The sequence below is a fragment of the Salinicoccus kekensis genome (assembly GCF_900220995.1).
GTDB lineage: Bacteria > Bacillota > Bacilli > Staphylococcales > Salinicoccaceae > Lacicoccus > Lacicoccus kekensis.
Genome location: NZ_OBQF01000003.1, coordinates 283,229 through 324,804, shown reverse-complemented (window position 1 = coordinate 324,804; position 41,576 = coordinate 283,229). Strand labels below are relative to the sequence as shown.

Here is a 41,576-nt window from a genome sequence, read left to right as displayed (position 1 = left end):
CATAAATGGAAAGCTCATCTTGAGCTCGTTATGATACTGACAGTATCAATTGCGTTTTGTGTTGTGCGCCTCAACTGCTTCCATAATGGAAGACTTGTTTATCGGAATTAACGTTGACATATTGTCATTCAGTTTTCAATGTTCTTCGTTTGCTGTGTTGCTTAAATATCTTAACATAGCTTTTATTTCTTTGCAACAGTAATTTAATATGAATTTAACAAAATTAATATTCGATTTTCTGCTGCGTTGCTTAGCTCTTTAAGCGACTTTTATAGAATACCAAGTTTCCGGATGAACGTCAACAACTTCCCCATATCTTTTATTGTACTTTTACAAACCACCCTGATGATCTCTTCTTCCGCTGTATATAAAAAACCGCCCGGCGCCTCTCCAGGCACCGGGCGTAAGGCATGTCACCGTTCTTTGACGCTGCCCCTTTTGCGGTTCTTGACCGCCTTCTTCTCATCGTTTTTCGCTTTCTTCTTCTGCTGCTTCGCAATTTTTTCCTGACGGGCTTTATCATCCCGCTCTTTTCTCAGTTCCGCACGCTTCTTATCATTGATATCACTTTTGGTGATCCTTCCGCGTGCCTCCTTCTCCTGCTGTGATGCCTCTATGTAGTCCGGCAGCTTGATGAGCTGATATGCATTCATCACAAGGATTGCGAATACTGACCTGAAAATCCAGGAAGTATCATCCACCACAATGAAAGGTATCATTGTGATCGCCGTGATGAAGACCATGAAGAATAATGAAGGTATGAAGACGTTCGCCTCTTTGACCTGCTGATTCTTATATCTTGCGACAAGGACACCGAATACAATCATCATGATCGGTATCCACATGAAGCCCCAGACGGAGCCCTGATCCACACCCACTTCATAAAATCTGAAATAGAAGAGGTCAAAGATTGCATAGATTATGAGCAGCAGCTGGATGTACGGCCAGAAACTCCTGAATATCCCCATACCAAGCGGATGGACGAACAGGTATACGAAAAATGCCACCTGACTGATCGTCGCTATCAACAGACCGAAGGTGATGAACCAGATCAGTCCTGCAAGAAATTCACCGATTTCCCCTCTGAACAGGTAACTCGTGACATTTTCATATTCCAGGATCAGGCTGATGACGGTCGATATGACCGTCCCGATGAGTAAAGTAGTAAAATAAAACTTAACCAGATATTTTGATGTCATGACACTTTCTCCTACTAGTCTTCACTCTGTTCTTTACTCTGTTCGATAATGTTGTTGGCTATATTTCTGTAGATCTCGCTGATTTCGCCTTCTTTGTAGATGGATGGTGCGAAATCGTCGTGATCCCACTTCGGCTGGCCGAGCGGCACTTGTCCAAGCAGCGGCACTTCGAGATCTGCGGCGAGCTTTTCTCCACCGCCCGTACCGAATACGTACTCTCTCTGACCTGTAGTTTCGCTTTCGAAGTAACTCATATTTTCAATGACACCGATGATTTCATGGTCAGTATGAAGTGCCATGGAACCTGCACGTGCTGCAACGAATGCTGCAGTAGGGTGCGGAGTCGTGACGATGATTTCTTTACTGGACGGGAGCATTTGATGGACATCAAGTGCGATGTCGCCTGTTCCCGGCGGCAGGTCGAGGATCAGGTAATCCAGTTCGCCCCACTGCACTTCATTGAAGAAGCTCGTCAGCATTTTACCAAGCATCGGCCCGCGCCAGATGACAGGTGTATTCTCCTCAACGAAGAATGCCATGGAGATGACTTGAACGCCATAACGGTTTACAGGGATGATCTTTTCCCCTTCAACGGCAGGTTTCTCCATTATACCCATCATATCCGGTACACTGAACCCGTATATATCCGCATCGATGATGCCTACTTTTTTGCCGGCGTTTGCAAGTGAGACGGCGATGTTGACCGCAACCGTCGATTTGCCGACGCCGCCTTTACCGGAAGCGATGGCGATGAATTCCGTCTTGCCGTCGTTGATCTTGCTTTCTATCTCGGAGGCTTCGCTGCCCCTGTGCTCATTGATCAGGTCATCTTCCAACTCCTCAAAGCGGATGCCGACTGTGGCAAAACCTTTCTCTTTGAGCAGGTCGACCACCGTCATCTGCAGATCCAGCTGTTCCTGGCCGCCCATGCGTCCGATGGCGAGCTTGACACTGACATGCTCCTTCTCTTCTTTCACCTTGACTTCGACGATCCCCTCAGTATCCTTCAGCGGGACATTCAGTATCGGATCGTTGATTTCACCGAGAAGCTCTTCTACTTCTTTATTTGATAGCATTGTATTACTCCTTTATCTGTAAAATTCAATATAATAATCATAACATAACCACTATGTAATAATTTAAGAATTAACCTTCAATTTATGATAAGTCCGCGAATTTTTCACTGATTTTCTTCATTCTCCTCCTCAAGAAATGAAAAAAACCCCCATTTAAATATTTAAAATATTCTAACTTCATGTTGCCTTTTATCATTAGTTTTAATAATATTTATTTAAGTTCCAAAAAAATTAAATATTGGGGATGAGATGTATGGAAATAATTACAGCAATATCCGATTTCCTCTGGGGGTACCCGATCATCATTGCGCTTTTGGTCGTGAGTGTGTACCTGACTTTCCGGCTGAAATTCTTCCAGTTCAGAAGACCGCTTTACATATTTCAGCAGACCATCGGACAGGTCGGTAAAAAGACGCGGGGCAAGGGGACCGTCACGCCGTTTCAGACACTGACCATAGCGCTCTCTTCCACGATCGGTGCCGCCAACATCGTCGGGGTGCCTGTTGCGATCATGCTCGGGGGTCCGGGCGCACTGTTCTGGATGTGGGTCATCGCTTTCATCGGCATGGCCCTGAAATTCGGGGAAACCGCGCTTGGTGTCCATTACCGCGAGAAAAATGCCATCGGGGAATATGTGGGCGGCCCGATGTACTACATGCAGAAAGGGATCAAGTGGCCGATGATCGGGAAGATCCTCGCCGTCTGGTATGCATTCTTCCTGATGATAGAACTGATACCGAGCATCATGGTGCAGAGCAACTCCGTTGCAAGCACCATCACCGACAGCTTCTCCATACCGCCGGTATTCACCGGCATATTCATCGCAATATTTGCGGGCATCGTCGTTTTCGGCGGCGTCAGGCGCATCGGCCGGGTCACTTCATACCTTGTTCCTGTGATGGCTTTATTATATATCATCGCAGGGCTCATCATCATCTTCATCCATGTCGATATGGTGCCTGAAATTTTCGTACTCATTTTCACGGAAGCGTTCAATCCGACCGCCGCGCTTGGCGGAGGCGCCGGTGTGGTTCTCGCGGAATCGATCCGCTGGGGATTTGCGCGCGGTATATACAGTAACGAAGCCGGGCTCGGTACATCACCGATCGCCCATGCAGCTGCACAGACCGACCACCCGATCAGGCAGGCGTTCTGGGCAGTCATCCAGATCGTCGTCGATACTCTCATCATCTGCACCATCACCGGGTTCGTCGTATTGATTACAGGTGTATGGCAGCATGGCGACGCCCATGAAGACAGCGTGCGTGAAGCACTGACTGCACGTGCATTCGAGGAGACGTTCGGCACCATCGGCAGCAGCGTGGTTGCGGTGGCTTTAGTACTATTCGTCTTCTCCACGATTACAGTCGTCATCTTTTACGGTGCAAGGCAGGCGGAATTTTTATTCGGATTATGGGCCGGCACGGCCATCAAGGTCGTCTATATCATTTCAATCGTTCTCGGTGCCGTCGGCGGGGCGACCTTCTTATGGTCACTGCTCGATCTCACACTGTTCTTTGTGGTGTTGCCGAACCTGATCGCGGTGCTGCTGTTGTCACCTAAAATTATTCAGCTGTATAATGAATTCTTCCATACGGAAGGCAAATACTACAAAAAAGATACTGAATAAAAAATTCGTGCATGAAAAACCCGTATACCGTTCCCGGAGGAACGGCGTACGGGTCTTTTATTGCTTCATTTATCCGGTCATGATCTGATTCAGTTCTTCGGCGTCTTTGATCTCTATGCCGAGCTTGTCCAGTGTAAGGCCGATTTCAAAGTAGTCCCTTTCAAGAAGGACGCCCGTCAGTGTGATGACTGCATCCATCACCGGCGTGTCCACACCGACCGCATCACCGATGCTTGCCCACAGGACGAGCCCGCTTTCGACATCTTCGGTGATATAACGGTTTTCCAGATGTGTCGGGCCGAGTATCTCCCTGAGCATCGGGGATTCATTGAACTGCTTCAGCAGCGGCTTGCCTTCTTCGAAGTATCCGCTCCGCACGCTGCGTGCCGATTTATCGACCGCGTCATAACCGAGCTTCCTGCATATTTCCTGGCGTTCCTCATCTATCTTATGCACCACGTTGACCGTATGTTCAGTGATGCCTTCCTTATATAAGTAGAAACTGTCACCGGCATAGTCGATGCGGCCTGCATTGAGGATCGACGGGCCGGGATGGCTTTCCGGGTTGCCGTTATTCAAAGTGACTTCGATGATGGTGTCCGCCTTGACGAAATCATACATTCCGCCGAGGACTTCCAGCATCTCATCAGTATCTTTGGCCGGGTAGGCTGCAAAGAGGTTGTATTCATTGTAGCCGATCAGGTTTGCTTCATTCGTTTCCGCATTGTACCTTGAAGCATATGTCAGCGACATGGATTCGCCCACTTTGATGTCTTTATCGACGCCGAGTTTGTCCATCACGTTGCGGAACCTGATGCTGCACATGGCACTGGCACTGTTGATGTAGATGTGCTGTCCGTCTTCGATATGCGGGCCGATGTTTTCAGCTACCTTTTCCACAGCAGGCGCAGGGATGGCAAGCATCAGTACATCCTGTCCACTGACCGCTTCTTTCACATCACGGGTGAACGCATGTATTTTGACCGGTTCCCCGTTCAAAATGATTTCATTGTTCTCACTCAGTTTGCTCAAATCACTTTTCGAATCCGGGGACTGATAAAGCGTAACCGTGTACCCTTTTTTTGTTAAATCGGCCGCAGCCGTCACTCCGCCGTGTCCGGCACCAAAAATACCAACTTTTAATGTCACTTAAATTCCTCCTTTTTGATAAACCACTTCATCTTCTATAATCGTATATAAAACTTCCGCCTCCAGCAATGCGTCCGCTTCAACGTTCATGACATCCCGGTCGAACACTGCGAAGTCCGCATAGTAGCCTTCTTTGATCAGGCCTGAACGGTCCCCGCGGTAGACGATCTCCGCTGCATTCTTGGTGTACATCTGGAATGCCTCGAACACGCCGACTCTTTCTCCTTCATTATATACACCCGTTTTGCCCTCTCTTGTGACCAGTGCATGGATGCCCGGAAGCGGGTTGACATCCTCGATCGGCGCATCCGATCCACCGCCGAGCAGCAGCCCATTGTCCTGCATCGTCTTGAAATTATAGAGCCGTGCAGCACGTTCTTCACCGATATAGTCCTCCACCCACGGCATATCAGACGTCAGGAACGTCGGCTGGATGTCGCAGATCACACTCAGCCTGGACATGCGTGCAATCAAATCCTCATCGAGCAGGCTGACATGGATAAGACGGTCATGCAACCCTTCCGGGGCAGGATATTTCTCAATCGCATCCAGCACCATCTCGACCGCCCTGTCACCGATCACATGGACAGCGACCGCATCCCCGTTCCGCCTCGCTTTTTGGACGAGCGCTTCCAGGTTTTCGCTTGTATGTATCCTGAGACCGGTCTCATCACTGTCTTCATATGGTTCTTTCATCAGGGCGGTGCGGCCGCCGAAGGCGCCGTCTGCGAATATCTTCATCGCATCTTTGTCGACCCAGTCCTTTTTATACTTCGGATCTTTATCCACCATCTCTTCATAAACGGACTCATGCCTGAGCAGGTTCACCCTGAACTTCAAAGCATCCTCACCGATCGTGTTCAGGTAGGCATTCAGCGGCACATCATTTTCCCCGTAATATGCCATATCTTCGGTATGTACGCCGGTGACACCGAGCGTATACAGATGTTCAACCGCGACCGTGATGTCATCGCTGACCGACTCGATCGTGTCTTCCACCTGGGCCGCCCTGAACTTATCAAAGGCCGTATCGTACACCCAGCCCGTCAGTTCACCGTTTTCATCCCGTTCATATGAGCCGCCTTCGGGATCTTCCACTGAAGCATCGATGCCGAGAGCTTCAAGGGCTTTAGTGTTGACGACTCCCGCATGCTGGCAGACCCTGGCTATGAGTGTCGGTTTCTCCGTCAGTTCGTCCAGCTCATGCCGGTTGATCCGGTATGCATCTTTGAAATTATTCTCATCATATCCGAGTATCATATTCCATTTGCGGTCGGAGCTGTGATTTTTAATCAGTTCTTTTACACGATCCACATCGTCTTCATCGTATAAAACAAGCGACTTCAGCCTTTTGCCCACCATCACGAGATGGAGGTGTGTATCGTTCAGCCCGGGCAGCATCGCACCGCCCCCAAGGTCGATCACCCGGTCCGCGTCCACATCCCCCGGATCCACTGCAATCACCCTGCCATCCTCCGTCAGGATGCTCTCAAACACTTCATCATGCGAAGCCATGCTGTATATCCTGCCATTTTTATATAATGTCTTCATAGACTGCCTCCTTAAAAAAATACTTCATATTAACTGTAATATGAAGTATCGCTTATCATTCCTCTTCATCCTGACTCAGCTCTTCGCTGCGGCTTGCTGCAGCATTCAGGGTCGTGATCAATATCTTCTTCAGGCCCTCGCCGTCCAGGGCATTGAGGCCCGCTTCCGTCGTACCGTGCTTCGACGTGATATTCTTACGCAGATCGCTGAAGGACAGCTCCGAGTCTTCGACCATCTTGCCTGCCCCGATGACGAGGTTCCTTGTCAAAAACATCGCCTCTTCTTCATCGAAGCCGAGTTCCATCAGGCTTTCTGCATACATTTCATATATATAATAGAGGAAAGCGGAACCTGAGCCCGTCGCAGCGGTGATGTTATGCATCTCATCTTCCCCAACAGTGACGGTGGTGCCGAAACTCTCCATCAGTTCTATCAGTTCATCCCTGTCCGTGAAATTTTCGGAATATGATATGCCGTTCACTGAATGGCGGACCATTGCATTGGTGTTCGGCATGATCCTTGCAATCGGGTTTTCAGTTTTGAGTTCCCGCCGGATTGTCTTGATCTGGGTCCCTGCCATGACTGAAACGACTTTTGTCTTCGGTTCAAGATACGGCCTGATCCGTTCCGCAACAGCAGGAAAACTCTGCGGTTTACTCGCGAGTATCACGTAATCTGCATCTTTCAGCAATTCCTGGTCATCATAAGAAACGTTGACGCCCAGTTTTTCTTTAAAGAACATGATTTTCTCCTGCATGCTTCTGCTGGTCAAGTATATATCAGAAGGCTCGACAACACGATTTTCTATCATGCCGATAAAAATCGCACTTGCCATGTTTCCTGCACCGTAAAAGACAATCTTCATCAAATCAACTCCATAAATATTTTTGACCCAGGCTTCATCTTAACAAACTGATTGGAAATGTGAAGGTTAATCCTAATTAAATATAAAATACGATGGCCACGTAATGCATCGCACTTGCAGCGATGATGAAGAAATGCCATATCATATGAAAATATTTCCGCTCTTTCTGAGAATAAAACCATGCACCCACCGTATAACTGATACCCCCGAGTGCGATCAGGCTGATGAATACCCAGTTCGTCTCACTGATGATGAGCGGTGCGAACAATACGGCCATCCAGCCCATGAGAAGATAAAAGATCATGCTGACCCTGGAGCTGACTTTCGGGCTCAGCACTTTATACAGTATGCCGCCCACGGCCGCGGTCCATTGGATGATGAGTGTGAAAGTCCCCCAGAATCCGCCGATGACGGAAATTGCGATCGGTGTGTATGTACCCGCGATCGCAACGTAGATCAGACTGTGATCAAGCAGGCGCATGACGTATTTGTGCCTCGTGTTGTGCGGTACTGAGTGGTACAGCGTCGAAGTGAGGAACATGAACAGTATACTGATGACATAGATGGATCCGCCGACGGCATGCGCCATCCCGCCCTCCAGGTACATGTACACGGATGTGAACGGCAGCAGCATGATGAAGATGATCGCCGCCACCCCGTGACTCACACTGTTGCCGACTTCTTCCCCGAAAGATAACGGGATCATGTGGCGCATCGTGCTCTTGTGCGCTTTCTCGTTGTATGCCTTGACCGTCCCGTCATTTTTAGCCATCAGATCAGTCCTTCGGATTTAAGGTCATGATACGCCGTTTCTATGCTGTCTTTACCTTCTTTATTTTTAAGCGGCGAAAATTCGCCCTTCCTGTCAACCTGCAGCGTATGGTGGGATTCTGCATGCTTGAAAGCATCGAAATAAAACTTCTCGAACTTCAGCACTTCCTCTTTCACTTCATCAAGTTCTGCATCGAGGAATTCAAGCTTCTTCAAAGCAAGATGGTAGGGCATCTCGACTTTTCCGGCCTTATCCAGAAAATCTGTCGTGAAAATATGGATGCCGATATTTCCGTTCAGGAATTCGCGGTCCGTCCCTTCAGGCAGTTCCGTGTACTCGACCACCGCCTTGGCACCGTCCACCAGGCTCAGCCGGCCGACGCTCTCACCGGGCTTCGGAACGATTGATTTCGATGTCACCTCGCCGCCTTCCTCCAGATGCAGGCCGGCAAGCAGAGGGTCCAGCACTTTGACAACCGCATTGTCCACATTGTTCATGAAGACATGTCTGACTCCGCGTGCCTTCATATCTTCGAGCATGCCAGACTCATATAATGAGGAGAACACGCCGCCGTTGCCGTTAGGCGTCATCATGATCTTCCTGTCGGCAGTCAGCAGCAGAGTCTTATCCTTCCCGACCGGGGGGAAATGTTCCTGTTTGAAGAAGTGCACATTTTCTTCAGGCAGGCCGAAATAGTCGTTTTTCTTGAAGAAATCCAGCGTTTCAGAGTGGTTGATGTCACTCGTCATGATGTACCAGTGCACCGGCAGGCCTTCCCCAGTCTCATACTTCTTAAGCTGGCGCGCCTGGAGCTCGAACAAAGAGACACCGTCAAATGAGAACGTGCCCTTCGGGCCGGGATGTTCAAGGCGGGTGCCCTGCCCGCCCGCCATCAGGAGGACCGCGAACTCCCCTTTCCTGACAGCATCTTCAGCCCGTCCCTCCAGCGCTTCTTTTTGGGAATCATCAAGTGATTCGGCTGAAACGTAGGGGATCTCCTCGATTTTCTCCATATCGACCGGCTGCGGATTGAGGTAAGCTTCCTCATACACCTTCTCTATCTCATCGATATCAAGCGCTTCGAATGTTTCAGCCAGACGCTGCTGCTCTGCCTTAGTGAGTTTATTGTATTGCGGAATCCATTCTTCAATCATGGTTTTACTCCTCATCATATTATTCGGTGATCATTTTACGGATGAGCGGGATGTCTTTTTCATCCCCGCCGATCTTGTAGTTTTCAAGAACTTTCGTTTTGACGGCTTCGACATCTTCGGTGTTGCTGTGGATGGTCACAAGGGATTCTCCAGCCTCCACCCGGTCTCCGACCTTTTTGTTCAACATGAGGCCGACGGCAAGGTCGATTTCATCGTCTTTCGTCTGACGGCCGGCACCGAGCATACTTGATGCGATGCCCATCGCTTCTGAGCCGATCTCCTCGACATATCCGGACGTCTTGGATTCCACCTCAAACTTGAATTCTGCCTGGGGCAGCCTACTCACATCATCGACGATGGAGGCGTCGCCGCCCTGGTTCCTGAGGAACACTTTGAATTTTTCAAGTGCGCTGCCGTCATCGATGACGCCCTGGAGCTTCTCGCGTGCCTCTTCAAGCGTCTCCGCTGCACCGCCGAGCACCGCCATCTGGCTGCCGAGCTCGAGGCTCAGTTCCGTCAGATCTTCCGGCCCCTCACCTTTCAGCGTCTCTATCGCTTCCTGCACTTCGAGTGCATTGCCGATGGCGCGTCCGAGCGGCTCTTCCATGCTTGAAATGATCGCCATAGTCCTGCGGCCGACATCATTGCCGATCGTGACCATCGCTTTTGCGAGTTCTGCGGCGTCTTCCTCCGTCTTCATGAAGGCGCCGTCGCCGACTTTGACATCAAGCACGATGGCATCCGCACCCGCCGCGATCTTCTTGCTCATGATGGAGCTTGCGATCAACGGGATCGAATTGACCGTCGCCGTCACATCCCGGAGGGCGTAGAGTTTCTTATCCGCCGGTGTCAGATTGCCCGACTGGCCGATGACCGCGACTTTGTCGCGGTTCACGATATCGATGAATTCACGTTCCGTGATTTCCACGTGGAACCCTTCCACCGCCTCAAGCTTATCGATCGTCCCGCCGGTGTGCCCGAGGCCGCGGCCGCTCATCTTCGCAACCGGTACTCCGAGTGCTGCAACAAGTGGTGCCAAAACGAGCGTCGTCGTATCACCGACGCCTCCTGTTGAATGCTTGTCGACTTTCACGCCGTCGATTTCCGACAAGTCGATCCGGTCGCCGGAAGCCACCATCGCCATCGTGAGATCGGCACGTTCCGCATCGTTCATATCATTGAAGAAGATCGCCATCATCAGGCTTGATACTTGATAGTCCGGTATATCATCCTTCGTATAACCTTCCACTACAAAGTCGATTTCTTCTTTTGTAAGCGGTTCGCCGTCACGTTTTTTTGCAATAATATCCACCATTCTCATATGAATCCCTCCTGTAAATCAGTCACTCCTGCCCACGGAATGTCTGTCCCTTGCATCCTTGTAATAATCGAGCAGGCGTTTCGAGGCATTCTCCCAGGAGTATTTGAGCGCTTCCTCCCTCGCCTCTTTCCTGATCCTGTTGAATTTCTCCTCATCATCAATCATTTCGACCGCTTCAAGGAGACTGTCCAGGTTTTCGTTTTCAAAGAGCATGCCATTTTCCCCGTGGGTGACCTGCTCCAACGTCGGTCCGCTTTTTGCGGCGATGACCGGAAGTCCTGATGCCATCCCTTCAAGTATGACAAGACCGAGCGTTTCCGAAATGCTCGGGAATATGAAGGCATCGCTCGACGCATAAGCTTTTGACAGCTCCTCACCATGCAGGAATCCTGTGAATACCGTGCCCGTGCCTGCAAACGTCCTCTCAAGTTCCTTCCTTGCCGGCCCGTCGCCGACGATGGCCAGACTGATGTCCGACCTTGTCTCAAGCATCGGCAAAAGCTTATGTATCTCTTTTTCTATCGCAAGCCTTCCTATGAAGACAAGCAGTTTATTGTCCGGCCTGCCGCCTGTCAGGTACTCCCGCATCTTTGCATCCTGGAATTTCGGGTGGCGCTTTTCGATGTCCACACCGCGCGGGATGATCGACAGCCTCTTCACACCCTCACGGTCAAGTTCATCATACATCGACTGTGATGTGACCAGGTTGACATCGGCATTTTTATGCTGCCGCCTGATATACCACCAGAGCAGGGGTTTTAACGGCTTATACACCGAATAAAAATCAAGGTACTTCGGCAGGTGCGTATGATATGAAGATACGAGCGGCACATCCAGTTTCTGGGCAGCGATCACCGCACTCGTTGCAAGCAGCAGCGGATTGACGGCGTGCACCACGTCCGGGTCGAATTTCTTCAGCTCCCGGTGGACTTTGCGTGACGGGAAGCCCCACTTCCTGTATCTGTAAAAAGGGAAAGTGACCGGCTTCACGCCGATCACTTTCGCACCTTTGTAGTCCCTGACGCCGAGATCCGGAGCGATGACCAGCACTTCGTGACCTTCATCCAAAAAATAATCGATCGCTTTTTTCAATCTTGTTACGATGCCATCCGTGGATGGCAGAAATGTCTCTGTTACAATCGCGATTTTCATGCGTCAGCAGCCTCCAGCTTTCCAACTAATTATTTCCAAGTGACCTGCGGCATCACGTTATCCACGATGATCCTGTCCTTATGCTGCAGGCAGTACTCGAGGATTTCCTTCAGGACATCGTCCGTCAGAAGGTGCGGTTCAAGACCCAGGTCGATCAGTGCAGTGTTGACTGCGTTGTAATAATGTTCCTCTTTTTCGACACGCGGGTTTTCAACGTTTGAAACTTCTACGTCGATGCCGAGATCTTTTGCGACTTCCTGGACTTTTTGTGCAAGTTCCAGAACGGAGAATGATTCGGTGAACTGGTTGAACACCCTGAACTCACCTTTGTCCGCCGGATTTTCAGCAGCAATTTCAACACAGCGCACAGTATCTTTGATGTTCAGGTAACCTCTCGTCTGGCCGCCAGCACCGTAGACAGTCATATCGTGGCCGATCGCCGCCTGTGTGATGAAGCGGTTCAATGCCGTTCCGAAGATCGCATCGTAGTCGAGGCGGTTGACGAGGACCGGGTCCTTCAGCGTCTCTTCAGTGTTCAGCCCGTATACGACACCCTGGTTCAGATCCGTTGCACGGATGCCCCAGATTTTACATGCGAACATGATGTTGTCCGTATCATGCACTTTCGTAAGATGGTAGAAAGAGCCCGGCTGTTTCGGGTATGGCAGGACATCCTTCCTGCCTTTATGTTCAACTTCGATATATCCTTCTTCGATGTCAATGTTCGGCTGTCCGTATTCACCCATCGTGCCAAGCTTGATCAGATGGCAGTCCGGTTCGAATTCCTTGATCGCATACAGCACATTCAAGTTGCCGATGACGTTGTTCTGATGTGTATAGACAGCATGCTCGCGGTCGATCATGGAGTATGGTGCCGAACGCTGTTCCGCAAAATGTACAAATGCTTCAGGCCGTTCCTGTTTGAACACCAGGCTCAGGAAATCATAATGATTCAAATCACCTTCGTATACCTTGATCTCTTTGCCGGTGATTTCATTCCATTTAGCAACACGCTCTTCCAGTGATGCAATCGGCGTGACCGAGTTGGAATTGAGCTCCTCATCATATTTCCTTCTGACCAGATTGTCCACTATAGTCACTTCATGACCCTTTTCAGATAAGTAGAGTGCAGTCGGCCATCCACAAAAGCCGTCTCCTCCAGCTACAATAATTCTCATTTGAACATCCTCCGATTCGCTACGAATATTTTAGGTATACTTATGTATACACTTCTATTATAAATATTAATCATCAGAGTCACAAACTTTTTATATAAATGCAAATGTAATATGTTTGTAAATTCCATGCGGACAAGAAAAATTGACGGACAGTCCTTTTGGGACTGCCCGCCCCTCTTCATTTCGTGCTCGTCGTCCAGCCTTTGCTGCCCCGGTGCCGCTTGATATGGGCATATATGTTCTCGCCTGCGTACTCCTCGTTCGTGTATACCGTTATGTCGAAGTACCTGCCCGTGTCGGACAGCTCCTCCTCCAGGTAGAAATCTTTCAGATGGGCAAATAAATTCTTCATCTGATCCATCTTCAGGCTTGGATATTCCCTGAGCACCTTTTTCTGCAGGCCGCCCGGCTGATCCATGATCTCCTGCACGACGATGACGAACGTCTCGTCCTCTTTGATTACATCATCGAAAATATTCGTCTGTCCGTAATCCACCACATCCAGTCCCTCCTTTTATAGTTCGGTCCGCAGTTCCCATAACTCCTTGAAGAAATATTTGTCGATCACCCGCTTCAAATAGTTCACGCCGGAACTGCCGCCCGTGCCCGTCTTGAAACCGATGATCCGCTCCACCGTCTTCATATGCCTGAAACGCCACTGGCTGTACCTGTCCTCAATATCGACAAGCTTCTCCAGAAGTTCATATAACACGAAATATTCATCGGAATTCAAATAGATCTGCCTGAACGCTTCCTTGACCGAATCATTCGCCTCATAATCTTTTGTAACGTCCCTCTCCAGCACGGCTTTATCGATATGGAACCCGGCCCTGTGGACCGCATGGATCGTCGCATCATATATGCTCGGCGTCTCGAGCTGGCGTTTCAGCCGTCCGTATATTTCCGGATCTTTTTCATAGATCTTCAAAGCGTGCGTCGTCTTGTAGCCGAGGCAGTATTCCATCATGCGGTTCTGGTAGGATTGGAAGCCTGAGGCATTCGCAAGCACATCCCTGAATTTCAGGTAATCGCTCGGCGTCAGGGTCGCAAGGACATCCCATGAAGAGATGATCTGCTGCTGGGCGTTCGCCACCCGCGCAAGTTTTTTGAACGCCACCCTGAAATCGTCCGCCCCTATATCCTGGATCGCCGAGTTCAGTTCATGGATCATCAGTTTCATCCATAATTCCGAAACATGGTGGATGATGATGAACAGCTGCTCATCGTGCTCATCGGATAACGGCTTCTGTGCCGTCAGCACCTGCTCCAGAGATAAATATTCCCCGTAGGTCATATCCTTATTGAAGTCCGTTTTTACATTTTCCCCGCTCAGCGTCTTGTCCTGGTATTCTGACATTCCTACTCCCCCTTGGCTTTGACGGCCGCCCGGACGGGCGAGCCGTCTCCGCCTTTGATTTTTAAAGGCAGGGCGATGAAATCGTAGAATCCGTCCGGCGTCCCCGCCAGCACGACATTCTCGATGATCATGATATCATTTTGATGCAGTTTGTGATGTATCGTTAAATCTTTCGAATCGAGGGCATCCACGGACGGTACATCGATGCCGAATAACTTGATGCCGGCTGATGCAAGGTATTCCACCGCATCCCCGTCCAGCACCGGCACGGTTTCGGGGAATGTCTCAGTGTCGTATGCCTCCTGCGTTTTTATGAGCAGTATCGTACCTTTGATTTCAAAACGCGAGAGCAGGGGTTTTGTGATCACTTCTGTATCATATACCGAAATGATCGTCGCATCCCCGATATACCGGTTGATATCGAGCGTTTCCACGGTGCCGCCCGCTTCATCGAAATGGAAAGGCGCATCGATATGCGTACCGGTATGTGTGCTCGTCGTGATCTTCCCGATGTTCACCGAGCCCGTTTCCGCCTTCGTGACCGGCAGCTCGAAACTGAACGGTGTGTCCTCCGGCCAATGTGCTGTGTCATCCGTCAAAGTCTGTGAGATGTCGATCCATGTCATGCCACCACACCCCGCCGGTTGCCGAATTTTTTGTAGGTTCCGTCATCCATGATCTCTTTTAAGATCTTAAGCGCATGATAAACATCTTCGAAACTGTTATACAGCGCGACCGGCGCAATCCTGACAAAACTTGGCGCCCTAAAGTCGGGAATGACGCCCCTTGATTTCAATGCCGCATTGATGCCCGCTGCATTCTCATGGCCGATGAGCACGTGTCCGCCCCGCGCATCAGCCGGGCGCGGTGTGACGATCTCAAAGCCGTATTTTTCGAATTCGGCATCCAGCATCTCAAGCATGAAGCCGGTCAGCTTCAGTGATTTTTCCCTTACATCCGCAATGCCCGCTTCATTGAATATTTCGAGCGCGCCGAGTAAAGGCGCCATCGACAGTATATGGGGCGTGCCGATCTGATACTGGCTGATGTCCGCCGCCGGGTCGAATGTGTGATCCATATCGAACTGGCTTTCTTTATTGTTGCCGAACCAGCCTCTCAAAGAGACCTGCTTATGATGATGCTTTGGATGGACATAGAGGCCTGCAACGGACCCGGGGCCGCCGTTCAGGTGCTTATAGGTGCACCATACCGCAAAGTCGACGCCCCAGTCTTTCAATTCGTGCGGTATCGCGCCGATTGAATGGCATAAATCAAAACCGATGATGATCCCTTTCTCGTGGGCGGCCCTCGTCAGCCGCTCCATATCCAGTATCTGGCCGCTCCTGTACAGCACAGCCGGCAGCAGGATGAGTGCCACGCTCTCATCCATGAGAGCGATGATGTCTTCCGTCTCCAAATTATGCCCGTCGCGGCTCTTTGCCTTCAACAGGCCGTCACCGTGACCGTAGTCATCCAGCACGGCCTGGACCGCGTAGATGTCCGATGGAAAGTTCAGTTCATCCACCAGGATCTTATATCTGTCTTCCGTCGGCTGATACAAGGTCCTTACGGTCTGGTGGATGTTGACCGTCGTGGAATTGGTCGCAAGCACCGACACCGGGTCCGCGCCGATGAGGCCTGCCATCAGTTCACCGATGCGCTCCGACATGTAGAACCACGGCCGTTCGCCTTCCGTCCAGCCATCGATGCCGAGCGTCTTCCAGTCGTCCATCACGTCCAGCACACTCGCCTCGGCACGGCGGCTCATCAGTCCGAGGGAGTTCCCGTCCATATAATATAAATTTTCGCCGATATAGAATTCGTCCCTGTATTTGCTGAGTTGATCGTCCGCATCGTACCGCCTTGCGGTTTCCAGCCATTTTTCCATTCATATCTCTCCTGTCGTCAAGTGTAAGCGCTTAAGTTCATTTTATAGAAATTGACGGGCTTTATCAATGATTGACAGTGTCCGCTTTGATACAATGGCAGTAAATGAGGAATGGAGTGTATATATGCAGAACTTAGAAGGTAAAAACGCAATCATCACGGGGGGCAGCCGCGGCATCGGCTTCCATACCGCATTGAACCTCGCAAAAGAAGGGGTCAACGTCGCCATCATGGGGCGTGACGAAAAAGCACTGGAAGAAGCGAAATCAGAAATCGCCAAAACAGGCGTGGAAGTCATCGCTATTAGTGCGGACGTCTCCGATGAAGGCGGCGTACAGTCAGCCGTCAAAGAAGTGAAGGAAAAGTTCGATTCCATCGATATTCTGATCAACAATGCCGGCATGATGGGCAGCGGGCCTTTCCTTGAATCGAAGACGGAGGATTTCGAGAAGATGATGCAGGTGAACGTCTTCGGCATGTACCATATGCTGCAGGCCGTACTGCCGGGCATGGTGGAGCAGAAGAGCGGCGACGTCGTCAATGTCGCTTCCGTATCAGGACTCCGTTCCGGGCCGGGCGGGTCACTTTATTCCGCAACGAAGTTTGCCGTCATCGGCATGACCGAGGGGCTTCTGAAAGAGATGCGCCCGCACAACATCCGGGTGTCCTACCTGACACCTTCTGCGGTCAACACATCGCTCATCGGCAACACGAAGCTGCAGGAAGAGACCATGACCCAGCCTGAAGACATCGCGGACATCATCGTCAACAACTTGAAGATCCACCCGCGCACACTCGTTAAAAACACGGAAATGTGGGCGACGAACCCGCTGGAAAAATAAAAGATTGGAGTGTTTGAGATGGTAGGACCGGCTTTGAGGAAGTTCGATTCACATAAAGCGATCCATGACGCCGGGCTCGGCGGCGCAAAAGAAAGGATCGAAGGCATGAGGGAGCTTTTGGAGAAGAAGGAGTATGATCATCTGGCCGAAGAAATCGAATCCTTCATCGAATTTGTGGAGGGCAAGATCATCGTCCATGCAGATACTGAAGAAGAGGATGAGGGGCTGTACACCATTGCGGTGAAGAATGATCCCGGCCTGCATGATAAAGTCCAGCATCTGATCCGCGATCATGACCTGATGCGTGTCATTGCTGATAAGATGAAGCATGAGCTTGGCGGGGAGAAGCCCGATTACCAGCAGTTGATCGATTTCGCAAATTCAGTCATCATAATCAATGAAATCCATTCCCGGGACGAGGAAGAAGCACTGCTTGAAAAATGATTGACCAAAGCACGCCGGTGAGGCGTGTTTTCTTATTTTTGTTTAATGTGTGACAATCTGGGAATACGAGAGTAAAAAGGGAGTGGGAGATTTGAATGGAAAAGAAAACCGATGGAAATTGGTGGAGAAACGCATATTAATTCCTTCTGTAATCATTATCATACTCATCAGCATCCCCTTTGGACTGTACGAGTCGGAATCACTCGAATTGCTGAACAGCATATTCGATGCGATCGTCACGAACTTCGGCTGGGGATACATATGGTATGCAAACATCCTGGTGTTCATCGGACTCTATCTGGCCTTTTCGAAATACGGGAAAGTCGTGCTCGGTGATCCTGCGGAAAAGCCGGATTTCACACTGTTCCAGTATTCAGCTTTACTTATTGCGATGGGGCTCGGCTCCACAATCATGAGGACGGGGATGATTCAGTGGGCGGATATCGCCAACAATCCGCCCATAGGCATTGAAGCGGGTTCTCCGGAATCGATGTTATGGGGCAACTCCTACGGGATGTTCATATGGAGCCTGCAGACTTTCTCCGTCTTCGTCATGGCCGCTCCGGCGATTGCTTATATCGTCCATGTTAAAAAGCGGCCGATGATGCGCATTTCCGAAGCGACGAGAATTTTATTCGGGGATAAGTTCACCGACGGCCTCGGCGGCACCCTGCTCGATATTTTATTCCTTGTGAGCATACTTTCCGGTGCTGCGGTCACCCTCGGGCTCGGAACACCGATCATCACGACGAACCTTGCTGCACTCCTGGATACGGAAGTGACATTCACCATGACGATGATCGTCACTATCATCTGGGTCTTCCTGTTTTCAATCAGTGCATACGTCGGGATCGAGAAAGGCATCAAGCGGCTGAGTGTCGCCAACATCTACCTGGCAGCGGCACTCGCCCTATTCATACTGATCGTCGGACCCGGGATATTCATCATGGACTTCTTCACGGAAACCGTCGGGCATCTGCTCAGCAATTATTTGACGTTCTCATTCTTCACTGAAGCCACCGCAATCGAACAGACGTCATTCATCAAAAACCATCTGGTGTTCTGGTTTGCCTACAACGCCACATGGGCGATGCTGCACAGCGTCTTTGCGGCAAGGATTTCAAGAGGGCGCACCGTGAAGGAAATGATCCTGACCTATATGGTCGCGCCGACTGCACTCTCATGGGTGGCAACCGGCATCCTCGGCGGAATCGGCGTCCATGGTCAGCTGACCGGGGACATCGATGTGCTTTCGCTCGCGGATGAAAACGATCCGACGTCGATCATACCGGTCATCCTTGAGACGCTGCCTCTGTCGACGATCATCATAGTGCTCTTCATCATCATTGCGACGATCTTCCTGATCACCACGCTCGATTCGACGACGTTCACCATTGCCGCCTACACAAGTAAGGAGAACATGAGTGAACAGGATCCATCGAAATTCGTCCGCATACTGGTCGCCGTCATCATCACGGCACTTGCACTTGTGCTGATGCAGATCGGCGGACTCGCACCGCTCGAAGTGATTTCCGGCATGATGGGCATTCCGATCATTGCGATCCAGTTCATCCTAGTTTATGCCGCCATCAAGATGATGGACAGGGACAAAGCCTGGAAATACAACATCAGGAAAGACGACTAGAATAAAATTCAGGGCCGCTGCAGACTATTAATCTGCAGCGGTTTTTTTGTGCTGTCAGCTTGTTTCGTAACCCTCGGCTGGTTTGCGGGTTGATGTTGCGGATTTGCACCCCTTTTTCGCAACCCTCTGTTGGTTTCCGGGTCAAGGTTCCGGATCGGCACCCTATTTTCGTAACCCTCCGCCGCTTTCCGGCTCAAGGTTGCGGATCCGCACCCCTTTTTCGCAACCCTTCGTCAGTTTCCGGGTCAAGGTTGCGGATCCAGCTCCCGGTTTCGCAACCCTCTGTTGGTTTCCGGGTCAAGGTTGCGGATCGGCACCCTATTTTCGTAACCCTCCGTTGGTTTCCGGGTCAAGGTTGCGGATCGGCACCCTATTTTCGTAACCCTCCGTTGGTTTCCGGGTCAAGGTTCCGGATCGGCACCCTATTTTCGTAACCCTCCGCCGCTTTCCGGCTCAAGGTTGCGGATCCAGCTCCCGGTTTCGCAACATTAGCCGATTTCAACACTCAACCTTGCGGACGCACTCTCTCCTCCTCCTCCCTCCATGTTTTCAGTTGACCCGTCCATGAGTTTAGGGTATCCTAAATTATAAATTAGATGACCCATATTTAATGGAGGGAGGTTTCCTTATGAGAGGGATTTTTTTATTGCTTACAGGTTTAACGATGCTGCTCACCGCATGCGGCAACACAAGCGGAAATGCCGCAGATGACGGCAGGCCGCAGTTCGCGGTGACCACGACATTTTTGTATGACATGGTTTCGGTGCTGGAGGAGGATGTCGATCATTTCAACGTCGAACTGATCATCCCCGCCGGGGAGGATCCCCACGTATACCAGCCGAAGGCAAGTGACCTGATCAAGATCAACGAATCTGATTTCATCATGTATCAGGGGCTGAACTTCGAGGGGCGGATGATCGACCTGCTCGAGACGGGCATTCCTATTGCCGATGACCTGGATACTTCATCACTTGAAACGATGGAAGAGGAGGGGGACATTGAAGTGGATCCCCATTTCTGGTTCAACATCGGCCTATATAAAGAGGCGATGACCAACGTCATGAATGTGCTGATCGAGAAGAACCCGGATGATGAAGCGCAGTACCGGGAAAATCTCGAAGATTACTTCGAGGAGCTTGATGACCTCGACAATTATGTCGAAGGCCGCATTGAGGAAATCCCCGAAGAATCGCGCATCCTGATCACGCCGCACGATGCATTCGGCTACCTCGCCGCAAGCTATGACATAGAAGTGCATGCACCGCAGGGGTTCTCAACCGATTCGGAAGTGTCCAACAACCAGATCCAGCAGACGGCAAACCTGATCCTGGAAAATGACATCAATGCGATATTCCTCGAATCGACCACGAACCCGGACCGCATGACCCGCCTGCAGGAAATCGTCACTTCGGCCGGCGGTGAAGTCGAAGTAATCAGCGGGGACAATGAAGCGTTACTGTCCGATTCGCTCGCCCCTGCCGGGTCGCCGGGTGGCACATATATCAGCATGTACAAACACAACATCGATACGATCGTCGATAATCTGAAATAGGGAGTTATTATATGGATAAGGATATTATTAAAGTGAATGACCTCATCGTCGCATATGATGACGAACCTGCCATATGGCACTTGAACATGGCTTTGCAGGAAAACAGCATCACTGCGATCGTCGGACCGAACGGTGCCGGCAAATCGACGCTGATCAAATCAATCATGCAGTTGATCAAACCGGTATCCGGGGAAGTCTGGATCAAAGGTTCAAAAAGCAGGAAGGCGCTTAAGGAAATTGCATATGTACCGCAGAAAGGCGAAGTCAACTGGGATTTCCCGACGACTGTGCTCGATGTCGTCATGATGGGAAGGTACGTGCACAAAGGCTGGCTGAAGCGGCCGAATAAAAAAGACCGTGAGATTGCGATGTCCGCCCTCAGGGTGATGAAGATGGAAGCATTCAGAAACCGCCAGATCAGTGAACTGTCGGGCGGACAGCGCCAGCGCGTCTTCCTCGCCCGTGCGATCTGCCAGAATGCCGGTATATATATCATGGATGAACCGCTCCAGGGCATCGACATCACCACTGAAAAGTTGATCATAGATACGATCAAGTCGCTCCAGCAGGAAGGCAAGACATTCCTGATCGTACACCACAACCTCGACACCGTCGAAGAGTACTTCGACCACGCCGTGATCATGAACAAGACCGTCATCGCCGCCGGTGGCATAGGGGACGTATGGACAAAGGAAAACATCGACAAAGCCTATACGGAAACGGGTGCAGGCTGATGGAACTGCTGTCGAGTTATACATTCCTGATTGTGGCAATCGGGACGACGATACTGTCCTTTGCCGCCGGAGTGATCGGCACCGTCAGTGTCATCAAGGGGCAGAGCCTGATCGGCGATGCGATCGGGCATGCCACCTTCCCCGGCGTCATCCTTGCGTTCATGCTCATCGGTGTCACGGATACGTTACCGCTCACCATAGGTGCAATCATTTTCGGCGTCATTGCATTCTTCTTCATACAGCTGATCACAAACCATTCGAAAGTGACGCTCGACGGGGCGCTCGCCCTGATATTGTCGTCATTTTTCGGTTTCGGCATGGCGCTTAAAAGCTATGTCCAGGGCAATCCCGGATTCAGCAACACCCAGGGCATCGATGATTACATCTTCGGCCAGGCCGCCTATATGCTGAGGCTCGATGTCTGGTTGATCATCATTGCTTCAGTCGCGAGCCTGCTCCTGTTTCTGATCTTTTACCAGCAGATCAGGATCTACACTTTCGACCCCGTCTACAGCTCGACGATCGGCATCAACCCGGCCCTCGTCAATGTTCTCGTGCTGTCGATGACCATACTGCTGATCGCGGTCGGCCTGAAGGCAGTCGGTGCAATATTGATCGTCAATCTGCTGATCGCCCCCGGAGTGATCGGGCTGTTATGGTCGAACCGTTTCAATATCGTCCTGCTGATTGCCGGCTTATCCGGTGCGGTCTCCGCATTCATCGGCACTTATATCAGCACTGCCTATGCCGGCTTCGCGACCGGTCCGTCAATCATCCTGGTGATGAGCATCATCGTTTTCATCTCCATGATGTTCGGAAGAAGGGGCATTATCACAAGGAAATTCAATTTGCGGGGTGATGCCACATGATCGAAGTCCTGATAGTACTGATCGTCGCATCACTCGCTACAAGCATCCTCGGCGTCTTTCTGGTTTTAAGGAACCAGGCCATGACGACGGATGCGATCAGCCATACGATACTGCTCGGCATCGTGCTCGCATTCTTCATCACACAGGATATCCGTTCACCGCTTCTGATCATCGGTGCCGCGCTTGTCGGGGTGCTCACCGTCTACCTGATACAGCTGATCAACCAGACGGACCTGATAAAAAATGATGCCTCGATCGGCATCGTCTTCACCGCACTCTTCGCCCTCGCGGTCATCCTGATTTCGAGGTATGCCGACCACGTCCATCTGGACATCGATGTCGTCATCGCCGGTGAGGTTTTATTCGCCCCGTTGAACCGGATAGAAGTTTTCGGCTTCAGCATCCCGAGGGCGCTCTGGCAGCTCGGCATACTTCTGATCGTGAACGTCGCCTTTGTCGCATTGTTCTACAAGGAACTGAAGGTCTCTTCATTCGACCCGAAATTCGCCTACGTCATCGGTTTCAGCACGACGCTCATCTACTATATGCTGATGACGCTCGTATCCATCACCGCAGTTGCCGCATTCGATGCCGTCGGTGCAATACTTGTCATCAACTTCTTTGTGGCACCGGTGCTCACGGCTTATCTGATTGTGAAACGTCTGGACCACATGATTTATCTGACTGCCCTGTTCGCCGTGCTGAACAGCACGCTCGGTTATCTGATCGGGTACAACCTGGATCTCTCCATGTCGGGTGCGACCGCGTCAGTCGCCTTCATCATCTTCACGATCGTGTTTTTATTCAAGCCGGACGGCTATATCGTCCTGAAAATAAAGAAACGCAGGCAGAGGAAGGAATTCATGCATGCGATGATTTTGATGCTGATGAACGAAGACGAACACGAAACAGTCACACCAGGGGAGATTTCCAGACATTTCAGCCTCACGGAGCCGGAGACTAAAAAGCAGCTGGAAACACTCGAAGTGGAAGGTTACGTCACAAGGGCCGACGACCGCTACAGACTGACCGTCAGGGGAGAGGAGTTCACGCACTACTCCCGCATAAAATATGGTTTGAAAGCTCATTAGTTTTAGCGGTAAGATGGTAAAGAGAGTGTTGTACAGCGGAGGTGTACGCTTTGAGTCCTACAAAAGAAGATTATATCAAAATATTATTCGAGCTCGGCGGCCGTTTCATGCGCGTCCCGAATAAGGAAGTTGCAGGCCGCCTGCAGATATCCCCGCCCACCGTAACGGAAATGATGCACAGCCTCGTCAAAGTCGGCTGGGTGGATTACATGCCCTACAAAGGCAGCATTTTAACGGAGGAAGGCACGGAACGTGCCAAACAGATCATCCGGAAACACCGCCTGTGGGAAGTCTTCCTGTTCGAGAACCTCGGTTTCGGCATCCACGATGTCCACAGGGAAGCGGAACTCCTCGAACATTCCACGAGTGATGCAGTCGCCCGGAAACTGGAGGAGTACCTGGATTATCCGGAGTTCTGCCCGCACGGCGGTGCCATCCGGACCAGCCAGATGGATGTCCAGGAAGACCGGACCATCACCATCTCCGATGCCGAACCCGGCAGAAAGTTCATGATTTCAAGGATCGTCGATGATGAGAAGCTGGTGAACTATTTCAGGAACCAGCATTTGAACATCGGTGATGAAGTGATTGTCAAAGAGGTGGACGCGGACATCGACCTGATCACTCTCGCCATCGTGAAGAATGGGGATGAAATCCAGATCAGCATGACGCTCGGGAAATACCTGTTCGTCGAATCCATATAAAAAAAGAGGGAAGCATCCGCTTCCCTTTTTTCGTGGAATTATTTACTTTTTGACTTCTTCACCCATATAAGCCTGAAGCATCCAGTTGTTCTTCTCGATGCTCTGGATATATCCGATGAACATATCCGCCGTCGCGTCATCGCCCACGTCTTCCGCTTCTTTCACACCGCTTTTCAGCTCTTCTTTAATCAATTCATAATCATCGATCAGCTGCTTGACCATGGCACCTTCATCCAGGCCGTATTCCGCTTCGGCAATGCCTGCTTCTTCAAGCGCCTCGGAAAGTTTGCCGATCGGCTGTCCGCCGATAGCGAGGATCCTCTCTGCAAGATCGTCCACAATGACTGCAGTCGATTCATACAGTTCCTCGAACTTCGCATGCAGCGAGAAGAAATGTGCACCTTTTACATACCAGTGGAAGTTATGGAGCTTGCCCCATAACACCGTGTGGTTCGCGAGCTGTCTGTTCAATGATTCGATCACTTTGTTCTTTTCAGTTACCTGTACCATGAAATCACCTTTCCTAAATGATAATTTATAGCGTACGGTTCAATATCTATCTTTATCCATCGTATCGTCACACTATCATTTTTCCCGGTAATCATGAATTTAAACATAAAAGATCCTGAATCAGATCAGATCCGCCTTCTGGAGGCCGTTCATGATGCCGTCCGAATCCACGCTTGAGGTGACATGCTTCGCATGTGCCTTGATTTCCTCGCGTGCATTACCCATCGCAAAACTGTTCGGCACATACTCAAGCATTTCGACATCATTCGCCCCGTCGCCGAATGCATAGACGTCCTTGATGTCGACATCCATTTTCTCGACGATTTTTTTGATGCCCTCGGCTTTGGAGCCGTTCTTCGGGGAAACATCCATCGAATAGGTGTGCCATCTGATGAACTGGAATGCATCGGTGAAATACTCCTGATAGACACCCTCCTCACCTTTCGGGCAGAACAAAAGCGACTGGTAGATGCTGCGCCCGATATGATACTCCGGATCATGGCCCGGCATGTAGCCGAGCTTCAGGGACGCGATGCCTTCAGTCATATAATCATGCTCCGGCACATTCGAGTGCATATTCTCATCATCCAGGTAGACGATCGGATGGTCATTTTTCATCGCCACTTCCGTGATGTCCTCGAGCCTTTTTGCGTCCAGCGGATTGGTGTGGATCAGTTCATCCTCGAACACCACATAGTTACCGTTCATGCTGACGAATGTGCTGATGCCGAGCTCCGCACGGAGATCCTCATACATGAAAGGCGAACGCCCCGTCGCGATGGCTGCGATATGCCCGGCGTCCTGCGCCGCCTTCACCGCTTCCTTCGTGGAGGCGGGCACCACTTTTTCATCATTGTAAAGCGTCCCGTCAATATCAAAGAAAATAATCTTCTGACTGCTCATTAAACATTGCTCCATTCATAATTTATAAAACGATGTCGATCCGCGATAAGCCGTAGTAAAGCACGACGATCAGCACAATCCATATGACCACCATGAACAGGTGCCCTTTATCATGAAATGCTGAATAAAGCTTCAAGTCGACGAGTGCGCTGAGCACGAACTGCCATGCGAGCACCGTCGCAAGCACCCATATCGCAACTTCACTCCCTGTAAAGATGAAGATCACCAGGGCGAGAAGATACGTCACGAGCATAAGGTACAGGAAAACCCGCTCAAGCTGTTTGATGTTCAACTCGCTGATCTTCAGGAAATCATCTTCCCCGGTATACCTCCTGTCATCGAAGGAAAAATAACGCTTCGTCTTCGATATATAGTGTGTATGGAACGACTTCAGGATCAAACCTGCAAATAAAACGAATAATAATATATACAAAATCTTCAGTCCTTCTCCGGTCTCAAATTGTTAAATACCCGGTAATAATTGTAATAGATATCCCACTACAACACCAAGGATAACGATTATCCAGGCAGGCATCTTCATCTTAAAGAGCATGAAGAACAACAACAGTGCCAGAAAGAAGTCTCTGCCAGAACTGATGCCGCTTGTGAACACCGGATTATAGAATGCCGCGAGCAGAATGCCGACGACAGCGGCATTGACCCCCATCAGGACGCTCTGGAACTTTTTATTCCCCCTGAGCACATTCAAAAATGGCAATGCGCTCATCACGAGCAGGAATGACGGCAGGAACATTGCGATTGTTGCAATGATGCCACCCATCGTACCGAGCATCACCGTGCCGAGGTAGCTTGCGAACGTGAATAAAGGACCCGGCACCGCCTGCGCCATACCGTAGCCTGCGAGGAACTGGTCGGCCGTGACGAGGCCCGTCGGCACGACTTCACGCTCGATCATCGGCAGCACCACATGACCGCCGCCGAAGACGATCGAACCGACGCGGAAGAAGATGTCGAATATGTTCAAGTATTCATTGTCGAATAAAGAATTCAATATCGGCAGCAGAATCAGCAGCCCGATGAGTGCGGCAAATGAGATGATGCCGATGTTCCGTGTCAGATTGAATTTGAAGTCCGTGAGTTTATTTTCCGCCTTATCCTTGAAGAGTATGTAACCCGCGACACCGCCTGCGGCGATGGTCAATATCTGAATCCACGCGTTCGGATATATGAGCATGAGACCCGCAGCACCAATCGCGATCAGCATCCTTGGTATATCCGGTGCAAGGTTTCGGCCCATGCCGATCAGGGCGTGCAGCACAACGGCGACCGCCACGACTTTCAGACTGTTGATGAAGACAGCACCTTCTAGATCAAAAGTCTGGTACATCAATGCGAAGATGATCAGCACGAGGGCCGACGGCACCGTGAAGCCGAGGAATGAAAGTATCCCGCCCGGTATGCCGCCCCGCAGCATGCCGATCGAAATCCCGACCTGCGAACTCGCCGGCCCCGGCAGGAACTGGCAGACTGCGATGATGTCCGCATACAACTTATCATCCAGCCATTTCTTCTTATTGACATATTCATCCTTGAAATATGCAAGATGCGCCACCGGCCCGCCGAAAGAAGTCAGACCCAGGCGGAGTGACGTCAGCAGGATTTCAAGCAGATTTCCCTGCCCGCGTTTCCTGTTCACTCTTGATTGAGATTCATTAGACATAGAAACCTCCATAATAATAGTTTTGTAGTCTAAAGTTAACAGGGTTTTCATATGAAATCCATAGCATGGCGGCAATTAATCAATTCTTAACATTTCAGGCGCCTGGCTGCCGATATGAAACCCTAAGTACTTTATTCCAATCCTTTAGTTAATGTATAAGGTAAAATATTTAATGATTATCATTAAATATTTATTGCTTTGTATTAAATTTGGATGTATAATGTAACTACAAAACATAAGGAGGAATCCCCGATGGCAGATCACACGCTCATCCACAAACGTTTCAAGACCATGGTCAACGTGCTTTACGTGCTTTCCTACATTCCACTCGCATTTGTTGCGCTCGGCATCCTTGTATTGCTTGGCGGCATCATTGCCGTGCCGTTCATTCCCTTCGCCGCCATCGAAAACAGGCTGACGGACCTGCCTGTGACCGGCACATATGAAACGACCGGTCTCACACTCGAGGTCACCGACGCCTATCTTGAGACGATTGCACTGGATCAGACGGCGATCCTGCTCACACTCGCTGCATTTCTGCTTTATCTTGCAGCCGTCGCAGTGATATTATTTTCCGTCAACAGATGGCTGTACAACTTGAAGCGTGGCAATATATTCACTATCAGAAACAGCCGCTTCATAGAGATTGCCGCCTACACTGTCATAATTTTGACTGTGATTGATGCGTTGGCTGATTTGGCCGTCGGATATTTGATGATGCAGACATTTTCATTGGCGGAAATTTCATCTGAATTGAACGAACAGCTGGTATTCGGCGTCGACCAGCTGAGCATCGAATTCAACCTGATGCTCCTGTTCAGCGGCATCATCATATGGATCCTCGCCAAAGTGTTCAAATACGGCGCATTCCTGCAGGAAGAATATGACGCAACAGTTTAGGAGGGGTGATTAATATGATTATAGTCAGACTCGACAGGGTGCTCGCGGACAGGAAGATGCCGCTCGGAAAACTGGCCGACGAAATCGGCGTATCCATCGTCAACCTCTCCAATCTGAAGACCGGTAAAGTGAAGGCCGTGAGGTTCTCGACGCTCAATGCGATATGCAGGGCACTCGACTGCCAGCCGGGGGATATTTTGGAATATGCGCCGGATGGACCTGAAGATGAAATTTAAATAGCGAAATATTTGCACTTTTCCGTAAATAGATATAGGATTGAGGCAATGATTTAATTATGTCATCAATCAAAGGGAGAGTGTAATATGAATTTAAAAGTAACAGACGCGGCACTTAAGTGGTTTAAAGATGATGTGGAACTGGAATCCGGCGACAAAGTGCGTTTCTTTGTCCAGATTTACGGCGACAGCGCCGTACGCGAAGGTTATTCACTCGCTTTTACTTTAGATAAAGATGACAGGAAAAAGGCAGTCGAATATGAGAAGGACGGCATCGAGTTTTACGTCAATGAAACGGATGTATGGTTCTTTGACGACCATGACCTTTCCGTGGAGTACGATGAAGAGAAAGATGAAGTCGTCTTCAACTATATAGGACAAAAAGAAAGACAAGCGTGATCTTCCCCGCCTGTCCTGATTAAGTAAACCCTCCTCAATCGGAGGGTTTTATTTTTTTACGGAACAATTCCCGGAATGTTTCCCCGTCTTCTTTCGAAAACGGCTTCGGACCTTTTGTCCTGCCCCCCGCCTGCCGGATTGCAGCGCTCATGTGGCGGGTATCAAGCAGATGGTCGATGTTCATCGCATCATACTCGAACCCTTTGTGGTGCAGCACTTTCGCACCCTTCGGCAGTAGCAGAGATGCTAACCCATAATCCTGCGTGACGACGATGTCGTCTTTTTTTGTGAGTGCAACGATTTTGAAATCCGCCGCATCCCGGCCCGCATCCACGTAAATCGTCTCAACATGGGCGGGCACACCCTGGTTGGAGAAATGTGAAATGCTCGATACCAGGGTGACCGGGATACTTTCATGTGCCGTCTCCCTGAAGATGATATCCTTCACCGGACAGGCATCCGCATCAACGATGACTTTCATATATTCGCACCCGCCTTTCATGATTTGATTATGGTCTGCGGCCGGTTATCGGCCGAACCAGCTCCCGCTTGGCCGATAAACGTAACCCCGGCTACTCCCTGAGCTTCAGTTTCTTCAATTGTTCAGCAAGGGCGTTGTTGATCGGTTCCGCTTCTTCATCTTTCTTCAGATATTTGTTCACGGTGCGCTTATCGACGCGGCCTTTACTTTCCTTTTTCCTGCGCGCTTCGAAGCTTGATAATTTTTCGCGGTGGCCGCACACGCATGTGAATATCTGGGCGTCACCCGAGCCGCTCAATGTGAGCTTCTTCTTGCATTTCGGACATCTGGCGTTCGTGATTTTCGCGACATTCTTCCTGTGGCCGCATTCGCGGTCCTGGCAGACGAGCATCTTGCCTTTCTTGCCGTTCACTTCAAGCAGCGGTTTGCCGCAGTCCGGGCAGTCACGGCCGGAGATGTTGTCGTGCTTGAATGTCTTATCACTTGCCTTCACTTCAGCGACGATATCTTTCGTGTGCTTCTTCATATCATTGATGAATTTCTGCTTATCCAGCTCACCGCGCTCGATTTTCTCGAGCTGTTTCTCCCATACCGCCGTCGTCACCGGGGATTTCAAAATTTCCGGTGCAAGGTCGAGCAATTGCTTGCCTTTCGATGTGATCTTGATCGCCTGGCCGTTTTTCTCAAGATAAAACGTGTTGAACAGTTTATCGATGATATCCGCACGGGTGGCGACCGTTCCAAGCCCGCCGGACTCGCTCAGCGTTTTGCTGTGGGTCTTGTCCATGCTGAAATATTTAGCCGGGTTTTCCATCGCCTGAAGGAGGGATGCTTCAGTGAACCTCGGCGGTGGCGTTGTTTCACCGGTCGTCTTGTTCACACTCTGAATTTTAAGCGTCTCGCCCTTTTCGACATCCACAGTCTTGCCTTCCGCTTCTTCCGTATAAGCGATCTTGAAGCCCTGCTTCAGCACGCGGTTGTACTTCGTCTCAAGCACCTCACCGTTCACTTCGGCGGTCACCGTCGTCTCCTCATACTCATAAGGCGGCAGCAGGACGGCCATGAAGCGCTGGATGACCAGGTCATACACGCGTTTTTCCCGCTCGCTGAAATCACTGTAATGCACAGTGCTTTCGGTTGGGATGATCGCATGGTGGTCGCTCACTTTTTTGTCGTTGACGAATGAGCCGTTCCCGTTGATCGGCGCGCGCAGAATGTGCGTTGCGACTTTACGGAAATTGCCGATGCCGCTCGCCTGGACACGTTCCTTCAAGGTCGGCACGATATCCTCGGAAATAAACTTCGAGTCGGTCCGCGGGTACGTCAGCACTTTATGCCTTTCGTACAGCCCCTGCATCGTCTGCAGCGTCTCTTTTGCCGATAAGCCGTAGATCTTGTTCGCATCCCGCTGCAGTTCGGTCAGGTCATACAGCCCCGGTGCGAACTGTTTCTTTTTCTTTTTGACGACATCTTTTACGGTTAATTGATCCGCCTTCAGCTTCTTCTCGATGGCGTCGATCTTATCTTTATTGAAAGTCGAGAAGTTATTGCCGTCCTTCCACTTGAACTTCAGCTTATCCGTCGCAACCTCAAGACCGTAGTATGTTTTCGGCTTGAATTTTTTAATCTCCTCATCGCGCGCTGCGATGATGGCAAGCGTCGGTGTCTGGACGCGCCCGCAGTTCAGCTGTGCGTTGAACTTCGTCGTCAGCGCACGGGTCGCGTTCAGCCCGACATACCAGTCCGCCTCACTCCTCGCAACGGCCGCCTGATACAGGTTGCGGTATTTATTGCCGGGCTTCAGATTTTTGAATCCTTCCGAAATCGCCTTGTCGGTGACGGAAGATATCCACAGACGTTTAATCGGTTTGTTCACCTTCACGTAGTCGATGATCCAGCGGGCTACGAGCTCGCCTTCACGTCCGGCGTCTGTCGCGATGATGATTTCATCCACATCTTTCCGCTTCAGCTGCGTCTGCACCGCCTTGAACTGCTTTGTCGTCTGCGGTATATGCGTGAGCTTCAATGGCTCCGGCAGCATTGGCAGATCCGCCAGGTTCCACTTCTGGTATTTCTTATCGTAACGCTCCGGGTCCTGCAGGGTCACCAGGTGGCCGAGCGCCCATGTCACAATATATTTATCCCCTTCAAGGAAACCGTTCCCTTTTTTACTGCACTTCAGCACGCGGGCGATGTCCCGGGCGACCGAAGGCTTTTCAGCAAGCACTACACTTTTTGCCAAAATATTCATCCTCTCTCGTTCACAATTCATCATTCAATTATACTGCTTTTCCCCTCCGGAATAAAGCCATTGAAAAAGGACTGCCCATATGGACAGTCCCCATGCATCATTTCTCCTCGAGCCCGTTCACAAACTGTTTCGCTTCGGCCTGAGACATGCCGGTGACATTCCTTACGTACTTCACCGCTTTGCCGGCCCCCTGGGTCTCGAGCTTATCTCTTGCCTCCACGACCCATTTCTCTTCGGCGGGCGGCGCCTCGAGCTTTTCGATCTTCTCCCTCAGGTGTGCAAGCTCCTTGCGCTGGGCGAAGATGATCGTCACTCCCGCAAAGACGAGCAGTATAAGCCCCATCGTCAGTAAATCCATATTCAACGCTCCTTATGAATCAGCTCCGCGCCTCCTGTACCGGCGCCAATTTGCTGTTTTTCATCACTTCAATATAGTTCCTTATGATATCACTCCCGGCGTCGCATGCAAAGGACTCGGGGTGATATTGGATGCCGAAGTGGGGCTTTTCGATATGTTCAAAAGACTGGATTGAATCCCGAGTCTCACCGGTCACCCTCAAGTCCGCAGGAAATGTTCCCCGGTCGCTCACAAGGGAATGGTACCGCATGATTTCGATCGTGTCTCCGAGGCCTTTATAAAGCTTTGAATCCCCGACCACACGCATCTCATCCATCTTGCCGTGTTTCACGACAGTACCTTCCACGACCTCACCGCCGTAATGGCAGGTCAGCGCCTGGGAGCCCAGGCAGATGCCGAGTATCGGCTTATCCTCATAAGCCCGGATGACTGCCGCCAGATGACCGTTATCCAGCGGATGCCCGGGCCCCGGAGAGATTACGAGCCCGTCGATCGCAAGGTCCGGCACATCTTTGTCATCGGGATACCTTACGATCACTTCATCATATTCTTCCAGCATGTCGATCAAGTTGTAGGTGAATGAATCATAATTGTCGATTACAAGTATCATGGGTGCACCTCCAAAAGGCTCTTCACTTTCAGCTTCGTCTCTTCCAGTTCCTTTTCCGGCACAGAGTCATAGACGACGCCGCAGCCGGCTTCCACATTCACATATTCCCCGTCGACGAGCATCGTGCGGATGGCAAGGGCGAAATCCAGCTCCTGGTTGCAGTTGATGTAACCCACACCGCCTGAGTATACGCCCCGCTTCTCCGGACGCACTTCATATATACGCTCGATTGCGCGGAGTTTCGGCGCACCCGATACGGTACCCGTAGGCAGCAGACTTGTCACGACATCGATTGGGGAGATGTCCTTTTTAACATCACCCGTCACGACGCTCACGATATGCATGACGTGCTCATACTTCTCGATCTCCATCAGACGTTCAAGCTTGACGCTCCCCTGCTCGCTCACACGGTTCACATCATTGCGTCCAAGGTCGACGAGCATGCGATGTTCGCTGAGTTCCTTCTCATCACTGGAGAGCAGTTCTGCGTTCACTGAATCCTCTTCTGCATCACGCCCGCGTTTGATCGTGCCTGCAATCGGATTCGTGATCACCTTGCCTTTTTCAACCTTAACGAAACTTTCAGGAGAGCTGCCGACGATGATTGGATCATCGAAGTTCAAATAGTACATGTACGGACTCGGATTCTGCCGTTTCAAATTTTTATACAGCTGGAAAGTGAGCACATTCCGCTCATGCCCGAATGCGTGGCGGTATTTATAGATCCGTGAAGGCACAGCCTGGAACATATCGCCTTTCTGGATCAATGATTTGAAATATGACACGGTGTCCATGAAGTCCGCTTCGGTGATGTTTGTCTCGATCTCCCGGTTTTTATTGTCATAATCGATCACCGGATGATAGAGCCGGACCGACTTAAGTTCCCCGACCATACTTTCAAGGCGTGCTTCAAGCTCTTCCCGCCCTGCATTTGAAAACAGGTTCGATGTGATCACATGGATCTTCTCCTTGTAATGATCGAACACATACAGGCTCTCCACCATGTAGAACACCAGGTCATTGGTCGTATTTTCAATCTCGATCTCCTGCAGTTTTTTGAATGCATGGCGCACAAGATCGAAGCTGCAGCTGCCGACGAAGCCTGAGACGAGCGGCAGGTCCGCAAGCACCGGATCCTCGATTTCCGCCTTATATTCATTCAGCAGATTTTTAAGTTTTTCATAAGGATTGATGCCGTAGCTGAAAATGGTGTCCGGATACTCGATCGTCAGCGTATGGCTGTCGAGCGTCACTTTCCCTTGATGATCGAATGCAAGCATCGAATACCTGCCTTTCATTTCGTGCTGCGACGCACTTTCAAAAATGACCTTCTTCTCCCTCATCTGCGCAAGCGCCTCCGGCGTCACTTCCGCATTCAATGTTTCATATATGATTTCCATCCTGAATCCCCCTTTTTAAAATAAAAAAATAAGCCCCCTAAACGAATAGGACGCTTACACGCGGTGCCACCTAAATTGGGGACGTAGTCCCCCACTTGACTGATATCGAATTATGCACCGGCAAAACCCAATTCATCCGGCATCCATATCGGTTCGCATCAACCACCGACTTTCTGAAATAAAAACACCGGATTACTCATTTCCACCTGAATAAAAAAGCACCACAGCAACGCCTCAAGGACGCGTCACCGTGGTGCCACCTTAATTAACATAATGAATGTTCACTCTTAAAAGCATATTTTAAATTTTAATTAATGCCCAATTCACAAATATCGTGTGCTGATTTGCATCATCCATCAGCTTTCTTCGACTACATCGTATATTTGCTACTGAATATCTAATAATATATAGCGGTTCGTCAGATAAGTCAACTGTTAATTCTAAATATTTGCATTTCCCTGTTATTTCCTGCCTCTCAAAAGTTTATCAGCTCCGGTATCCGGGTAATTTTTACATGTAAACTGAATGGACTTTTGGCAAGCGGCAAATATATCACTTATATAGATTGAAGCGGAAAAATTTACAGGAGGTTTTTATTTTGGCAGATAAGAATTATCAGAAGGAGAATGAAATCCCTCGCGAAAAAGAAGCAGATCGTGAACCGATGACGACCCGTCAGGGCCATCCGGTGACGGATAACCAGAACATGCGCACGATCGGCGACCGCGGCCCTGCGACGATGGAAAACTATCATTTCCTTGAGAAGATGTCGCACTTCGACCGTGAAGAAGTGCCGGAACGTGTCGTCCACGCTCGCGGTACCGGTGCATTCGGCTATTTCGAAACTTACGGCAAGGTCGGCGATGAGCCGGTCGAAAAATATACGCGCGCCAAAGTGTTCTCAGGCGCAGGCAAGCGGTCACCTCTTATGGTGCGTTACTCCACTGTGGCGGGAGCGAAGGATTCCCCCGAGACGGAGCGTGACCCGAGAGGATTCGCTGTGAAAATGTATACTGAGGATGGGAACTGGGACCTCGTCGGCAATAACCTGAAAATCTTCTTCATCCGTGATGCGATGAAATTCCCGGGTATGATCCACGCATTCAAGCCCGATCCGGCATCGAACATTCCGGATCCGACAAGGATGTTCGACTTCGTGTCCCGCTCACCGGAAGCGATCCATATGATCACCTTCCTTTTCTCACCGTGGGGCATCCCTGCAACGTACCGCCATATGCAGGGCTCGGGTGTAAACACGTACAAATGGGTCAACGACGAAGGCGAAGCAGTCCTCGTCAAATACCACTGGGAACCGAAACAGGGCATCCGTAACCTGACACAGGAAGAAGCGGATGAAATCCAGTCTAAAACTGTGGCCCATGCGACGGAAGATCTTTATATGGCAATCGAGCGCGGAAATTATCCGGAGTGGGAGCTGTTCGTCCAGATTATGGAAGACGACTATCATGAGGAGCTTGATTTCGACCCGCTCGATGATACGAAACTCTGGCCCGAGGATAAATTCCCTTGGCTGCCGGTCGGTAAAATGGTGCTCAACGAAAATCCGACGGACTTCCATGCACAGATTGAGCAGGCATCATTCGGTACCGGTGTACTTGTCGATGGTATGGACTTCTCCGACGACAAGATGCTGATCGGAAGGACCTTCTCCTACTCCGATACGCAGCGTTACCGCGTCGGTGCAAACTATCTGCAGGTGCCGGTCAACAGACCGAAGACGAACGTCCGCACGAACCAGCACCGAGGCCAGCTCGATCACCGTGACCCGAGCGAGATGGGTGACGATCCGAGCATCAACTATGAGCCTTCGATGCGCGGTGGCCTTGAAGAAGCGGAAGAAAGAGGCAAACCGCATCAGCCGACTTACAATGCGGAAGCATTGAGTAAGCCGATCGACCGCCCGAACAACTACGGACAGGCCGGTGAGACGTACCGCAACTTCGAAGACTGGGAACGTGATGAACTCATCAAGAACTTATCCAATGTACTCGCACAGAGCGACGAGCGCATCCAGGAAGCGATGGTATATCACTTCACTCAGGCTGACGAAGACTACGGCAGACATGTCAAAGAAGGCATCAAAGCCAAAGTGAAGGAAATGGAACAAATGGAAGATGAGGGCGTGCCGGGCCGTGAAGCCGGACAGAAATCCAAATTCGGCGCAGGCACCCAGAAACAGCAGGAGGCGGCACAGGACGCAGTCGAAAAAGGTAATGAAGCCGATCCTTATTAAAATGATGAACAAGGAGGGACTTTTGTCCCGCCTTGTTTTTATTTGGCTGCCTCTGTTTTGATGATTGGGTAAGAGGGTGCTCATTCATCATGGGAACTGGCATTGAATGAGCAGGCCACGAAAAATTCTGCTCACCCAGCCTTAAAATCATCCTTGGATGAGCAGGTTGAAAGATATTCTGCTCACTCAGCCTTAAAGTCATCCCTGGATGAGCAGGTTGAAAGATATTCTGCTCACTCAGCCTTAAAATCATCCTTGGATGAGCAGGTTGGAAGATATTCTGCTCACTCAGCCTTGAAAACACCATCGGATGAGCAGCTCGAGAGAAAATCTGATTACTCATCTCAAAATAATCATTGAATGAGCAGGCCAAGAGAAATTCTGCTCATTCACCTTTAAAATCACCCTCGAATAAGCAGGGGCGTCAATAAATCTGAATTCCCACATAAAAAAAGAGACCGGGTTCCACCCAGCCTCCATTTACTACACCAGGAAGTCATTTCCCGGGAAATAGCTTTTTATTCTTCCGGTACGTCGAATTGTCTTTTCGCGAGTTCGCGTTCATATACATACAATGCGTTGCCGTCATCTTTCAACCGGCCGATGTAATCAAGGTGTGTCTCGAACATCGCTTCTTCTTCCACCTGCTCATCGAGGAACCATCTGACGAAGGACAACGTCATATGTTCACGGTCTTCGGTGGCGATATCGGAAATCTCATAAAAGTTTTTGGTCACCGTCTTCTCCTGTTCAAGCCCCTGCCTGAAAGTGTCGAGCAGTGAATCATAATCGTTCTTAGGTTCGGGAATGCTCTGGAATTTTGCATGTACGCCGCGGTCAGTCAAATAGTTGTATATTTTAGTGCCGTGGTACCGCTCCTCTTTGGCCTGCTGCTTATAGAAGTTGGCAAAGCCATCATAACTCTTGCTTTCGCAATACGACGCCATTGCCAGATACTCGTGCGCTGCTGCAAATTCATGGTTCATCTGGTCGATCAAAGCCTGTTTCAACTTATCTGATAACATTGTAGAACCTCCCTTTCACCATTCATTATATCGACTACCTCCGTACAATATCAAAAAATTGACCCGGCTACAGAAGATTTCCGCACCCGGACAGAAAAACTCCTGCATACCGGATTGTCATTCCATCCGGGATGCAGGAGCTGCATTTCTCTTTATTTACCTTCTTCAACCTCATCAGAATATTTATATTCCGGGTCGTTCCGTTTCGGATATTCCACCGTCCAGAAGTCCGCACCCTTCATATCCTTATCCGGTGTATAGATGATTTCTTCGATTTTCCCCTGTTTTTTGAGTTTATACTGCTGTTCGTAATCTTTGAAGGCGCGCAGGGCCGGTTTCTGAAGGAGCAGTATGGCGATGATGTTGATCCACGCCATGAGCCCGACACCCAGGTCACCGAACTGCCATGCAAGACCCGCCGTGGAAACTGTGCCGTAGTAAGCTGAAGCGATCAGCGCGATACCCAGCAGCGGTTTGGCGAGAGGTACCTTGTTCTTTGTGATGTAGACGAGGTTCGTCTCCGCGATATAGTAGTACGCGAGCAATGTCGTATAGCAGAAGAATAGCAATGCAAATGCGACAAAGTATGTGCCGAAGCCGATGAAATCAGGTGTGAACCCTTCGAGACCATGGAACGCTTTATCAACGCTCGCCTGTGTGAAAGCCACCGTACCGCTGACATCCCGCGTGCCGTCGCCCGCTTCCTGATAGACGTTGTTATCGATGAGCAGTCCATCCGCACCATCTGATACGTTGTACATGCCGGTGATGAGGATCATCAGCGCTGTCGCCGTACATACGAATAATGTATCAATATATACGGAGAACGCCTGAACGAGCCCCTGTTTCGCCGGGTGGGAAACTTCAGCCGCACCGGCAGCATGTGCGCCGGTACCCTGACCCGCTTCATTCGAATAAAGCCCCCGTTTGACACCGATCATGATCATGGCGCCGACGATACCGCCGAATGTCTGTTCAAGACCGAATGCACTTCTGAAGATCAGTGCAAAAAGCCCAGGCACCTGTTCGATGTTCATGATGACGATGATACCCGCAACGATGATGTACGCGATGGCCATGAACGGCACAATTGCAGTCGCAACACTCGCGATTGTCCTGATTCCCCCGAAGACGACCGCCCCAAGTATGATGACCAGGAAGATGCCGACCATCCAAGGTTCAACCGGGAATGCATTGGTTGCAGAACCTGATATCGAGTTTGCCTGGATGCCCGGAAGCAAAATGCCGCAGGCAATGACAGTCACTACTGCGAATAACAGTGCATAGTACTTGCCGAATGTGCCGCCGATCCCTTTTTCGATGTAGTAGGCAGGTCCCCCACGGTACTGACCGTCCTGCCTCTGTTTATAAATCTGTGCAAGCGTCGACTCGACGAATGCACTGCCCGCGCCTAAAAATGCAATGAGCCACATCCAGAAGATCGCACCAGGACCCCCAAGGAAAATTGCTGTAGCCACACCGACGATGTTACCCGTGCCGACACGTCCGGCAAGTGACACCGCAATGGCCTGGAAACTTGAGATCCCCTCTGCAGACTTCTGCCCGCCGAGCATCAGGCGCACCATATCTATGACATACCGTACCTGGAAAAACTTCATCCTGAGTGAGAAATAAAGACCGACGACAACGAGCAGGATGACGAGTGCCGCGCTCCAGACGATATCGTTCAAAAACGTCACAATAGCTTCCATTTAAACATCCCCTTTGTTTTTCAACTCTGTAAGCTGAGATAAATATAGTATATTTATGCCCGGTTGTCTACTATTATTTTCAGAAATTTCAACCGCTTACAAAGCTGTCATGACAGTGCTTACAGCAAACTTTGGTACATAAGGGTTTGTATATATTTATGCAGTTACTTATAAATTATGGGATTTATCTTTATAATCAGAGAAATGATGTTTATAAACAGATTTAATGACAAAATATATGCACCATTGCATATATTGATATAAAAATATAACCGGCTCATATTTGAACCGGCTGCTTGTATTAATTCATCCATATTCTTTTTGATGCTTCCTCTTCAATTTCAAATACTCTTCATCCTCACGGACCTTGATCCATTTCTCTTCGAATATCCGTGCAGACTCCGCCTTCTCCTCATCAATCTGCCGCTCCTTCACTTCACCGTCTTCATCATATTTCCGTCCGCCTTTATAGTTCGCATAGCGGCGGGAGCGTGTATAGCCCATCTGCAGAAACTTTCTCGCCATGTCCATGCCGACGAAATCATCATTCTTCTTGTACTCCTCGTACATCTTATAAATCTTATCCGATGACTCGCGCGCAATATCCGGGGTCTTGAACCGCCAGTGCGGCAGGATCTCACTTTTATAAGGCTCGACGAGCAGCACACCCTGCTCACCCCGGCCGACACGGTAGAGCTCCGGCTTTTCCCTGAAATCAATCGAATCGAAATCGAGGTCATAGTCGAACGCCATCATATCCCCTCCAGTCCTCTTTTGATATATCATTTTATCTTTTACCCTGATGCCCAGTCTGCGAACCTGAAAACTGCAGATGGAAACAAGTGAGGATGCAGGAGTGAAAAACATTCCATTTACACCAACCCGGCGTTGCACTACAATTAAGAAAAAGCAGACAAGGGTGATATGGATGAAAGGTTTGTTATGGATAGTGGGGATGTTTCTGCTTCTCGTTGTCATATTTATTATAATCTGGGTCATGACTGCGGACCGTGTCGGCAACACGGAAGTCCTGCTGCCCGGAGGCGGCATTGAATATTTAGGAGCTGCCAGGGAAGCAGTTTATAACCAGTGGTTCATCTGACTGTAAACGATTTTTATCAGAATGTCTTTGGACAATAATCATATAAGTATACGAATGACCCTTTTATAACCGGGACGGCATCCCGCTGTAAAGGGGTTTATTTTTTGGAGGCGAACCAACGAAAATTCCTGGTTTTCAGTTTACCTTTCCCGATTTAGTGCAATAGTATATGTACAAGTGATTTTTCGACAGCGTAAGCGAATATTACAGGAGGGGTATGAAATGCAGTTGAATGTTTCACAAAAGTTAATCAAGGACCATCTGGTATCCGGTGAGATGACACCGGGTTCGGAAATCGGCCTTAAGATCGATCAGACGCTCACGCAGGATGCGACGGGGACGATGGTGATGCTGGAGCTGGAAGCGATGGAACTTGACCGGGTGAAGACCGAAGTGTCCGCCCAGTACGTCGACCACAACCTGATCCAGGATGACCACCGTAACCCCGATGACCACATATTCCTAAGAAGTGCCGCACAGCGATTCGGCGTCTACTACAGCAGGCCGGGTAACGGGGTGAGCCACCCTGTCCATATGCAGGACCTCGCCATACCCGGCAAGACGCTACTCGGATCGGACAGTCATACATGCGCAAACGGATGCATGGGTATGCTCGCAATGGGTGCCGGCGGTATCGACGTCGCCATGGCCATGGCGGGTGAAACTTACCATATCACGATGCCGCGCATCATGGGTGTCAAACTCACCGGCGAGCTGCCTGAATGGGTCAGCGCAAAAGATGTCATCTTGGAACTGCTCCGCCGTCACAGTGTCAAAGGCGGTGTCGGCAAAATCATCGAGTATTACGGACCGGGGCTCGACAGCTTATCCGCAATGGACCGTCATGTGATTGCGAATATGGGTGCAGAGCTCGGCGCAACCGCGTCGGTGTTCCCGTCGGACGATGAAGTGAAGCGCTTCATGTCGACACAGAAGCGTGAACATGAATGGGTGGAACTGAAGGCGGACGAAGGTGCCGAATATGATGATCACGATGAAGTGAACTTATCTGAACTGGTTCCGCTCATCGCAAAACCGACAAGTCCCGACAATGTTGTACCGGTGACTGAAATCGAAGGGGATCCGATCTACCAGTCGTATATCGGATCATCGGCAAACCCGGGTTACCGCGACTTTGCGATCGCAAGCAAGATTGTGGAAGGCAGGCAGGTGGCGAACGGTATTTCCTTCGACATCAACCCGACTTCCAGGCAGCAGCTCCAGCAGCTCGTAGAAAACGGTCATATCGCGAACCTCCTGTCCGCATCCGGCCGTCTCCACCAGGCAGGCTGTAATGGCTGCATCGGCATGGGACAGGCACCGGCTTCAGGCCAGAACAGCCTCCGCACGACGCCGAGGAACTTCCCTGGACGTTCCGGGACAAGGGAGGACAGCGTCTTCCTGTGCAGCCCTGAAACCGCAGCCGCTTCAGCTTTGACCGGTGTCATCACAGACCCGAGGACGCTCGATATCCCGTATCCTGAAATCGAGGAACCGGCAATACCTGAAAAAGGACTGGAGATGCTTGAAGCACCGCCCGAGGATAACCAGAGCGTCGAAATCAAAAAAGGGCCGAACATCT

At 50.3% G+C, this 41,576-nt stretch carries 42 protein-coding genes (1 of these 42 cut by a window edge); 16 read left to right on the top strand and 26 right to left on the bottom strand.

The genetic code is table 11. The features are described 5' to 3' along the window. Positions 1–413: 413 nt before the first annotated feature. The gene (locus tag CRN96_RS08220) at positions 414–1,199 is read right to left on the bottom strand and encodes a KinB-signaling pathway activation protein (protein WP_097041011.1); all 786 of its coding nucleotides are present in this window, start codon (positions 1,197–1,199) and stop codon (positions 414–416) included. A 14-nt stretch (positions 1,200–1,213) separates the two neighbouring features. Continuing rightward, positions 1,214–2,275, bottom strand: a complete 1,062-nt coding sequence (locus CRN96_RS08215) for an Mrp/NBP35 family ATP-binding protein (protein ID WP_097041009.1) — start codon at positions 2,273–2,275, stop codon at positions 1,214–1,216. Between the two features lie 253 nt (positions 2,276–2,528). On the opposite strand from CRN96_RS08215, the gene CRN96_RS08210 reads away from it, so the two are divergent. Continuing rightward, positions 2,529–3,905 carry an alanine/glycine:cation symporter family protein gene (locus CRN96_RS08210; RefSeq protein ID WP_097041007.1) on the top strand — a complete coding sequence of 459 codons (1,377 nt, stop codon included), beginning with the start codon at positions 2,529–2,531 and terminating at the stop codon, positions 3,903–3,905. Between the two features lie 69 nt (positions 3,906–3,974). Here the strand turns inward: CRN96_RS08210 and CRN96_RS08205 are convergent, their stop codons facing one another. From CRN96_RS08205 to kynU, 12 genes are all read right to left on the bottom strand, one after another. After that, positions 3,975–5,054, bottom strand: a complete 1,080-nt coding sequence (locus CRN96_RS08205) for an NAD/NADP-dependent octopine/nopaline dehydrogenase family protein (protein WP_097041005.1) — start codon at positions 5,052–5,054, stop codon at positions 3,975–3,977. Then, positions 5,055–6,605 (bottom strand): amidohydrolase, encoded by a 1,551-nt coding sequence (locus tag CRN96_RS08200; RefSeq protein ID WP_097041003.1) that lies wholly within the window; start codon positions 6,603–6,605, stop codon positions 5,055–5,057. 55 nt (positions 6,606–6,660) lie between these two features. Further along, positions 6,661–7,470 carry a pyrroline-5-carboxylate reductase gene (proC, locus tag CRN96_RS08195; RefSeq protein ID WP_097041001.1) on the bottom strand — a complete coding sequence of 270 codons (810 nt, stop codon included), beginning with the start codon at positions 7,468–7,470 and terminating at the stop codon, positions 6,661–6,663. Between the two features lie 76 nt (positions 7,471–7,546). After that, on the bottom strand, positions 7,547–8,242 hold the full coding sequence (trhA, locus tag CRN96_RS08190) for a PAQR family membrane homeostasis protein TrhA (RefSeq protein ID WP_097040999.1): 696 nt from the start codon (positions 8,240–8,242) through the stop codon (positions 7,547–7,549). Continuing rightward, positions 8,242–9,396, bottom strand: a complete 1,155-nt coding sequence (locus tag CRN96_RS08185) for a UTP--glucose-1-phosphate uridylyltransferase (protein ID WP_097040992.1) — start codon at positions 9,394–9,396, stop codon at positions 8,242–8,244. Before CRN96_RS08185 ends, trhA begins: the two co-directional genes overlap by 1 nt. Positions 9,397–9,415: 19 nt before the next feature. Then, positions 9,416–10,717: a pyrimidine-nucleoside phosphorylase gene (locus CRN96_RS08180; RefSeq protein WP_097040990.1), complete on the bottom strand. Its 1,302-nt coding sequence runs from the start codon at positions 10,715–10,717 to the stop codon at positions 9,416–9,418. Between the two features lie 18 nt (positions 10,718–10,735). Next, positions 10,736–11,869: a glycosyltransferase family 4 protein gene (locus tag CRN96_RS08175; RefSeq protein ID WP_097040988.1), complete on the bottom strand. Its 1,134-nt coding sequence runs from the start codon at positions 11,867–11,869 to the stop codon at positions 10,736–10,738. A 29-nt stretch (positions 11,870–11,898) separates the two neighbouring features. Then, positions 11,899–13,047, bottom strand: coding sequence for an NAD-dependent epimerase/dehydratase family protein (locus CRN96_RS08170; RefSeq protein ID WP_097040985.1), 1,149 nt, complete (start codon positions 13,045–13,047; stop codon positions 11,899–11,901). A gap of 178 nt (positions 13,048–13,225) precedes the next feature. After that, the gene (locus tag CRN96_RS08165; protein WP_097040983.1) at positions 13,226–13,546 is read right to left on the bottom strand and encodes a hypothetical protein; all 321 of its coding nucleotides are present in this window, start codon (positions 13,544–13,546) and stop codon (positions 13,226–13,228) included. Positions 13,547–13,561: 15 nt separating this feature from the next. After that, positions 13,562–14,404 carry a tryptophan 2,3-dioxygenase gene (locus CRN96_RS08160; protein ID WP_097040981.1) on the bottom strand — a complete coding sequence of 281 codons (843 nt, stop codon included), beginning with the start codon at positions 14,402–14,404 and terminating at the stop codon, positions 13,562–13,564. 2 nt (positions 14,405–14,406) lie between these two features. Continuing rightward, positions 14,407–15,030 (bottom strand): cyclase family protein, encoded by a 624-nt coding sequence (locus CRN96_RS08155; protein ID WP_097040978.1) that lies wholly within the window; start codon positions 15,028–15,030, stop codon positions 14,407–14,409. After that, complete coding sequence (kynU, locus tag CRN96_RS08150) at positions 15,027–16,292, bottom strand: kynureninase (protein WP_097040976.1); 1,266 nt, start codon at positions 16,290–16,292, stop codon at positions 15,027–15,029. Before kynU ends, CRN96_RS08155 begins: the two co-directional genes overlap by 4 nt. Before the next feature lie 124 nt (positions 16,293–16,416). On the opposite strand from kynU, the gene CRN96_RS08145 reads away from it, so the two are divergent. From CRN96_RS08145 to CRN96_RS08110, 8 genes are all read left to right on the top strand, one after another. Beyond that, complete coding sequence (locus CRN96_RS08145; protein ID WP_097040974.1) at positions 16,417–17,133, top strand: 3-ketoacyl-ACP reductase; 717 nt, start codon at positions 16,417–16,419, stop codon at positions 17,131–17,133. 9 nt (positions 17,134–17,142) lie between these two features. Continuing rightward, entirely contained in the window at positions 17,143–17,577 is a 435-nt protein-coding gene (locus CRN96_RS08140) for a hypothetical protein (RefSeq protein WP_425442527.1), read from the top strand. A gap of 82 nt (positions 17,578–17,659) precedes the next feature. After that, a complete protein-coding gene (locus tag CRN96_RS08135) occupies positions 17,660–19,222 on the top strand; it encodes a BCCT family transporter (RefSeq protein ID WP_097040969.1) in 1,563 nt (520 codons plus the stop codon). A gap of 628 nt (positions 19,223–19,850) precedes the next feature. After that, positions 19,851–20,774 carry a metal ABC transporter solute-binding protein, Zn/Mn family gene (locus CRN96_RS08130; protein WP_097040967.1) on the top strand — a complete coding sequence of 308 codons (924 nt, stop codon included), beginning with the start codon at positions 19,851–19,853 and terminating at the stop codon, positions 20,772–20,774. A gap of 11 nt (positions 20,775–20,785) precedes the next feature. Then, positions 20,786–21,508 carry a metal ABC transporter ATP-binding protein gene (locus tag CRN96_RS08125; protein ID WP_097040965.1) on the top strand — a complete coding sequence of 241 codons (723 nt, stop codon included), beginning with the start codon at positions 20,786–20,788 and terminating at the stop codon, positions 21,506–21,508. Further along, the gene (locus CRN96_RS08120) at positions 21,457–22,377 is read left to right on the top strand and encodes a metal ABC transporter permease (protein ID WP_245844591.1); all 921 of its coding nucleotides are present in this window, start codon (positions 21,457–21,459) and stop codon (positions 22,375–22,377) included. The genes CRN96_RS08125 and CRN96_RS08120 overlap by 52 nt, the downstream gene beginning before the upstream one ends. Further along, positions 22,374–23,468, top strand: coding sequence for a metal ABC transporter permease (locus CRN96_RS08115; protein ID WP_097040961.1), 1,095 nt, complete (start codon positions 22,374–22,376; stop codon positions 23,466–23,468). The genes CRN96_RS08120 and CRN96_RS08115 overlap by 4 nt, the downstream gene beginning before the upstream one ends. 41 nt (positions 23,469–23,509) lie before the next feature. Beyond that, positions 23,510–24,172 (top strand): metal-dependent transcriptional regulator, encoded by a 663-nt coding sequence (locus CRN96_RS08110; protein WP_245844590.1) that lies wholly within the window; start codon positions 23,510–23,512, stop codon positions 24,170–24,172. Between the two features lie 42 nt (positions 24,173–24,214). Here the strand turns inward: CRN96_RS08110 and CRN96_RS08105 are convergent, their stop codons facing one another. From CRN96_RS08105 to chrA, 4 genes are all read right to left on the bottom strand, one after another. Next, positions 24,215–24,682: a Dps family protein gene (locus CRN96_RS08105; protein WP_097040958.1), complete on the bottom strand. Its 468-nt coding sequence runs from the start codon at positions 24,680–24,682 to the stop codon at positions 24,215–24,217. A gap of 120 nt (positions 24,683–24,802) precedes the next feature. Continuing rightward, positions 24,803–25,585, bottom strand: a complete 783-nt coding sequence (locus CRN96_RS08100; RefSeq protein ID WP_097040956.1) for a Cof-type HAD-IIB family hydrolase — start codon at positions 25,583–25,585, stop codon at positions 24,803–24,805. Positions 25,586–25,607: 22 nt separating this feature from the next. Continuing rightward, positions 25,608–26,018, bottom strand: coding sequence for a hypothetical protein (locus CRN96_RS08095; RefSeq protein WP_097040954.1), 411 nt, complete (start codon positions 26,016–26,018; stop codon positions 25,608–25,610). Between the two features lie 30 nt (positions 26,019–26,048). After that, entirely contained in the window at positions 26,049–27,266 is a 1,218-nt protein-coding gene (gene chrA, locus CRN96_RS08090) for a chromate efflux transporter (RefSeq protein ID WP_245844589.1), read from the bottom strand. A 252-nt stretch (positions 27,267–27,518) separates the two neighbouring features. Between chrA and CRN96_RS08085 the strand changes: the two genes are divergently transcribed. The 3 genes from CRN96_RS08085 to CRN96_RS08075 all read left to right on the top strand — a co-directional run bounded on the left by CRN96_RS08085 (position 27,519) and on the right by CRN96_RS08075 (position 28,801). Next, entirely contained in the window at positions 27,519–28,166 is a 648-nt protein-coding gene (locus CRN96_RS08085) for a DUF2975 domain-containing protein (protein ID WP_179647155.1), read from the top strand. A gap of 14 nt (positions 28,167–28,180) precedes the next feature. Next, positions 28,181–28,402: a helix-turn-helix domain-containing protein gene (locus CRN96_RS08080; protein ID WP_179647154.1), complete on the top strand. Its 222-nt coding sequence runs from the start codon at positions 28,181–28,183 to the stop codon at positions 28,400–28,402. A gap of 87 nt (positions 28,403–28,489) precedes the next feature. After that, positions 28,490–28,801: a HesB/YadR/YfhF family protein gene (locus CRN96_RS08075; protein WP_097040949.1), complete on the top strand. Its 312-nt coding sequence runs from the start codon at positions 28,490–28,492 to the stop codon at positions 28,799–28,801. A gap of 34 nt (positions 28,802–28,835) precedes the next feature. On the opposite strand, the gene CRN96_RS08070 is transcribed toward CRN96_RS08075, so the two are convergent. From CRN96_RS08070 to CRN96_RS08050, 5 genes are all read right to left on the bottom strand, one after another. Continuing rightward, positions 28,836–29,282 (bottom strand): YaiI/YqxD family protein, encoded by a 447-nt coding sequence (locus CRN96_RS08070; RefSeq protein WP_097040946.1) that lies wholly within the window; start codon positions 29,280–29,282, stop codon positions 28,836–28,838. A 91-nt stretch (positions 29,283–29,373) separates the two neighbouring features. Beyond that, the gene (locus CRN96_RS08065; RefSeq protein ID WP_097040944.1) at positions 29,374–31,524 is read right to left on the bottom strand and encodes a DNA topoisomerase III; all 2,151 of its coding nucleotides are present in this window, start codon (positions 31,522–31,524) and stop codon (positions 29,374–29,376) included. Between the two features lie 106 nt (positions 31,525–31,630). Beyond that, positions 31,631–31,891, bottom strand: a complete 261-nt coding sequence (locus CRN96_RS08060; RefSeq protein ID WP_097040942.1) for a hypothetical protein — start codon at positions 31,889–31,891, stop codon at positions 31,631–31,633. 19 nt (positions 31,892–31,910) lie between these two features. Further along, positions 31,911–32,501 (bottom strand): anthranilate synthase component II, encoded by a 591-nt coding sequence (locus tag CRN96_RS08055; protein ID WP_097040940.1) that lies wholly within the window; start codon positions 32,499–32,501, stop codon positions 31,911–31,913. Then, positions 32,498–33,901: an anthranilate synthase component I gene (locus CRN96_RS08050; RefSeq protein WP_097040937.1), complete on the bottom strand. Its 1,404-nt coding sequence runs from the start codon at positions 33,899–33,901 to the stop codon at positions 32,498–32,500. The genes CRN96_RS08055 and CRN96_RS08050 overlap by 4 nt, the downstream gene beginning before the upstream one ends. Positions 33,902–34,565: 664 nt before the next feature. Between CRN96_RS08050 and CRN96_RS08045 the strand changes: the two genes are divergently transcribed. After that, positions 34,566–36,155 (top strand): catalase, encoded by a 1,590-nt coding sequence (locus CRN96_RS08045; protein WP_143544307.1) that lies wholly within the window; start codon positions 34,566–34,568, stop codon positions 36,153–36,155. A gap of 102 nt (positions 36,156–36,257) precedes the next feature. Beyond that, a complete protein-coding gene (locus CRN96_RS13160; protein WP_143544306.1) occupies positions 36,258–36,515 on the top strand; it encodes a hypothetical protein in 258 nt (85 codons plus the stop codon). Positions 36,516–36,673: 158 nt separating this feature from the next. On the opposite strand, the gene CRN96_RS08040 is transcribed toward CRN96_RS13160, so the two are convergent. From CRN96_RS08040 to CRN96_RS08030, 3 genes are all read right to left on the bottom strand, one after another. After that, entirely contained in the window at positions 36,674–37,180 is a 507-nt protein-coding gene (locus CRN96_RS08040; RefSeq protein WP_097040933.1) for a ferritin, read from the bottom strand. A 152-nt stretch (positions 37,181–37,332) separates the two neighbouring features. Then, a complete protein-coding gene (locus CRN96_RS08035; RefSeq protein ID WP_097040931.1) occupies positions 37,333–38,892 on the bottom strand; it encodes an alanine/glycine:cation symporter family protein in 1,560 nt (519 codons plus the stop codon). A gap of 306 nt (positions 38,893–39,198) precedes the next feature. Then, a complete protein-coding gene (locus CRN96_RS08030; RefSeq protein WP_097040928.1) occupies positions 39,199–39,645 on the bottom strand; it encodes a DUF4385 domain-containing protein in 447 nt (148 codons plus the stop codon). Between the two features lie 79 nt (positions 39,646–39,724). Here CRN96_RS08030 and CRN96_RS13340 point away from each other — a divergent pair, with 79 nt between their 5' ends. Then, positions 39,725–39,994: a hypothetical protein gene (locus CRN96_RS13340; protein WP_218839923.1), complete on the top strand. Its 270-nt coding sequence runs from the start codon at positions 39,725–39,727 to the stop codon at positions 39,992–39,994. 222 nt (positions 39,995–40,216) lie between these two features. Beyond that, positions 40,217–41,576 carry the 5' portion of an aconitate hydratase gene (locus CRN96_RS08025; RefSeq protein WP_097040927.1) on the top strand. The gene runs 578 nt beyond the window's last position, so the window shows 1,360 of its 1,938 coding nt (coding positions 1–1,360); its start codon is at positions 40,217–40,219; its stop codon lies beyond the right edge, outside the window.

Excerpts from the sequence above, each read along its gene's own strand:
- CRN96_RS08155 (WP_097040978.1), bottom strand. The coding sequence starts at position 15,030 with ATGACATGGATCGACATCTCACAGACTTTGACGGATGACACAGCACAT.
- CRN96_RS08125 (WP_097040965.1), top strand. The coding sequence starts at position 20,786 with ATGGATAAGGATATTATTAAAGTGAATGACCTCATCGTCGCATATGAT.
- CRN96_RS08120 (WP_245844591.1), top strand. The coding sequence starts at position 21,457 with ATGGACAAAGGAAAACATCGACAAAGCCTATACGGAAACGGGTGCAGG.
- CRN96_RS08115 (WP_097040961.1), top strand. The coding sequence starts at position 22,374 with ATGATCGAAGTCCTGATAGTACTGATCGTCGCATCACTCGCTACAAGC.
- CRN96_RS13340 (WP_218839923.1), top strand. The coding sequence starts at position 39,725 with ATGGAAACAAGTGAGGATGCAGGAGTGAAAAACATTCCATTTACACCA.
- CRN96_RS08080 (WP_179647154.1), top strand. The coding sequence starts at position 28,181 with ATGATTATAGTCAGACTCGACAGGGTGCTCGCGGACAGGAAGATGCCG.
- CRN96_RS08035 (WP_097040931.1), bottom strand. The coding sequence starts at position 38,892 with ATGGAAGCTATTGTGACGTTTTTGAACGATATCGTCTGGAGCGCGGCA.
- CRN96_RS08050 (WP_097040937.1), bottom strand. The coding sequence starts at position 33,901 with ATGGAAATCATATATGAAACATTGAATGCGGAAGTGACGCCGGAGGCG.
- CRN96_RS08170 (WP_097040985.1), bottom strand. The coding sequence starts at position 13,047 with ATGAGAATTATTGTAGCTGGAGGAGACGGCTTTTGTGGATGGCCGACT.
- CRN96_RS08105 (WP_097040958.1), bottom strand. The coding sequence starts at position 24,682 with ATGGTACAGGTAACTGAAAAGAACAAAGTGATCGAATCATTGAACAGA.
- kynU (WP_097040976.1), bottom strand. The coding sequence starts at position 16,292 with ATGGAAAAATGGCTGGAAACCGCAAGGCGGTACGATGCGGACGATCAA.
- CRN96_RS08215 (WP_097041009.1), bottom strand. The coding sequence starts at position 2,275 with ATGCTATCAAATAAAGAAGTAGAAGAGCTTCTCGGTGAAATCAACGAT.
- CRN96_RS08160 (WP_097040981.1), bottom strand. The coding sequence starts at position 14,404 with ATGTCAGAATACCAGGACAAGACGCTGAGCGGGGAAAATGTAAAAACG.
- CRN96_RS08175 (WP_097040988.1), bottom strand. The coding sequence starts at position 11,869 with ATGAAAATCGCGATTGTAACAGAGACATTTCTGCCATCCACGGATGGC.
- CRN96_RS08055 (WP_097040940.1), bottom strand. The coding sequence starts at position 32,501 with ATGATACTTGTAATCGACAATTATGATTCATTCACCTACAACTTGATC.
- CRN96_RS08070 (WP_097040946.1), bottom strand. The coding sequence starts at position 29,282 with ATGAAAGTCATCGTTGATGCGGATGCCTGTCCGGTGAAGGATATCATC.
- CRN96_RS08200 (WP_097041003.1), bottom strand. The coding sequence starts at position 6,605 with ATGAAGACATTATATAAAAATGGCAGGATATACAGCATGGCTTCGCAT.
- chrA (WP_245844589.1), bottom strand. The coding sequence starts at position 27,266 with ATGTCTAATGAATCTCAATCAAGAGTGAACAGGAAACGCGGGCAGGGA.
- CRN96_RS08210 (WP_097041007.1), top strand. The coding sequence starts at position 2,529 with ATGGAAATAATTACAGCAATATCCGATTTCCTCTGGGGGTACCCGATC.
- CRN96_RS08185 (WP_097040992.1), bottom strand. The coding sequence starts at position 9,396 with ATGATTGAAGAATGGATTCCGCAATACAATAAACTCACTAAGGCAGAG.
- CRN96_RS08130 (WP_097040967.1), top strand. The coding sequence starts at position 19,851 with ATGAGAGGGATTTTTTTATTGCTTACAGGTTTAACGATGCTGCTCACC.
- trhA (WP_097040999.1), bottom strand. The coding sequence starts at position 8,242 with ATGGCTAAAAATGACGGGACGGTCAAGGCATACAACGAGAAAGCGCAC.
- CRN96_RS08075 (WP_097040949.1), top strand. The coding sequence starts at position 28,490 with ATGAATTTAAAAGTAACAGACGCGGCACTTAAGTGGTTTAAAGATGAT.
- CRN96_RS08060 (WP_097040942.1), bottom strand. The coding sequence starts at position 31,891 with ATGGATTTACTGACGATGGGGCTTATACTGCTCGTCTTTGCGGGAGTG.
- CRN96_RS08180 (WP_097040990.1), bottom strand. The coding sequence starts at position 10,717 with ATGAGAATGGTGGATATTATTGCAAAAAAACGTGACGGCGAACCGCTT.
- CRN96_RS08030 (WP_097040928.1), bottom strand. The coding sequence starts at position 39,645 with ATGGCGTTCGACTATGACCTCGATTTCGATTCGATTGATTTCAGGGAA.
- CRN96_RS08045 (WP_143544307.1), top strand. The coding sequence starts at position 34,566 with ATGACGACCCGTCAGGGCCATCCGGTGACGGATAACCAGAACATGCGC.
- CRN96_RS08040 (WP_097040933.1), bottom strand. The coding sequence starts at position 37,180 with ATGTTATCAGATAAGTTGAAACAGGCTTTGATCGACCAGATGAACCAT.
- CRN96_RS08085 (WP_179647155.1), top strand. The coding sequence starts at position 27,519 with ATGGCAGATCACACGCTCATCCACAAACGTTTCAAGACCATGGTCAAC.
- CRN96_RS08145 (WP_097040974.1), top strand. The coding sequence starts at position 16,417 with ATGCAGAACTTAGAAGGTAAAAACGCAATCATCACGGGGGGCAGCCGC.
- CRN96_RS08100 (WP_097040956.1), bottom strand. The coding sequence starts at position 25,585 with ATGAGCAGTCAGAAGATTATTTTCTTTGATATTGACGGGACGCTTTAC.
- CRN96_RS08220 (WP_097041011.1), bottom strand. The coding sequence starts at position 1,199 with ATGACATCAAAATATCTGGTTAAGTTTTATTTTACTACTTTACTCATC.
- proC (WP_097041001.1), bottom strand. The coding sequence starts at position 7,470 with ATGAAGATTGTCTTTTACGGTGCAGGAAACATGGCAAGTGCGATTTTT.